The sequence below is a fragment of the Halorussus litoreus genome, assembly GCF_003382685.1.
GTDB lineage: Archaea > Halobacteriota > Halobacteria > Halobacteriales > Haladaptataceae > Halorussus > Halorussus litoreus.
Genome location: NZ_KZ859512.1, coordinates 28,141 through 83,581, shown reverse-complemented (window position 1 = coordinate 83,581; position 55,441 = coordinate 28,141). Strand labels below are relative to the sequence as shown.

General features: G+C 64.2%; 57 protein-coding genes, 2 tRNA genes and 2 pseudogenes (1 of these 61 cut by a window edge). 32 read left to right on the top strand and 29 right to left on the bottom strand.

Annotated elements, in window-relative coordinates:
* The 5 genes and pseudogenes from DPQ64_RS06210 to DPQ64_RS06190 form a co-directional block, all read left to right on the top strand.
* On the top strand, positions 1-1,068 hold the 3' portion of the coding sequence (locus tag DPQ64_RS06210) for a PQQ-dependent sugar dehydrogenase (protein ID WP_115863487.1). It extends 39 nt beyond the left edge of the window; 1,068 of the gene's 1,107 nt are visible here — the last part of the coding sequence; its start codon lies off the left edge, out of view; its stop codon occupies positions 1,066-1,068.
* A gap of 73 nt (positions 1,069-1,141) precedes the next feature.
* The gene (locus tag DPQ64_RS06205; RefSeq protein ID WP_115863486.1) at positions 1,142-1,411 is read left to right on the top strand and encodes a DUF7577 domain-containing protein; all 270 of its coding nucleotides are present in this window, start codon (positions 1,142-1,144) and stop codon (positions 1,409-1,411) included.
* Between the two features lie 68 nt (positions 1,412-1,479).
* Positions 1,480-2,187 (top strand): Nmad3 family putative nucleotide modification protein, encoded by a 708-nt coding sequence (locus DPQ64_RS06200; protein ID WP_115863485.1) that lies wholly within the window; start codon positions 1,480-1,482, stop codon positions 2,185-2,187.
* Positions 2,188-2,214: 27 nt separating this feature from the next.
* A pseudogene (locus DPQ64_RS06195) lies at positions 2,215-3,027 on the top strand (hypothetical protein); the annotation flags it as partial.
* A 100-nt stretch (positions 3,028-3,127) separates the two neighbouring features.
* The gene (locus DPQ64_RS06190; protein ID WP_115863484.1) at positions 3,128-3,853 is read left to right on the top strand and encodes a hypothetical protein; all 726 of its coding nucleotides are present in this window, start codon (positions 3,128-3,130) and stop codon (positions 3,851-3,853) included.
* A 614-nt stretch (positions 3,854-4,467) separates the two neighbouring features.
* On the opposite strand, the gene DPQ64_RS19735 is transcribed toward DPQ64_RS06190, so the two are convergent.
* A complete protein-coding gene (locus DPQ64_RS19735) occupies positions 4,468-4,590 on the bottom strand; it encodes a hypothetical protein (protein ID WP_269814469.1) in 123 nt (40 codons plus the stop codon).
* 71 nt (positions 4,591-4,661) lie between these two features.
* Here DPQ64_RS19735 and DPQ64_RS06180 point away from each other — a divergent pair, with 71 nt between their 5' ends.
* The 5 genes from DPQ64_RS06180 (at position 4,662) to DPQ64_RS06160 (ending at position 9,996) form a co-directional block, all read left to right on the top strand.
* Complete coding sequence (locus DPQ64_RS06180; RefSeq protein ID WP_115863483.1) at positions 4,662-5,837, top strand: hypothetical protein; 1,176 nt, start codon at positions 4,662-4,664, stop codon at positions 5,835-5,837.
* A 190-nt stretch (positions 5,838-6,027) separates the two neighbouring features.
* Positions 6,028-6,231: a hypothetical protein gene (locus tag DPQ64_RS06175; RefSeq protein ID WP_115863482.1), complete on the top strand. Its 204-nt coding sequence runs from the start codon at positions 6,028-6,030 to the stop codon at positions 6,229-6,231.
* A 160-nt stretch (positions 6,232-6,391) separates the two neighbouring features.
* Positions 6,392-7,711 carry a hypothetical protein gene (locus DPQ64_RS18645; protein WP_157971612.1) on the top strand — a complete coding sequence of 440 codons (1,320 nt, stop codon included), beginning with the start codon at positions 6,392-6,394 and terminating at the stop codon, positions 7,709-7,711.
* Positions 7,712-7,813: 102 nt separating this feature from the next.
* A complete protein-coding gene (locus DPQ64_RS06165) occupies positions 7,814-8,908 on the top strand; it encodes a hypothetical protein (protein WP_115863480.1) in 1,095 nt (364 codons plus the stop codon).
* Positions 8,909-8,910: 2 nt separating this feature from the next.
* The gene (locus tag DPQ64_RS06160) at positions 8,911-9,996 is read left to right on the top strand and encodes a hypothetical protein (RefSeq protein WP_115863479.1); all 1,086 of its coding nucleotides are present in this window, start codon (positions 8,911-8,913) and stop codon (positions 9,994-9,996) included.
* Between the two features lie 8 nt (positions 9,997-10,004).
* On the opposite strand, the gene dcm is transcribed toward DPQ64_RS06160, so the two are convergent.
* The 9 genes from dcm to DPQ64_RS06115 form a co-directional block, all read right to left on the bottom strand.
* Complete coding sequence (dcm, locus tag DPQ64_RS06155) at positions 10,005-11,117, bottom strand: DNA (cytosine-5-)-methyltransferase (protein ID WP_115863478.1); 1,113 nt, start codon at positions 11,115-11,117, stop codon at positions 10,005-10,007.
* 562 nt (positions 11,118-11,679) lie between these two features.
* The gene (locus tag DPQ64_RS06145; protein WP_157971611.1) at positions 11,680-11,868 is read right to left on the bottom strand and encodes a hypothetical protein; all 189 of its coding nucleotides are present in this window, start codon (positions 11,866-11,868) and stop codon (positions 11,680-11,682) included.
* On the bottom strand, positions 11,861-12,019 hold the full coding sequence (locus DPQ64_RS18640; protein WP_157971610.1) for a hypothetical protein: 159 nt from the start codon (positions 12,017-12,019) through the stop codon (positions 11,861-11,863). Before DPQ64_RS18640 ends, DPQ64_RS06145 begins: the two co-directional genes overlap by 8 nt.
* Before the next feature lie 74 nt (positions 12,020-12,093).
* On the bottom strand, positions 12,094-12,357 hold the full coding sequence (locus DPQ64_RS06140; RefSeq protein ID WP_115863475.1) for a hypothetical protein: 264 nt from the start codon (positions 12,355-12,357) through the stop codon (positions 12,094-12,096).
* Positions 12,350-12,568: a hypothetical protein gene (locus tag DPQ64_RS18635; RefSeq protein ID WP_157971609.1), complete on the bottom strand. Its 219-nt coding sequence runs from the start codon at positions 12,566-12,568 to the stop codon at positions 12,350-12,352. Before DPQ64_RS18635 ends, DPQ64_RS06140 begins: the two co-directional genes overlap by 8 nt.
* On the bottom strand, positions 12,561-12,692 hold the full coding sequence (locus DPQ64_RS06135) for a DUF2080 family transposase-associated protein (RefSeq protein ID WP_115863474.1): 132 nt from the start codon (positions 12,690-12,692) through the stop codon (positions 12,561-12,563). The genes DPQ64_RS18635 and DPQ64_RS06135 overlap by 8 nt, the downstream gene beginning before the upstream one ends.
* A gap of 61 nt (positions 12,693-12,753) precedes the next feature.
* Entirely contained in the window at positions 12,754-13,080 is a 327-nt protein-coding gene (locus DPQ64_RS06130; protein WP_115863473.1) for a hypothetical protein, read from the bottom strand.
* A 208-nt stretch (positions 13,081-13,288) separates the two neighbouring features.
* On the bottom strand, positions 13,289-14,371 hold the full coding sequence (locus tag DPQ64_RS06120; protein ID WP_232820501.1) for a tyrosine-type recombinase/integrase: 1,083 nt from the start codon (positions 14,369-14,371) through the stop codon (positions 13,289-13,291).
* 185 nt (positions 14,372-14,556) lie between these two features.
* A tRNA-Gly gene (locus DPQ64_RS06115) sits at positions 14,557-14,627 on the bottom strand.
* Between the two features lie 280 nt (positions 14,628-14,907).
* Between DPQ64_RS06115 and DPQ64_RS06110 the strand changes: the two genes are divergently transcribed.
* Entirely contained in the window at positions 14,908-15,720 is an 813-nt protein-coding gene (locus DPQ64_RS06110; protein WP_115863470.1) for an NAD+ synthase, read from the top strand.
* Between the two features lie 48 nt (positions 15,721-15,768).
* On the opposite strand, the gene DPQ64_RS06105 is transcribed toward DPQ64_RS06110, so the two are convergent.
* Positions 15,769-16,389 carry a hypothetical protein gene (locus DPQ64_RS06105; protein WP_115863469.1) on the bottom strand — a complete coding sequence of 207 codons (621 nt, stop codon included), beginning with the start codon at positions 16,387-16,389 and terminating at the stop codon, positions 15,769-15,771.
* 149 nt (positions 16,390-16,538) lie between these two features.
* Between DPQ64_RS06105 and DPQ64_RS06100 the strand changes: the two genes are divergently transcribed.
* Positions 16,539-17,663 carry a site-2 protease family protein gene (locus DPQ64_RS06100; protein WP_115863468.1) on the top strand — a complete coding sequence of 375 codons (1,125 nt, stop codon included), beginning with the start codon at positions 16,539-16,541 and terminating at the stop codon, positions 17,661-17,663.
* A gap of 135 nt (positions 17,664-17,798) precedes the next feature.
* On the opposite strand, the gene DPQ64_RS06095 is transcribed toward DPQ64_RS06100, so the two are convergent.
* The 6 genes from DPQ64_RS06095 to thiL form a co-directional block, all read right to left on the bottom strand.
* Positions 17,799-18,533, bottom strand: a complete 735-nt coding sequence (locus DPQ64_RS06095; protein WP_115863467.1) for an ABC transporter ATP-binding protein — start codon at positions 18,531-18,533, stop codon at positions 17,799-17,801.
* Positions 18,533-19,351, bottom strand: coding sequence for an ABC transporter ATP-binding protein (locus tag DPQ64_RS06090; RefSeq protein ID WP_115863466.1), 819 nt, complete (start codon positions 19,349-19,351; stop codon positions 18,533-18,535). Before DPQ64_RS06090 ends, DPQ64_RS06095 begins: the two co-directional genes overlap by 1 nt.
* A gap of 3 nt (positions 19,352-19,354) precedes the next feature.
* Positions 19,355-20,398: a branched-chain amino acid ABC transporter permease gene (locus DPQ64_RS06085; RefSeq protein WP_115863465.1), complete on the bottom strand. Its 1,044-nt coding sequence runs from the start codon at positions 20,396-20,398 to the stop codon at positions 19,355-19,357.
* Positions 20,398-21,279, bottom strand: coding sequence for a branched-chain amino acid ABC transporter permease (locus DPQ64_RS06080; protein ID WP_115863464.1), 882 nt, complete (start codon positions 21,277-21,279; stop codon positions 20,398-20,400). Before DPQ64_RS06080 ends, DPQ64_RS06085 begins: the two co-directional genes overlap by 1 nt.
* An 18-nt stretch (positions 21,280-21,297) precedes the next feature.
* Positions 21,298-22,668, bottom strand: coding sequence for a substrate-binding domain-containing protein (locus DPQ64_RS06075; protein WP_115863463.1), 1,371 nt, complete (start codon positions 22,666-22,668; stop codon positions 21,298-21,300).
* 252 nt (positions 22,669-22,920) lie between these two features.
* On the bottom strand, positions 22,921-23,847 hold the full coding sequence (gene thiL / locus DPQ64_RS06070) for a thiamine-phosphate kinase (protein WP_115863462.1): 927 nt from the start codon (positions 23,845-23,847) through the stop codon (positions 22,921-22,923).
* 115 nt (positions 23,848-23,962) lie between these two features.
* Between thiL and pyrH the strand changes: the two genes are divergently transcribed.
* The 4 genes from pyrH to DPQ64_RS06050 all read left to right on the top strand — a co-directional run bounded on the left by pyrH (position 23,963) and on the right by DPQ64_RS06050 (position 29,104).
* Positions 23,963-24,688 carry a UMP kinase gene (gene pyrH / locus DPQ64_RS06065; protein WP_115863461.1) on the top strand — a complete coding sequence of 242 codons (726 nt, stop codon included), beginning with the start codon at positions 23,963-23,965 and terminating at the stop codon, positions 24,686-24,688.
* On the top strand, positions 24,685-26,538 hold the full coding sequence (lysS, locus tag DPQ64_RS06060) for a lysine--tRNA ligase (RefSeq protein WP_394338831.1): 1,854 nt from the start codon (positions 24,685-24,687) through the stop codon (positions 26,536-26,538). Before pyrH ends, lysS begins: the two co-directional genes overlap by 4 nt.
* A gap of 255 nt (positions 26,539-26,793) precedes the next feature.
* Positions 26,794-27,267, top strand: coding sequence for a hypothetical protein (locus DPQ64_RS06055; RefSeq protein WP_115863460.1), 474 nt, complete (start codon positions 26,794-26,796; stop codon positions 27,265-27,267).
* 52 nt (positions 27,268-27,319) lie between these two features.
* Complete coding sequence (locus DPQ64_RS06050) at positions 27,320-29,104, top strand: site-2 protease family protein (RefSeq protein ID WP_115863459.1); 1,785 nt, start codon at positions 27,320-27,322, stop codon at positions 29,102-29,104.
* Between the two features lie 277 nt (positions 29,105-29,381).
* On the opposite strand, the gene DPQ64_RS06045 is transcribed toward DPQ64_RS06050, so the two are convergent.
* Entirely contained in the window at positions 29,382-29,909 is a 528-nt protein-coding gene (locus tag DPQ64_RS06045; protein ID WP_115863458.1) for a PadR family transcriptional regulator, read from the bottom strand.
* A gap of 173 nt (positions 29,910-30,082) precedes the next feature.
* Between DPQ64_RS06045 and DPQ64_RS06040 the strand changes: the two genes are divergently transcribed.
* From DPQ64_RS06040 to DPQ64_RS06030, 3 genes are all read left to right on the top strand, one after another.
* Positions 30,083-31,606 (top strand): heme-binding protein, encoded by a 1,524-nt coding sequence (locus tag DPQ64_RS06040; protein WP_115863457.1) that lies wholly within the window; start codon positions 30,083-30,085, stop codon positions 31,604-31,606.
* Positions 31,607-31,756: 150 nt separating this feature from the next.
* A complete protein-coding gene (locus DPQ64_RS06035) occupies positions 31,757-32,662 on the top strand; it encodes an acyltransferase (RefSeq protein WP_115863456.1) in 906 nt (301 codons plus the stop codon).
* A 776-nt stretch (positions 32,663-33,438) separates the two neighbouring features.
* Positions 33,439-34,395, top strand: coding sequence for an AEC family transporter (locus DPQ64_RS06030; RefSeq protein ID WP_115863455.1), 957 nt, complete (start codon positions 33,439-33,441; stop codon positions 34,393-34,395).
* Positions 34,396-34,881: 486 nt separating this feature from the next.
* On the opposite strand, the gene DPQ64_RS06025 is transcribed toward DPQ64_RS06030, so the two are convergent.
* Positions 34,882-35,556, bottom strand: a complete 675-nt coding sequence (locus tag DPQ64_RS06025) for an enoyl-CoA hydratase/isomerase family protein (protein ID WP_115863517.1) — start codon at positions 35,554-35,556, stop codon at positions 34,882-34,884.
* A gap of 194 nt (positions 35,557-35,750) precedes the next feature.
* Here DPQ64_RS06025 and DPQ64_RS06020 point away from each other — a divergent pair, with 194 nt between their 5' ends.
* Entirely contained in the window at positions 35,751-36,512 is a 762-nt protein-coding gene (locus DPQ64_RS06020; RefSeq protein ID WP_115863454.1) for a DUF7114 family protein, read from the top strand.
* Between the two features lie 94 nt (positions 36,513-36,606).
* Positions 36,607-36,678, top strand: a tRNA-Thr gene (locus DPQ64_RS06015).
* A 206-nt stretch (positions 36,679-36,884) separates the two neighbouring features.
* Here DPQ64_RS06015 and nirK read toward each other — a convergent pair.
* The 5 genes from nirK to DPQ64_RS05990 all read right to left on the bottom strand — a co-directional run bounded on the left by nirK (position 36,885) and on the right by DPQ64_RS05990 (position 40,005).
* A complete protein-coding gene (gene nirK, locus DPQ64_RS06010) occupies positions 36,885-37,967 on the bottom strand; it encodes a copper-containing nitrite reductase (RefSeq protein WP_115863453.1) in 1,083 nt (360 codons plus the stop codon).
* A 645-nt stretch (positions 37,968-38,612) separates the two neighbouring features.
* Positions 38,613-38,924, bottom strand: coding sequence for a cupin domain-containing protein (locus tag DPQ64_RS06005; RefSeq protein WP_115863452.1), 312 nt, complete (start codon positions 38,922-38,924; stop codon positions 38,613-38,615).
* 75 nt (positions 38,925-38,999) lie between these two features.
* Positions 39,000-39,227, bottom strand: a complete 228-nt coding sequence (locus DPQ64_RS06000) for a DUF2249 domain-containing protein (protein ID WP_115863451.1) — start codon at positions 39,225-39,227, stop codon at positions 39,000-39,002.
* Between the two features lie 116 nt (positions 39,228-39,343).
* The gene (locus DPQ64_RS05995; RefSeq protein ID WP_115863450.1) at positions 39,344-39,724 is read right to left on the bottom strand and encodes a cupin domain-containing protein; all 381 of its coding nucleotides are present in this window, start codon (positions 39,722-39,724) and stop codon (positions 39,344-39,346) included.
* A gap of 65 nt (positions 39,725-39,789) precedes the next feature.
* Positions 39,790-40,005 (bottom strand): DUF2249 domain-containing protein, encoded by a 216-nt coding sequence (locus DPQ64_RS05990; RefSeq protein ID WP_115863449.1) that lies wholly within the window; start codon positions 40,003-40,005, stop codon positions 39,790-39,792.
* Positions 40,006-40,215: 210 nt separating this feature from the next.
* Here DPQ64_RS05990 and DPQ64_RS05985 point away from each other — a divergent pair, with 210 nt between their 5' ends.
* The 4 genes from DPQ64_RS05985 (at position 40,216) to hemG (ending at position 44,051) form a co-directional block, all read left to right on the top strand.
* A complete protein-coding gene (locus tag DPQ64_RS05985) occupies positions 40,216-40,716 on the top strand; it encodes a halocyanin domain-containing protein (RefSeq protein WP_115863448.1) in 501 nt (166 codons plus the stop codon).
* A gap of 10 nt (positions 40,717-40,726) precedes the next feature.
* Entirely contained in the window at positions 40,727-41,827 is a 1,101-nt protein-coding gene (locus DPQ64_RS05980) for a radical SAM protein (protein ID WP_115863447.1), read from the top strand.
* Positions 41,828-42,305: 478 nt separating this feature from the next.
* A complete protein-coding gene (locus DPQ64_RS05975; protein WP_157971608.1) occupies positions 42,306-42,632 on the top strand; it encodes a hypothetical protein in 327 nt (108 codons plus the stop codon).
* A gap of 99 nt (positions 42,633-42,731) precedes the next feature.
* On the top strand, positions 42,732-44,051 hold the full coding sequence (gene hemG / locus DPQ64_RS05970; protein WP_115863445.1) for a protoporphyrinogen oxidase: 1,320 nt from the start codon (positions 42,732-42,734) through the stop codon (positions 44,049-44,051).
* Positions 44,052-44,057: 6 nt separating this feature from the next.
* Here the strand turns inward: hemG and DPQ64_RS05965 are convergent, their stop codons facing one another.
* The gene (locus tag DPQ64_RS05965) at positions 44,058-44,681 is read right to left on the bottom strand and encodes a helix-turn-helix domain-containing protein (RefSeq protein ID WP_115863444.1); all 624 of its coding nucleotides are present in this window, start codon (positions 44,679-44,681) and stop codon (positions 44,058-44,060) included.
* 130 nt (positions 44,682-44,811) lie between these two features.
* Here DPQ64_RS05965 and DPQ64_RS05960 point away from each other — a divergent pair, with 130 nt between their 5' ends.
* Complete coding sequence (locus DPQ64_RS05960; RefSeq protein ID WP_115863516.1) at positions 44,812-45,084, top strand: DUF2249 domain-containing protein; 273 nt, start codon at positions 44,812-44,814, stop codon at positions 45,082-45,084.
* 55 nt (positions 45,085-45,139) lie between these two features.
* Here DPQ64_RS05960 and DPQ64_RS05955 read toward each other — a convergent pair whose 3' ends face one another.
* On the bottom strand, positions 45,140-45,628 hold the full coding sequence (locus DPQ64_RS05955; protein WP_232820500.1) for a universal stress protein: 489 nt from the start codon (positions 45,626-45,628) through the stop codon (positions 45,140-45,142).
* A 167-nt stretch (positions 45,629-45,795) separates the two neighbouring features.
* On the opposite strand from DPQ64_RS05955, the gene DPQ64_RS05950 reads away from it, so the two are divergent.
* On the top strand, positions 45,796-46,266 hold the full coding sequence (locus DPQ64_RS05950) for a universal stress protein (RefSeq protein WP_115863442.1): 471 nt from the start codon (positions 45,796-45,798) through the stop codon (positions 46,264-46,266).
* Between the two features lie 48 nt (positions 46,267-46,314).
* On the opposite strand, the gene DPQ64_RS05945 is transcribed toward DPQ64_RS05950, so the two are convergent.
* Both DPQ64_RS05945 and DPQ64_RS05940 read right to left on the bottom strand, forming a co-directional pair.
* Positions 46,315-46,590 carry a DUF7521 family protein gene (locus DPQ64_RS05945; protein WP_115863441.1) on the bottom strand — a complete coding sequence of 92 codons (276 nt, stop codon included), beginning with the start codon at positions 46,588-46,590 and terminating at the stop codon, positions 46,315-46,317.
* Between the two features lie 2 nt (positions 46,591-46,592).
* Positions 46,593-46,970, bottom strand: coding sequence for a winged helix-turn-helix domain-containing protein (locus DPQ64_RS05940; RefSeq protein WP_115863440.1), 378 nt, complete (start codon positions 46,968-46,970; stop codon positions 46,593-46,595).
* Between the two features lie 182 nt (positions 46,971-47,152).
* On the opposite strand from DPQ64_RS05940, the gene DPQ64_RS05935 reads away from it, so the two are divergent.
* From DPQ64_RS05935 to DPQ64_RS05920, 4 genes are all read left to right on the top strand, one after another.
* Entirely contained in the window at positions 47,153-47,512 is a 360-nt protein-coding gene (locus tag DPQ64_RS05935) for a response regulator (protein WP_157971607.1), read from the top strand.
* A 154-nt stretch (positions 47,513-47,666) separates the two neighbouring features.
* A complete protein-coding gene (locus tag DPQ64_RS05930; protein WP_115863438.1) occupies positions 47,667-47,915 on the top strand; it encodes a hypothetical protein in 249 nt (82 codons plus the stop codon).
* A 204-nt stretch (positions 47,916-48,119) separates the two neighbouring features.
* Positions 48,120-49,031, top strand: coding sequence for a phosphogluconate dehydrogenase (NAD(+)-dependent, decarboxylating) (gene gnd / locus DPQ64_RS05925; protein ID WP_115863437.1), 912 nt, complete (start codon positions 48,120-48,122; stop codon positions 49,029-49,031).
* Positions 49,032-49,163: 132 nt separating this feature from the next.
* Positions 49,164-51,086, top strand: coding sequence for a HEAT repeat domain-containing protein (locus DPQ64_RS05920; protein WP_115863436.1), 1,923 nt, complete (start codon positions 49,164-49,166; stop codon positions 51,084-51,086).
* A 46-nt stretch (positions 51,087-51,132) separates the two neighbouring features.
* Here DPQ64_RS05920 and DPQ64_RS19500 read toward each other — a convergent pair.
* Positions 51,133-51,493, bottom strand: a pseudogene (locus tag DPQ64_RS19500) (DJ-1/PfpI family protein); the annotation flags it as partial.
* 320 nt (positions 51,494-51,813) lie between these two features.
* Between DPQ64_RS19500 and DPQ64_RS05910 the strand changes: the two are divergent.
* Positions 51,814-55,380, top strand: coding sequence for a PAS domain S-box protein (locus DPQ64_RS05910; RefSeq protein ID WP_115863435.1), 3,567 nt, complete (start codon positions 51,814-51,816; stop codon positions 55,378-55,380).
* The last annotated feature ends 61 nt before the right edge of the window (positions 55,381-55,441 follow it).

Genomic DNA, 55,441 nt, shown 5'->3' with positions numbered 1-55,441 from the left:
GGACTGACCGGGACCGCCGGCTGTCTGCGGTCGGCCGGCAGCGATCCCACCACGACCACGGAGCGTCCGCGATTCCGCATCGAGACGGTGACGATGAACCTCGAAGTCCCGTGGGGCGCTGCGTTCGGACCCGACGGCGACCTCTACCTCACCGAGCGCCCCGGTCGGATCCAGCGCGTCTCGCCCGAGACCGACCTCAAGGAGGAGGTCGCCGACCTGACCGGCCGGGTTGCGCCGCGCGGGGAAGGCGGCCTACTCGGCTTCGCGTTCCATCCGGAGGATTCGGACCTCGCGTACACCTATCAGACGTACCGGAGCGACGCCGACGGGAGCGGCGGCGAGCTCACCAATCGGGTCGTCCGCCACCGAGTGAGCGACGGGTTCGCCCGCGAGTCGGTCGTCCTCGACGGGATTCCCGGCGGGTCGACTCACGACGGGGGCCGAATCGCGTTCGGACCGGAGGATGCGCTGTACGTCACGACCGGCGACGCGGGCGAGCGCGAGCGTGCCCAGGACGTCGACTCGCTCGCGGGGAAGACCCTCCGGCTCACCCCGGACGGCGAGCCCCATCCCGAAAACCCGTTCGACAACGAAGTGTTCACCTACGGCCACCGGAACCCGCAGGGGCTCGCGTGGCGTGAGGACACCCTCTTCAGCACCGAGCACGGACCGGACACCGACGACGAGGTGAACGTCCTCCGCGCGGGCCGCAACTACGGCTGGCCCGAGGTGATGGGACCGACCGACGGCGACCGATTTACCGACCCACTCGTCTCGTACACCCCGACCATTGCACCCGGGAGCGCGACCTTCTACGACGGAGCCATCGCCGACTGGCAGGGCGACTTCTTCTTCGGGACGCTCGCCGGCGTCCACCTCCGGCGAGTTCGGTTCGACGGCGACGACGAAGTGGTCGAACAGGAGCGTCTGCTCGACGACAGGTACGGCCGCCTCCGGACCGTCTTCACCGGTCCGGACGACCACCTCTACGTCACGACCAGCAACCAGGACGGTCGCGGGACGCCCGCACCGCAGGACGACCGCGTGCTCCGCATCCATCCGGCGTAAGCTCGGTCGGCCGTCGCGCCGTACTCGAATTCCCGACAGAAAAGCAAAGTACCATGACACCCTATACCACGATATGGGCGTGTGGGGGTGGATCGTGCTGTACGTGCTCGCGTTCTCGCTCGTCCAGTTGCTCATCTACCGCTACCTCCGGAGCGACGAGGACGCGCCGCTGTTCAACTCGACGACGCCGAACCGGGACCCGGCCGCGTTCGAGGAGTTCGCCGCCGACGACCGACCGCACAGCGACGACCCCTCGGTAGTGGTCTGTCCCCGCTGTGGCACCGAAAACGCGACAGGATTCACGTACTGTCGGAACTGCGTCAATCCGATGGCCGCGCCGTAGCGGGGCCTCCTGAGCTTCGCGTCGGGAGCGACAGTCCTTTCTCGGTCGGAGTCGTCGACCCGACTCGAATGCCCCGCGCAGTCGCAATCAACGTCGGAGCCAACACGAACGCGCCGGGCGTCCGTGGTCCCGTCCACCCGGACGGCTCGTTCGAGTTCGTCCCCATCCCGGAGGACGCGCCGACCGCCGAGCCGGTGCCGACCTACGCCGACCTCTCGCTCGAAACCGACCTTCCGGACGGGGCTGTCGAGTCACCGGTCCACCTCGACCCGGAGTTCGCCGAGTACCCCGAGTGCGAGCGCTACACCTACGGAGACCCGTACGGAGTGAAGGCCCGGCCCTTGCTGGACCTGCGCGAGGGCGACTACGCTCTCTTCTACGCGACGCTGACGACTCGCGGCGAGCCCGAGCGCGAGTGGATCGCGCCCGACTGGGGCGCGTACCTCGTCGGCCAGTTCCGCCTCGCGCGCGACCCCGTGCCCGGCGACGCGTACGCGGCCCTGTCCGCGAGCGAGCGCGCGACCTTCGAGAACAACGCTCACGTCAAGCGCGAGGAGTTCGACGCCGCAGTCCTGCTGGCGGGCGACGAGGGCGAATCCGGCCTGTACGAGACCGCAGTTCCGCTGAGTTCGCCCGAGCAGGGGTCGGAAGCGAATCGCGTCGTCACCGAACTGTCGAGCGATTCTGGCAAGGGACCGTGGTGGAGACGGCCGATGACGTTCGACGAGCGCGAGACGGCGGAACTGCTGGAGTTGGTCGAGAACGGATTCGAGTGACGCTGTGTACAGATACTTGAACAGATCGAGTTGAACGTCGGCGTGCTCGGCGTCGAGACCGACGGCTCGGTCGAACCGCTGGAGACGCCGCGAATCGTCGGAAGTCCCACCACCACCGAGACCTCGGCGATCCGATTTCAGGCGAGCGCGCAGGGCGTCGCGAACAAGTCGTTCGGACTCAACCACCCCAAGAACTACCTCGGGTATCCGCTCGCCCACTACGCCGACGGGGCGACCGACGACCTGATGATGGACAACGACGTGGTTCGGGAGATCGACAGCGCGCGGCGAGGCGCGGCGTTCCTGAACCTGATCGACGACAGGCCGGAGGGGGTTCGGTTGACCCCGCTCGGCCGGGAGGTCGTCCGCTTCGCGCTACACCGGTACGGGTCCGTCGAGGACGCGCTGGCGGTGTTCTCCGAGTGGCACGGGAGTTCGCAGCGATTCTACGACCTCGCGCCCGCGTGGGGACAGCTGACCCGACGCGTCGTGTTCGCGTATCCGGCGACCCAACTGCTGGTCGAGGAGCTCCAGGAGATGCACGAGCACGGGATCAGGGAGCCGACGCTCGTGAACCTCGTCGAGTGGCTCCACGAACGCCACCCGTCGTTCGCCATCGAGTTGTTCGTTCGAGGGACCGACGACGCCAGAGAGCGAGTGCTGAGCCGAGACGGTGAGCTTCAGTTGGCCGAGCTGACGGACGGAAACGTCTATCACTCGCCGACCGTGTTCCAACTGAAGGCGATGCTGTACCACGCCGGAATTGTAGCCGAGCGCGGGGCAGAACCGTCGAATCTGGACCCTCGAAGCGACCGCTGGACGCTTCGGGAACCGTTGTGACTGCCGAGGCGCGAGTGTTTCTACGTTGTCGTCGATTTCTAACCGGCAGTGTGATGTCGGTGGCAAGGATCTTTATCTCTCGGCTTCGGTGAGCAGTACAATGTACCAGTACGAGGCTGTCGAACAGGTGATGCAGGAAAACGACGGCTACGCGACGCTGAAGCGACTGTATCAGCGCGCTCCGGAGGTCGACGGAAGCGAGTGGAAGACCAAGACGCCGAACGCCAGCATCCGCCGGATCGTTCAGAATCACGACCGATTTTTCAAGCTTCGACCGGGGCTCTGGGCGCTGGAAGATCACCGCGAAGAGTTACCGGAGCACGTCTACGCGGAATCCGCCTCGGAACTGGAACAGGACCGGTACAACCACTGGTACTTTCAGGGGTTGCTGGCGGAGGTTGGAAACGTCCGGCGAGCTCAAACGTGGGTTCCCTCCCAGGACAAGAACAGGGAATTTCTGGACAGAACGTTGGGCGACGTTCGGAGTCTAGAGAGTATCCACGAGTTCGGGTATGAGGAACTACTGCGGCGTGCCCGCACGGTCGACGTTCTCTGGTTCAACGAGCGCCAAATGCCCGACAGCCTCTTCGAAGTCGAGTTCTCCACGGACTTCCAGAACTCGCTGCACAAGTTTCTGGACCTCCGGGACTACTACGCGAACTTCGTCATCGTCGCGGACGAATCCCGAAAGAGCCAGTTCGAGAAACGGATCGGCCAGAGCGGCTTCGACCCCATCAGCGACCGCGTCGAGTTCTTGACCTTCGAAGGCGTCTCCGAGCTCCACGCTGCAACGAACAAGACCGACGGGCTGCCCGACATCCTCTAATCGAAGGTAGAGATGCGCCGGCCGGGAATTGAACCCGGGCTATGAGCTTGGGAAGCTCAGCCTACTAACACGTGGGGTCCCGCACATCACCGTTCGCCAACACCTCTCTTCGAAACCGGTGAATCCGGCGGCCTCACACCGTTCTCAACGACGATTTGTGTTCTTGATCCACCCTGCTTGTAGCGCCAGCTACACCGGCATCCCGGATAAAACCGCTGGGACATGAGCCATTCTACCATCATGCTACGGCTTTCATAAATCAGAGGTAATCCAGCGTGCGATCAGTGTTCGCTCAGCGTGGCACACACCCCAGAACGCGGGGTAAAGCTTCCTACCACCCGATTTGAGCCGTTCGCTCAATGTCCAAAGGTTGTGGTGGCTACCCCACGTCGTTGAGCCATTACCGGAGGGCTCACATCCCGGGGCACCCCTGCGTCGTTAAGCCCGTTTGCTTTAACCAATTCGGGGGAGCAACACTACTTTGTACAAGTTACACGGGCAAGAGACAGTGGAACAGTTTCTCTCACCTAGATCATCACATTTTTTGTATCGATAGACACCCGTTCGGATAAAGTTCAAGGTAGCTACTAGTCTCCTGCACCAAGGGAGTATCCCTACGTACTCGGTGCCGTCACGGAGATCAGGTACTCGTGCTCGTATTCCTCGACAACCTTGACCTCGACGTGTTCTAATGCCCGTGCATCAGCAAGTTTGTCGGTCGGCACGTAGGTCGTCACGATGTCGTCATCTGAGGAAAGGCATCTGGTTAATCGGGATTCTTTAGTGATGCACTACGAACGACAGATAAATGGACGATCAGGAACGCTCCGATGAAAAATCGAAAGAGTTCGACTTCGAGAAATTCATGGAAGAGATGGAGGATCGTCGGGAAAAACGGCGGGAACAAGTTTCTTTTGAATGGTGTGAAACCATTCGGCAGGCGGGGGAACTCTATCGTGACCTTGAGGACATCGAATCCGTTTCTGAGGAAGTAGAACACTCAGAAGAGGATGTTCGAGAAGCGCTGACGGTCTACCGCCTGATATTTGAAGAGCCGCCAACGACGGTGTCCACGAAAGTAGCCAGTCTTGGTCAGGCTTTCTTCACAGTGGGGAAAGACGTGGAGGAAGCTGCCGAAACCATTGAACTGGATGAACCAGTTGAACAGATTTTGCGTGAGTATGTTGGAACGGTCTATTTGGATTATGAAGTAGAAGATGAATCAGTAGGAGACCCGGTTGAGCGTACGGCCCCTTCATTTCCACTTGACATTGACACAGTTCGAGAGACGATAGAGGAGAGCATTACCCCTCCGACAAAAACATACATGGCGGCCAGCGGGATGGACAGCCTACTCGAACCGATGATTCAATCCCAGGCTAGTCTCGTTCAGACGGTAACGCAGCCGGTGTTGAATCAACAAGTTGACGTACTCCAGTCAGCCCTATCGCCGACCCTGGCACACATCAATCGTCAGCACCAAGCGATTCTGGAACATACTACAGAGTCATTAATCCAGTCACTGCCAGAGATACAGTTTCCCGCACCTGTAATAGCGGATCTTGCTTCACTCCACCCAGCCAATGCTGGGACTGCTACTGGAACCTCGCCTTCTCCACAGGCTTCGACGGTTGCAGAAGCCTCACCAACGACGGCAGAGATAACCCCAACAGAGGCCTCCAACTCCTCGACCACTTCGATCAATGGAGCAACGGGTACAACGGTTGATGCTACATTACCGGATCAGGACGCGTTTTCAACGGAACTGGTGTTTGAGATTCCGGCGCTGGTTGCCGAATCGATATTGAACACAGGACAGGCCAGGACGTGGTTCACGTCGTTATCCCAGGACTATCAGATTATGGTACTTAGATTTATGCTCTTTTCTATCACGCTACATCTAACAGGGAACCCGGTGTTTGCTGCCATGGCCTCGTTCCTCGCACCCTACTTACGTAGGAGAATCGTAACTGGCGAAGAATGACTTCGCATCAGCAAACCTAATGCTGAACTCCTGGACTTCTTCCTACCGGGAAAGCAGCAGGAATTCCCTGTACTTCAATCGGTCTCTTCGCGCAAGAACGGTGGCGTATCAATTTCCACGTGGAGATAATAATTTCACTTTCAACGTGGACGGACAGCCACTAAGTAGACGGCAGTACCACCACTGGGATATGTCGAAAAGCGATGACAAACAGGCAGTACAACGCACGATGGCCTACGGCACCACGCTGGTCGAACTCGCCAAGCGCCAGGACGGGACGTGGGAAGCGACACAGACCGGACTCGATATAGTAGGGACAGGGAACTCTGCAGCGCGGGCGACAGAGGACATGGCCCGGCAGATCGCCGAATTGAAAGAAGCAAACAAACTCTGACCATCGACAATATTCGCCGAAAAGAGTGTGAGGCGGAACACACCGTAAATTCTACCTCAGAGGAGTTCGCCGGTAGACTGGCCCCCAGTAATACGATGTGTAATTACGGCGTGCGTGTCTAACGATAGAAACATAAGTTCCGTCTTTGCATATCACCTTGATGGACATTCAATCGGCTCAAATAGTGAGATACGATTTCTATCAACGGGTCTCACATAACGAGGTCACAAATGTCCTAAGCAGCTTATTTAATCAGAAAGCAGAACTTCCCGACCAAACAGTAGATTTTGGGAATAGTGAACTTGAGGTTGAAGCAATTCATTTCAGTAGACCACGAGATCCTATTGCCTTCGATGAGTTCGATTCACTCCACTCATACCTTGTTCAGGATACAGAGAGTCAATATTTCTTCCATCAGATTACGGTAGCCACGCTCACTGAATCGGAAACCAAGAGAATTACTCCCGGGGATATAACTGCAAACCGTAGTTGCCGAGCAGAATGGCGTGAGAAAATTGAGGGGATAAGTAATCACTTCTCCGCTAGCCTTATTCAGGACTCAGCGCCGAAACCCTTACTACTCCTTGTAAATCCAACTCAGGACGAGTTGAAGGGGTTTTCTACCAATTCCTCTAAGCAAGTCACAGAGTTTCTAAAGGATAATGCAAGCAAACTTGATGGGTGGGGCTTTAATCCGTTATCGGAGGTGAGTCTTCTTGACTCCTCCTATCTCATCACAGAGAAGGAACTGCTCTCCAGCCCTCTTCCTGTACTTAATATCAATTATCAAGGTAACCCATTATCGGCTGATGAAGAGTATTGGGAGCAGTGGTTTGGATTTGAATACCGAAAACTGAAGGCCGTGACGAACATTTTTCTTGTGAATCATTGGTTAACTTGGCGAAAAAACGAGATCCAAAATATTGATTCTGAGTCATATAATTATAGTATGGGGTCTCTGGAGTTGGGAGACTCTGTTGAGGAAGTAAGCGAAACCGAAGAAGAGCTAGAAGAATTACGGAGAGACTGGGTGGAAACGCATTCTTCTACGGCAGACGAATATCAGGAGATGGATGATATCCTTGAGAACTATCAGGAGAATCAAGGAAGCACGGTGTTCGACGATTCATTGGGCGGATATCATGAGACATACTTGGCAAGGAACATACGGCGAACAACGGAGAAACTGAATACACTTTCCGATACTCTGGAACGAGTGGGCAACAAGCTTGAGATGTTCACAGCAGTAGTACAGGATCAAATCCAGTCAAGGGCTACAAAGTCGAATCTTCAGCTCCAGAACTCGGTACGGAATCTAACGATTCTTCTTGCAGTAATCGCTATCGTCGAGTTCTTTTTAAATAATGTTCCACAGGAGTTCTATGAGGCTACATCAGTAACCCTTTCCGTGAAGTCCCTTCTCCTTCTCCTCATCCTTATTGCCGCCCTAGGTTTTTTCCATGGATATGCTCAGAAGTAAACGAAATCCAGATAAAACTGACTCAATTTCTAAATTTCTGGTTCGTAATACTTTTCTACTCTGCCTCCGGTCCTTGACACGGTAACAGACTGCCGAACTGTCATGCACGGGTTTGTTGATGGATCTGCGTTAGACTATGGCGAGATTGACCGGGGTTCTTTAGAGGAATTAATCGATGCGGAGGTAAACCGCAAACCACGCAACAAAGCAAGGTACAAAACAGTAATCTCCCATGAGGACCCCATCCCGATCCTGAGAGCAGCCCTGGACTACCATGAGTCCGGAGCGGTCAAAATCAAAGAGGAAACAGACTTCTATAGCGTTCGGGTTGAGCGAACCATTGAACGAAGCGACCGTGAGGTTGAGGGTTCATTCGCCTTTTTCCAACATGGGGACTCCCCGATCTGGACTGCCGTAACAGGATACGATCCTGACTTCTTTGACAACGGACTAACGTGGCTTTTTGACCGTGCTGAGCCGCATATCTCTGACTTCTTCGCCGATTCCGAGGAGCTGAAGCAAGTACTCCGTAGCATCGAAGAGGAACTCTCTGCAGAGATTCTAGTCAGCAAAGCAGTTGTTTACTCCCGAAAGGAGGAGGGGACAATTTCTTTCCGAACACGGCCATATAAAGAGGTTTTCCGAGATGAACAGCTCGAAAATGGCTACGTTGATAAACTCAACTTCACCGTCCGCCGGCAAGACAACGAGTTCTTTAGTGGCTTCATCAGTCGTGAAGGGGTGACTAAATTAGAGAGCGGAGATCCTGACCTCTACCGTGAATATTTGCTCGGGTCTTTCGTGAACACGGTCACAGACAAATTGGATATTCTCTCCCATAGTGATCGCAGCGAGTCTGGTGAAATCAGTGAAATAGAACTTGAGTTTCAATCAAACGTGCTGAACTCACCCTCCGACAATCAAGAGCTCATCGAAGCACTCAGCAACTTAGAAAAAAGCACGATGACGGTCTACCACGACAATCCCTACGCACACGTCTCTCTCGTGGACTTTGTCGACGGTTCAAACTGCGATATATACGTGACAGGATCGGACTCGGTTTCTATCGTCCCCGGATACAAAGGCTCCGTTAACTCACTGATGAGGATTGCGAATCAAATGTCTAAGGAATTCCAGGAAGGTGTACTGAACCTGCGTGCAGAACCGGAGTACAGCCTTACCGACTTCGTTGCCTAAACATGAGCGGGGAAGATGTTGGTTGTGTAGATTGGCAGCATCACAACTTTAGAACATACAATGATAGTGTCGACGTCATCAGTGGCTGGGAAACGGTATTTGGCGTGTTTGACCGTCACTTCGACAAATACTACTTTGACCGTTTTCCCCAAGACACCGCAGACGATATTGAATACACACCCGACTTCACGGTTCACTTCGACAGCAACTACAGTATAATCGGGAAAATCCTGCCGAAAGCATTGGAGAATGAACCAGCAACAATCGCAGAACAGCTACTGAATATGCTAGCAGAGTGTGACGATAGCTACGATGTCGTTGACGATGATGGTGCATTCGTTGACACGGCAATGACGGACTTCGTGGCCTTCGTCCCCGACAGCTACTCATCTGAGTTCGGAAATATTCTGAATACGAGACTCAGTAACGACGAACCGGGATTAGAGAACAATGTCGTGTTGATTCGGTACGGCATGGATGACCAACGGGCAAATTACATATTCCAGCGGGAGACCTCGCTAGAGGACGAATTCCGGGAAAAGCATCTGCCCGACGAGGAATCGTTAAACGAAACCATTGGTCCCGACGGCGGTTATAAGTCGTATAAACTAGGGACAAAAGAGTTCCTCCGACCGAAGAGCACGAAACCCATCTACAATACGAAGCCACCGCATTCCTACCTAGCCACCTACCTTTGGATGAAGGAATTCCCAACGGAACTCTCAGAGGAAGACTTCACCGAGTGGAGAAAAGGACAAATCAACAAGAAGCAGCAGATTACGGTGGACTGTAGCCAGCTGACTAACAAGCTGAACACTCAGCGAATCAACGACGGGGACGTGAAGGAGGAGTGGATCGAGGAGACACTGGAATTCCTTTGCACGACTCGGTACGCAGAGGAATCAAGCCAGTCATACAACGTGATGTATACAGGAGTTGTTCAAGACATCGACATGACTGGAAACAACAGACTCGCGCGCGAGTATCGTCGAGCCACTGAACTTGCTCTCAAACTCATCAAACGATACTGCAGGTACAGCCGGGATTCCGCACCAACTGGTCAATCCTCGCTCGAAGAGTTCTCCTAATCAGACTCTTACTTGAACGCAGTAAGTAATCGCACCCCCAGAACCTCAATTACGTTCACGGTCACGGCATTCCCCGCCTGCTGGTACAACTGCGTATCACTGTTGACCTCTTGTGCTGCCTCGAATGCCCAGTCTGGAAATCCTTGAAGCCGCCAGCACTCCCGCGGTGTCAGTTTCCGGATGCAAACACCATCGGTCGCATGGACCACCGAGCTTCCACCGTCACCCTTCACTGCATGACTGACATCATCTTGTCTCGTCTCGAACCCGCGGGATTGAACGAGTCCTGTGACAAAGTTATTCTGTTCGTATCTTCCGCCCGAGGTAACAGTTGGGGCGGTCTTCCGAACCCGTCCATCGTTATCTCCTCGTGGTTGCTGGAGGATGAAGTCCGCATCCGAGTCATCCATCGCGCTATTCCCGCCCGAGGAGATAGTCTTGAAGTAGTCCCTTCGCCGACCATTGTTATCTATAATCGGCGTTCCTCCATCTCTTGGAATATCCTCTCCTGCCGGTCCTCGGATAGGGAATACTTGGGGTCGGGGTCCATCTCTAAGATATGCGACAATGAAGACACGCTCTCGGTTTTGCGGTACTCCGTGATATTTGCTGTTAAGCACCTGCCATTCCGCATCATACCCCAATTCATCCAGCGTCGAGAGGATCGTTCGGAACGTTGCCCCGTCGGCGTGATTAAGTAGTCCTTTGACGTTTTCAAGGAGCAGTACCTGAGGTAGCTTTCGTCGAGCAATCCGAGCGACTTCAAAGAACAGAGTTCCTCGCGTGTCGTCGAATCCACCTCGTTCTCCAGCAAGGCTGAAAGCTTGACACGGAAACCCTGCGCACAGGAGGTCGTGGCCCGGAATCTGTTCAGCGTCCAGTTGTGTAACGTCTGTTGGTTCATGGGTTTCACCGAATATGGCGTTATAACTGTCTACCGCAAACCGGTCCTGATCATAGTAGCCGACGCACTCGTACCGGTCATCCGCCTGTTCGAGGCCAAGACGGAACCCGCCAATCCCACCAAACAGGTCGATGAACCGGATCGGCTCTTGTTCTGGGTGTCCTTTGTTGTGATAATCGGCACTGATTGCAACCCCCTCCGCGTCTGTTCCGGGCATTGCATCTCAGCGTACCCGGTGGCCCGGAAAATATCTATCAATACATCTACATAAAGCTGCTAGGCTAGCCTCATTCTGTATGCTAGCGGCTGTCCGGCTAGATTTACACGGGCATATAGCTGCGCTATAATTCTACTTCTCCGTAATATTCTGCGTCACAGTTTGTGCAGTAGTACGTAGTGGGCTCGCCCGTGTTCGGCTGCTGCACAGCGAGCGGCTGGTCGTCACACTGGGGACAAATCCAGCTCACTTTTGATCTGCCTCATCAAGCCGAATCGGTTGGAATGGACTGTACTCGGCCAGCCAGACTCCGAACACCGTTCCCCCAGCAAACCCGAAGATAGCAGCTGTCTCGGAGGTCACTTCAAGTCACCCGGTGCTAAATGGTGCTGTGTGCGGTCGTCCAACGTTTGGAGATACCGTTCAAGCACCTGTTTGTACGTGTAGGTAGAGCGCTCGGCGTACCGTCGAACCTCCTCCAAATGCTCGGTGATCAAAGCCTGCAAGTTGCGCTCCAGGTTCCGGCGTGCGCGGACTTTCCTCCCATCCTGTTGGTTGCCACTCACCACGGATGCACCTCAATGTGCGTGTCGTTCTCCGGTATTAGCTCGTACTCGGTTCGACACTCTTGGCAAGCTACTTTCTCCGTGAAGCCGCCGCTGAGACCGTTTGCGTTGGAGTGGCCGCACTTACACGTCCACTCAATCTCGATAACCTCCAGTTCGATGTCGTCGATATGCATCTCAGCCATCGTGCTCATCCTCAGTAATTGCCAGTCCTGCTCTGAAGCCGTCCACGTATTCTTGCGTCCGCCCGAGTTCCAGCCCGATCCAGAAGGCTACGGTCACTGCAATGGTGACAGCTAGAATCGGTATTTCAGCCATTGTGATCACCGTTGTCACATGTACAATCCTGCTGGTCGCAGTCCGGACAGGGTTTCGGATTCTCGTACTTTACCGTACTCGGCCACATGTCTTCACCCGTGGTCACCACCCTTGCTAATTTGGAATACGAGTGCAGGTATACCGAGCTTTCTAGGCGGTGTCTTCTGTATCTCCCAATCGTAGCTCAGTTCGTCGAGCGTCTGCCGGACGGCATCGCCCACCGGTCCCGCGGTGACAATTTGAGCCATGTTCCCCGCGCCAGCGATCATTAGCCACCGCTCCGGTATCCCGTACTCGCCCACGAACTTCTCATACGTCTGCTGCGTCCATGGCGATCGTACCTGCGTCTCACTCACCGACCATCTCCTCCGCACTATTTGCGTCAAGTACGCCGTTTGTCTCAATTTCAATGAGTAAGTGATCCACTTCCTGTGCAAGCATCTCAGACCTGGACTGACCGTTCCGAATCTGCTCCTCCACCCGATTAAGAGACTTGTACAGTCGCTTAAGAACAATTCCTCGCTCCCTATTCATTCGCTTTAATGCAACAATCGTATCGTCATCCACCGCTATCGTCCTCAGCTAATTCGATGCGGAATGTTTTGCCGCGGAAGCGTTTGGGGAGGAGGATGTGGGCGGAGTTGCCGCATTGTTTGGCGTCGCGTGTTTCGGCCCACTGTTCCGTCGCCATAGGTACGAACTATGTAAGAACGCTTAAATAAGTGCCGCCATCTGATCAGACAGACGGCCTACTATCCTAAGGCCAACGATGATTCCCACAACGAGGGTAGGTCGTCAATGCGCTCCCAGCCCTTCCCTGAACGCACCTCTTCGACCAATAGCTTTTCGAAGTATTCCTCAAGGACAGCGTCGCGTTCCATCGCTAACGGCGGACTGCAGTAGTCCTCTTCTTCCCAGACCGCCTCTTCAGTCTCCGGATCAAATCGGGCGTTTTCCAATGACTGCGTCAACGCCCGGCCGAACGGATTCATATCTCTGAACTCTTCACGGTCGAGTCGCTCACGGAGCTCGGCCAACTTCTCCATCTTTGGGGTTGCCCGGACGATGTAGTGCGCCATTTGCCAGTCACCGGCGGAGCGTCACATTCGTACTGTCGCACTCCGGACAGCTCGTCATCCGCATAAAGGACGGTGAATCAACCCGGTCCCAATCCTCGCCGCCTGTTGCAGCCTCGAACCCACACGCCTTGCAGTGCGAGACCGACTGCTGGCTATCCGTTTGCGCCATACGGGAACATATGGCGCGCACCTGCATATGTCGTTCGCTTCACCCCATCTTGTCTAACGCATCACGGCGGTCCTCCACGGGCGTCTGATCGTACTTGACGGTGGTCCGCGTTGATTTATGCCGGAGCTGGGAGGCTGCCGCCGTCAAATCCTCCTCCCGGGTCATATACGTCCCCACACTGTGCCGGATCGAATACCACGTCAAATCCCGGTCCTCCGTCGCAATCTCCGTTTCCTCCAACACCCGGCGAAGCAACCCATTCAACGCATTGCTATCGTACGGATTACCGTATCGGGTCAGCCACAACGCATCCGTCCCGTTGTACTTGTCCAGTCGGTTCCGGTTGGTCAGCCATTGTTCGAGTGCCATCACTGTCCGGTCACGGATCGGGGTGTGCCAGTTCTCCGTGTTCTTCGCCGAATCCTCCTTCGGAATCCGTAACACGCCGTTTTCGGTGTCCACCCACGAAACACGTGCCTTCCCGATTTCGACCGGTCGCAGGCCCGCGTCCAATGTCGTCCAGATGAGTGACGGCACCTTCCAGTTGCTTACTTGCTGCCATTCCTCGACACCGATCTCCGCTTGGGGTTTCCCGAACCGCATGGCCAAGTCCCGCAAATGTTTGTCCCGTTCGTCATCGTCAGCCTCGTAGTAGTTTGGAAGTGCGTTATAGGTTAACGCGGCTTCCCGGAGCTGGTCCCGTTCCTCCCGGGTCAGGAAATCCCGGGGCTGGTGTGCAGGGTCGGAACTGAAGTGTTTGACTGGCTCCCAGTTCCAGTCCGTGTTTGTGGTGTCGGCTTTCCACTCGAACAGGGATTGGAGTGCTTTCATGCAGCTCGCCTTGTACGAGTTGGAGAGGTCCCGGTCGTCGAGGTGGAGCAGCCACGCATCGGCGTGGGACGTGGTGACGTATTCGGTGTATCGGTCTTCGGCATCCCAGACGGCGCGGTAGAACTTGTCAAGGCGGTACGCCCGTATTTGGGCGGTGGCCTCGGCATAGCCGTGACCGCGGTCCGGGTCTTTCCCCCGCGTGAGCAGCCAGTCGATCAGCCGTTTCCGATGGTCATGGTACGATTTGAGTTGCCGGGGGGTCAGTTGAGCTTCAGTCTGTTCAGTTGACAACGGTACGTTTCGGTATTTTGCAGGCATGTGTCTACAGTGTCCTGTGTCTGAGCCGCGCATTTCGTATGGTATGCGGTGCATTACCATGATCGATGGCATTGGCAAGGTGGCCGTTTGAGTGCCACACTCGTATGTGGCTTTGCGAACCGTTGAAATCACCGTCAAGAACAGGTGTGAAGCCGGTATGCGCCGGCCGGGAATTGAACCCGGGCTATGAGCTTGGGAAGCTCATGTCCTACCACTAGACCACCGGCGCACGGCGTTCACTTTGTTCACTTGTGCGCCGAGCCTTGCCTCGCTTCGCTCGGCAAGACACCGGCGCATTGCGCTCACTGCGTTCGCTTATGCGCCGAGGCTCGCAAATCCTTCGGATTTGCTCACCACCGGCGCACTGCGCTTGCGTCCTTCGTTTCCGCCCCGTCGCACTTCAACGTAGCGCTTCAACCCGGCCCTTCCCCGCACGTAGACCTGCCCATTCGTCCAGAAATTGCGGCCTGCCACACGGCTTTTTGTCACCGCCGACCCTACGCTCGTCCATGATAGACCTTCGATTCTCGGAGTCGGAACTCGAAGCCCGCCGGAACCACATCGTCGAGTTCATCGCTGACACCGCCGCAGACGCCGGAACCGAGCAGGCGGTGCTCGGGCTCTCGGGCGGCATCGACAGCTCGCTCACGGCCCACCTCGCGGTCGACGCGCTCGGCGAGGAGAACCTTCACGGACTGGTCATGCCCGGCGAGGTGAGCCGCGACGACAACATGAGCGACGCCGAGTGGGTCGCACAGGAACTGGAGATCCCCTACGACGTGCTGGAGATCAACCCCATCGTCGACGAGTTCCTCGACGCCGTTCCCGAGGCCGAGGACGACCGGATGGCGGTCGGCAACGCGAGAGCGCGCACGCGAGGCGTCCTGAACTACCTCGTCGCGAACCACGAGGGGTCGATGGTGCTCGGGACGGGCAACCGGAGCGAGGCGCTGGTCGGCTACTTCACCAAGTACGGCGACGGCGCGGTCGACTGTCACCCCATCGGCAACCTGTACAAACAGCAGGTCCGCCAGTTAGCGACCCACGTCGGCGTCCCGCAGGAGATCGTCGACAAGCCCCCGACCGCCGGACTCTGGGCTGGCCAAACCGACGAGGAAGAGCTCGGCCTGGGCTACGACCTGCTCGACGCCATCCTCGCGCTCCACGTCGACGGCCCGCTGTCGGTGGCCGCGACGGCCCGCAGCGTTGACGAGGCGTCCGACGAAGACGTGACCGAGGAAACGGTCCGGCGCGTCCGCGAGCTGTACGAGCGCAGCGAGCACAAACGACAGGTCCCGGCGTCGCCCGAGCCGCTGGACTGAGTCGCTCGCTCGGCTGAGTCGCTCGCTCTCAGCCCGAACCACACTCTCCTATCCCGATTCGTTCGCCACGATGCGGACGTGGTCGCCCTTCTGCAGGACGTACGAGGCGGGGTCGACCGACTCGCCGTTCACCTCGACGATCGCCCGCTCGCCAGAGTCGTCGCCGTAGGTCGTGCCGTCGTAGGTCACCGTCTCGTCGGTCACCTCGATGTCGAGCGTTCCCATCGCGTACGCGAGCGTCACGTCCTGTGCATGGCCGTGCCAATGGGTTCCGTTGCCGTTCTCGAAGTGGAACGCGTTGTTCCCGGTGTTCCGAACCTGGAATCGAGGCTGGCTGAAGTCGATCTGTTGGCCGCCGATGGAGACATCTATCGTCCCGTGGTAGTGGACCGACCCGATCGCGGAGGGGCCGTCGCCCCCGCCACCCGGCCCACCGCTGGCTCCGCCACCGGAGAAAAAGAGTACGTACGCCAGCAGCCCCACGAGCGCGAGCGCGCCCACCGCAGCCGCGTACGCGACGACGCCACCGCCACCCTCGTCGCCGAGTCCCGCGACCCGGCGCTGCTCTATCGGTCCGAGGTCGTCGCCGTGCTCGTCCCGGAGGTGGCGGAGGTACGCCTCCTCGTCGCCGAACTCCGCGTCGCAGTGGTCGCAGTTCTCGACGCTCATGGCCCGAACGCTCCCGTTCCCATGGTCAGGGGTAGGATTGTGAGCTTTTCAGTCTTTGGCTCGTGGGGGCGATTTTCGACACCTCCCGCCACGCCGTGCCGTCGCTCCGTCCGGGGGTTTATCAACTATCGCGCCGTATGCCGTGGTGAATGGGTTCGAGCGACCCGCCCGCCGACGGTCCGTCGCTGGAGCGACTCGCCGCCGTGTTCCGCGTGTACGAGGCCCGCCGCGAGGGTGACCGACTCCTCTACTACGGCGAGCCGCTAGTGGCTCGCGACCGGCTCATGGAGACCACGTGGCCGCTGTTCCGCGAGCGCGGCTACGAGGTCCAGCTCACCACCGACACCGGCGAGTACGTCCTCGTGGCCGAGCCCGCCGACACCGGCATCGACGGCATTCCGTGGACGAACGTCGCGCTGTTCGTCCTCACGATACTCTCGACGCTGTGGGCCGGCGCGTCGTGGTACCACGTCGACCTCGTCGAGAACCCGATGGGAGTGCTCGAAGCGTGGCCGTTCATGGCCGCCGTGGTCGGCGTGCTGCTCACCCACGAGTTGGGCCACTACGTGATGACGCGGTACCACGACGTGAACGCCTCGCTACCGTACTTCATCCCGCTCCCGCTCAGCATCATCGGGACGATGGGCGCTGTCATCCGGATGAAGGGCCAGATGCCCGACCGGAAGGCGCTGTTCGACATCGGCGTCGCGGGGCCGCTCGCGGGTCTCGTCGCCACCGTCGTCGTGACCGCCATCGGGCTGTCGCTACCGCCCGAGACGGTGCCCCAGAGCCTCGTGAACAACCCCAACGCGATCCAACTGGAGTTCGGCTACCCGCCGCTGCTGGAACTCATCGCGTGGGCGCTGGGCGAGCAGACCACCTACGGGCCGGGCCAGTCGGTCAGCCCGGTGGTCATCGGCGGCTGGGTCGGCATGTTCGTCACGTTCCTCAACCTCATCCCCGTCGGCCAGCTCGACGGCGGCCACATCCTCCGGGCGATGTTCGGCGAGCAGCAAGAGCGCATCGCCGCGCTCGTCCCGGTCGCGCTGTTCGGCCTCGCAGCGTACGTCTTCTACGTGGAGAACGTCTCGAACGCCTCCATCCTCTGGGCGTTCTGGGGCCTGCTGGCGACCTACGTCGCGTACGTCGGCCCAGCCGACCCCATCGACGAGGCGGGCCTCGACCCCCGCCGGAAAGCGGTGGGCGTCCTCACGTTCGCCCTCGGCGTCCTCTGTTTCACGCCGGTTCCCATCGAGATTCTGGCCGGCGCGTGAGCGTGGTCGGAGAACGTTTCTCTGGAGCGTGATTTTTCAACCGGCAGGAAACGACCGCGATCGCGGGTCGCGGACTGCGACCCGCGGTCGCGGTCGTTTTTCGCGGTTATCGGGGTCGACTTCCGGGGCCGACCCCTACTTCCCGAGGTAGAGGTCCCGAACTCGCTCGGAGTCCCGGATGGTGTCGGCGTCGGCCTCGAACTTGTTCTCGCCCATGTCGAGGGCGTACGCGCGGTCGGTCACTTCGAGCGCGGCCTTCACGTTCTGTTCGACCATCAGCACCGCGGTGCCGGCCTGCCGAATCGTGTCGACGTGCTCGAACGCCCGCTCGATGAGCTGTGGCGCGAGCCCCGCCGACGGTTCGTCGATGAGCAGTAGGTCCGGGTCCGGCATGAGCGCCCGCGCCATCGCGAGCATCTGGCGCTCGCCGCCCGACAGCGTCGAGGCGTCCTGACTCCGGCGCTCGCCGAGCTTCGGAAACAGGTCGAACATCGTCTCGCGGCGCTCCTCGGGGTCGGCCGCGTGGATGGACCCGATGTCGAGGTTCTCCCCGACGGTCAGGTTCGGGAACACGTTCTCTGTCTGCGGGACGTACGCCACCCCGTTGGGCACCATCTCGTTCGAGGTGAGCGTCGAGAAGTCCTGCCCGTCCATCTCGATGGTGCCGTCCCAGAGCGGGAGCTGTTTGAACAGCGCCCGCATCAGCGTCGACTTTCCGGCACCGTTCGGGCCGAACAGCAACACGATCTCGTCGGCCTGAACGTCTACGTCCACGCCGTACAGCACCTGCAGGTCGCCGTAGCCCGTCTCGATGCCGCGCGCGGAGAACAGCGCGTCGTCGAACCGGCGGATAGTCCCGATGTCGGCCATCAGTCGTACCCCCCGAGATACGCTTCGACCACGCGCTCGTCTTCCTGCACGATCTCCGGCGGTCCGGACGCCAGCGTCTGGCCGTTGTGCATCACGACGACTCTGTCACAGTTCTCCATCACTACGTCCATGTCGTGTTCGATGAACAGTATCGTCCGCCCGCGGTCGTTCAGTTCGCGCAGTCGCGCCAGCAGGTCGTCCGTGAGCGACGGGTTGACGCCCGCCACCGGCTCGTCGAGCAGGATGATCTCGGGGTCGAGCATCAGCACGCGGCCCAGTTCGAGCAGCTTGCGCTGGCCGCCCGAGAGCCCGCTGGCGTAGTCGTCGGCCAGATGGTCGAGTTCGAGGAAGTCGAGCGTCTCGTCGACCCGCTCCTGGACCGCCGCCTCCTCCTCGCGGACGGTTCCGGGCCGAAGCAGCGCGCCGAGCGCCCGCTCGCCCGTCTGGTTCTTCGCGGCGAACGCCATGTTCTCGCGGACGGTCATCCCGCGGAACGTCTCGGGCGTCTGGAACGTCCGACCGAGTCCCCGCCGGGAGATCTCCGTGGGCGAGCGCCCCTGGATGGGCTCGCCGTCGAGTCGGATCTCGCCGTCGTCGGGCTGGTAGACGCCACCGATGCAGTTGAACAGCGTCGACTTCCCCGCGCCGTTCGGGCCGATGAGGCCCGTGATCGAGGCCTCCTCGACGCCGAACGAGACGCCATCGACCGCGACGAGGCCGCCGAACGACTTCACGATCCCGTCGACTTCGAGGAGGTCCTGTGAGTCGTCGGTTCCGTTGCCGGCCGGAGAGTCCTCGGTTGGTGAGTTTCCGGTCATCGGTCAGTCCTCCTCCCCCAGCGCGTCGATTTCGGCTGGGTCGCCGAACAGTCCTTCCGGCCGGTACCTGACGACGAGCACGAACAGGATGCCGATGACCACGAAGCGCATACTCGGGATGAACGAGGGGTTGTTCGGCAGCGGACCGAACAGCGCGGGCAAGATCCCGCTCAGCACCTCCGGGAGCACCGACTGGATCCAGTTGTACAGCGTCGTGATGAACCGCGTCGACTCCTCGAACGCCACCACGAGGAACGCGCCGGCGACCGCGCCCGTGTTCGAGGCCGCGCCGCCGAGCAGCATCGCGGCCCAGACGGTGAACGTCACGTGGGGGACGAACTGCGCGGTCACCACGCTCCCGAGGTAGTGGGCGTAGATACCGCCGGCCAGCCCGGCGATCATGCCGCCGATGACGAACGACTTGAGTTTCACCACGTTGGCGTCCTTGCCGAGCGTCTTGGCGGCGGGCTCGCTCTCGCGGACGCCCTTCAGCAGTCGACCGAACGGGGCGTCCATCAACCGCGTCAGCACGAGGTACGTGCCGGCCAGGGTGGCCACGGCGAAGCCGAGATACGCGAGCTGCCACGCGTCGGCCGATAGCATCGCTCTGGCGGGTTTCGGGACGCTGTTCATCCCGAACGACCCGTTGGTCAGCCACGCCTCGTTGACCAGCACGTCGCTGAACACGCCCGCGAGGGCGAACGTCGCGATGGCGAGGTAGTGGGTGCCGAGCCTGACGCTGGTCAGTCCGATGAGGAAGGCCAACAGCCCGCCGACGACGGCCGCGGCCGCGAGGCTGACCGGGAACCCGAACGGCATCGGGAGGTTGAACCAGATCTCGTAGCTCGCGTTCGTGACCGTCGACGGCGGCGGCATCGTCACGATGGCCGAGGTGTACGCGCCCGCGGCGAAGAAGGCCACGTGCCCGAAGTTCAACAGCCCGGTGTAGCCGTAGTGGACGTTCAGTCCGAGCGTGAGCAGCCCGTAGATGCAGCCGATGGTCGCGATGGTGACGAGGAAGGACAGTCCACCGCTCAGCAGCGCCATCAGAACTCACCCCCTCTGATGCCTTCGGGCCTGACGAGGAGTACCCCGACGAGGATGAGGAAGGCGTACGCTCGCGTGTAGTTCGCCGACAGGTACGTCGAGCCGAAGTTCATCGCGAGCCCGATGAACAGGGCACCGAGCATCGCGCCGTACGGCCGCCCGATACCGCCGAGCAGCGTCGCCGCGAAGATGACGATGAGGTACTCGAACCCGACCACCGGCCGGAACGGCGAGAACAGCACCGCGTACAGCACGCCCGACAGCGCGCCGGCGGCCGCCGAGATGAACCACGTCTGTCGGACGACGTTCGTGGTGTCGATGCCGGCGACCTCGGCCAGCGACCGGTTGCCGCTGGTCGCGCGCATCCGCTTGCCGAGCATCGTCCGCTGGAGCAGCAGGTGGATGGCCAGCATCGTCACGACACCGACGACGATGACCCCCAGCTCCAGATCCGTGAGCCGGACGAGCCCGAAGTAGTCCTGTCGGCGCATCAGCGGGACCGGCAGCTGCTTCGCCGAGACGCCGACCCAGCCCTGCAACATGTTCCGCAGGATGAACGAGACGCCAATCGAGGTGATGAGCAGGGGGAGCGCGCCCCGCTGGGAGATGGGTTCGAAGAAGACGCGGGACACCGCCACGCCGAGCAGGCCGACGAGGACGATGGCGACGACGGCCGCGACCGGCAGCGGGAGCGACGACCCGAACAGTCCGGCCGCGAGAAACACCGTCAGGTACGCGCCGTACGTCAGGAACTCGCCGTACGCGAAGTTGATGAATCGCGTGACGCCGTACGACAGCGTCAGTCCGACCGCGCCGACCGCGATGACACTCCCTTCTATCAGACCGAACACGACCGTCTGCAAGAGGTTGTCAAGAACCATTCTGGGGGAGAAGGGGCCTTACAGTGCCTCTGGCGGCAGTCGAGCTGCCTCGGTCCACGTGCCGTCCTGGGCCTTCTTGATGGAGAAGGGCGCGACGATGTCGCCGTTCTCGTCGAAGTTGATGGGACCGACCAGCCCCTCGTAGTCGACGTCGGTTCCGCCGTCGATGGCTTCGGCCCCTTGGGTGTAACCGGTGACCGTCTCCTCCGGCGGTTTCGCGACCGTGGGGATGGCCGAGGCGATGTTCGCTCCGATCAGGTCGTCACCGTCCGCGGCGACCTGCTTCAGCGCGAGGCCCATGACGTTCATCGCGTCGTACGTGTTCGTGGCGAACGTCTTCGAGCCCTCGTCCCAGCCAGCGTACTCCGTGATGCGCTGGAAGAACTCCTCGAGGCGCCCGGCCTCCTCCGCCGCCTGGTACGTGGCGGCGTTCAGCCCGAGCATACCGTTCGTGACCTGATTCTCGCTCTGGGAGAGGAAGTCCTGGTTGGTCTGGTCCTGCGTGGCGAACCAGTTGCCCTCGTAGCCAGCCTGGAACCCGGCTTCCGTGATCTTGACGCTGTCCTCGGCCGACATGATGAGCACCGTAATCTCGGGGTCCGAGTCCATCATCTGCTGGACCTCGGACGTGTACGAGGCCTTGCCGGTCCGGACGTCCATCGCGGTCGTGACGGTGCCGCCGAACTCCTCGAACGACGAGCGGACCGGCTCCTTGAACGACTGGAACACCTCCTTGTTCCCGACCATGAGCGCCATCCGCTCGTAGTCCTGGATGGAGTTGTACTGCTGGTCGCGGGCCGCTCTCGCGATGGCGCGACCGCCGAGCGAGTCCGACGACACGGTCCGGAACACGTAGTCGCCGCCGCGCGTGTCGAGCGAGGTCGTGCCCGCCGTCGGCGTCACGACCGGCACCTCGTTCTCCACCAGCGTGTCGATGACCGCCGACATCGTGATGCTCGTCGGCCCGATGACCCCCTGCACGTTCTCGATATTGACGAGTCGGTTGACCGCCGACACCGCCGCGTCCGGCGACGCCTCGGTGTCGGCCTGCACGACGTTGACGTTCCGGCCGTCGATGCCGCCCTGTCCGTTTATCTCCTCGGCGATCATGTTCACGACCGGCAGGACGTTCGCGCCGACCCACGCGTAGTCGCCCGAGAACGGCAGCGGAACGCCGATGTTTATCGCTTCCCCCCCGCCGCCGCTACTCTCGGTCGTCGTCGAGTCGTCACCGCCCGAGTCGGCCTCGGTCGTCTCGCTCTCGGTGGTCTCCCCTTCGTCAGTCGTGTCTTGGTTGCCGTCACCGTCGCCCCCGGTACACCCGGCCAACATCGTTACGGCCGCTAACCCACCCGTACGCTTCAGAAATCGACGCCGATTGTGTGACATACGCAAGCACCTTCTCCCCCATAATAAATATGGCTTTGGGTACTTAAAACCGTTAATAGGATTATTCCTTATCTACAGAAAAGCTAAAATCCTGTAACTATTCAGAGTAAATTTCTTATGTTATGTCATCCCGGAGGTGTGGAAATATCCTCGGGTCTGGGATTCGCGGTCGTCGGGACGAAAGCGTTGCTCCGCCGGTCTGGAACCCGAAATCGATCTGCCAGCCGAAAATCCGTTACTCGAACGTCCGGCCTACTCTCCGCCGTGGGTGAATCCGCGGTCCGCCAGCGGCTCGCCTTCCATTTCGACGCCGGAGTCGGTGACTTTGCCGACCGCAGAGATGGGCGTCGGCGAGGCCTCGCGCACGGCAGGGAGGTCCTCGTCCGCGACGGTGAACACGAGTTCGAAGTCTTCGCCGAAGAAGACGGCGAGTTCCCGCAGGTCGGCGTCGCGTTCCCCGTCAGCGTCGCCCTCCGCCGCGACCTCCGCATCGGCGTCGCCCTCGACTACGTCCCTCACCGCGTCGTCGACCGGCAGGGCGTCGAACTCGACCGAAAAGCCACAGTCGCTGGCCTCGGCGAGCTGGTGGAGCGACCGCGCGAGGCCGTCGCTGGAGTCCATCATCGCCGTGGCGTGAGGTGCGACCGCTCGCCCGGCCGCGACCCGGGGCTCGAACCGAAACAGGTCGTTGGCGCGCTCGATTTTTCCGTCTTCGAACAGCCGGAGCGCCGCGCCCGTGCGCCCGAGCGTGCCGGTGACGCAGACCGCTTCGCCGGGGCTCGCGCCCGACCGGAGCACGGGGTCGTCGGTCCTACCGAGCGCGGTCGTCGCGGCGGTGAACTCCCGGCTCTCGTCGAGGTCGCCGCCGACGTACTCCGCGTCGACCGCCTCGCAGGCGTCGCTCGCGCCCGCGACGAACTCCGAGAGGTCCGCGGGATCGAACTCGGGCGCGGCGTACACCGCGACCGCAGCGGTGGCCTCCGCACCCATCGCGGCCACGTCCGACAGCGACGCGCCGACCGACCGCCAGCCCGCGGTGTACCGGGTGGTCCCCGCGGGGAAGTCGGTGGTCTCGTGGAGCATGTCGGTCGTCAGTACCTGTCCGTCCACCACCGCCGCGTCGTCGCCCGCCGCGGGGAGGTCGTCGGCAAGCATCGCCAGTGCCGCCCGCTCGTCCATGCTCCGTCGTTGACGGGCGGGGGTGAAAGGGCTGTGGTCCGCGGTAGTGGTCGAACACCACGGCTCCGGACAGTTGGCAATCCTTAAGGCCGCTTCCCGGTTACTCGGCCACAGAATGAAAGTAGTCGTCTCCATCGGCGGGAGCGTACTCGCGCCCGACCTCGGCTCCGAGCGAGTCAGCGCCCACGCCGACGTGATCGAGGACCTCGCCGCCGAAGGCTGCACCGTCGGAGCCGTCGTCGGGGGCGGCGGCGTCGCCCGGGAGTACATCGCCAGCGCGCGCGACCTCGGCGCGAACGAGATCGAACTCGACGACATCGGCATCGACGTGACGCGGCTCAACGCCCGGCTGCTCATCGCGGCGCTCTCCGAGCAGGCCGCGCCCAGCCCGCCGGAGGACTACGAGTCCGCCGGGGCCGCCATGCACCGGGGCGACATCGCGGTGATGGGCGGCGTGACCCCCGGCCAGACCACCGACGCCGTGAGCGCGGCGCTGGCCGAGTACACGAACGCCGACCTGCTCGTGTACGCCACCAGCGTCGACGGCGTGTACAGCGACGACCCCAACGAGAACCCCGACGCCCAGAAGTACGACGAGCTCAACGGGGGCGAACTCGTGGACGTCATCGCCGACCTGGAGATGAACGCCGGGAGTTCCGCGCCGGTTGACATCCTCGCCGCCAAGCTCATCCAGCGGTCGGGCGTGCGCACCATCGTCCTCGACGGCACCGAGCCCGAGCGCATCGCCGACGCGGTCCGGTACGGCGACCACGCCGGCACCGACGTCGTTCCGGACGGTGCGACCGACCAGATGACCTACTGGGCGGAAGACGAACGATGAGCGACGACGCGGAGCGGGACCGACAGGAGCGCGAGATGCACCCCGACGACGACCCGTACGTCCTCCAGGGACGCCAACCCCACCCGTTCTGGGCCGAATCGGTCGCCGAGAAGATCTTGGAGCGAGTCGAGGGCGACGCCGACCGCGACAGCTCCGACCCAATCGTAATCAAGGGCGGCATCTCGCCCTCGGGCGTCCCGCACCTCGGCAACATGAACGAGATCGTGCGGGGCTACTTCGTCGCCGAGGCCCTGCGCGACCGGGGCCACGAGGTCCGGCAGGTGTTCACCGCCGACGACCGCGACCCGCTCCGGGGCCTCCCGCGAAAGCTCGCGGATCTGGACGGCAACGTCGTCGGTCTCGGCGAAGTCGACGCCGGGGCGCTCGGGCGCAACCTCGGCAAGCCGTACACCGCGATTCCGGACCCGTTCGGCTGCTGTGACTCGTACGGCGAGCACTTCTCGAACCTCATCGAGCGGAGCGCCGAACTGCTCGGCATCCCGGTCGAGATGGTCTCGAACACCGAACTCTACGAGTCCGGCGAGTTCGAGGACGTAACTCGCTACCTGCTCGAAAACCGGGAGAATGCGCGGGAGGTCCTCTCGCACTATCAGGACAAGGTCGACGCCGAGTACGTGCCGTTCAATCCCATCTGCGAGGACTGTGGCAAGATCACCGAGACCGTAACGGCAGTGAACCTCGGCGAGACTCCAGAAGAGACCACCGTCGAGTACACCTGCACCGACATGGAGGCGGGCGACCAGACAATCGAGGGCTGCGGCCACGAGGGGACGGCCACCCTCCGCGAGGGCAAGCTACCGTGGCGCTTCGAGTGGCCCGCCCAGTGGCAGGTGCTCGGCGTCGACCACGAGCCGTTCGGCAAGGATCACGCCGAGGGCTCGTGGCCCAGCGGGGCCGACGTGGCCCGGAACGTCCTCGAGGTCGAGCCGCCAGTCCCGATGGCCTACGAGTGGTTCACGCTCGACGGCGAGCCGTTCTCCTCGTCGTCGGGCCACGTAATCATGGTCCAGGACGCACTGGAGATGCTCGACCCCGAGGTCCTCCGGTACTTCTTCACCAAGGACCCGAGCAAGTCCCGGGACTTCAGCGTCGAACACCTCGACCAGCTCGCCGACGAATTCGACGGCTTCGAACGCGACTACTACGACGAGGACGCCGACGAGGGGACCGCAGAGATCGCGGACGCCGCCTACCCGCCGGTCGCCCGGCCGACCGTGGCCGCGCTGTTCGACGAGGACGGCGAACCCGTTGCGGACCGCGAGCCGGCGAATCGCCCGGTCGAACCCGCGAGCCGCCCGGTCGTCGGCGACGGCCAGCGCGCGCAGGCGAACGAACTCGTCGACGGGCAGTTCCGCGAGCGGGTCCGCCTGCCGTACACGTTCGCCGCCGTGCTCGGGATGACCGACGACCCCGCGCTCCGCGAGGAGATCGTCCGCCGGGAGGGCCACGTGCCCGAAGGCGCGCCCGAGTGGGCGGTCGCGTACGCCCTCGACCGCGTCGAGGGCGCTCAGGAGTGGGCGCGCCGGACCGGCAACGAGTTCGACTACGAGCTCAAGCGCGCAGAGATACCCGACGGCGCAGCGGACCTCGACCCCGAGATCGAGGCCGCGCTCGACGAACTCGCGGACTTCGTGGCGACCCACGACGACCCCGACGAGATCCAGGGCGAGATCTACGAGACTGCCAAGCGCCACGACGTCGACGTCGGCGAGTTCTTCGCGGTCGGCTATCGACTCTTCTTCGACGACGACCAGGGACCGAAGCTCGGGCCGTTCCTCGCGAAGCTCGACGAGGAGTTCGTGGAAGCGCGGCTCCGCCGCGAAAAGTAGCGCGGCTTCGCCGCGGGGAACGAAGCGCGGCCTTGCCGCGGGGAACAGAGCGCGGACCTGCCGCGGGGAACAAAGCGGGGCTTCGCCGCGGGGAATAGAGCGCGGCTTCGTCATGAGGGATAACGGTTGGCTTTTCCCGAGGGATAACCGCCCCCTACGGCATTTTCAGGGCCAGCATAACAAAGTGTCTCCGGGCCGTCGGTCCATCCGAGAGTCGGGCGGCGGTTCTCGTCGCGCGACCAGAGGAGACTTACGATGGCAATAATCGAACTCAATCTCGAGAAACCCGCGCTCAAGCGGGTCGAATCGGGCGGGAAACGAGAATCGCAGTCCGGCATGGGAACCGAGTCGTCGAGCCACCACTCCGAGATGGAGACGGGGGCGTTCGGCACGGAGACGGACACCTCCAGCGTGGGGACGAGCACGTCCGGCGTGGGAACGAGCAGTGTGGAGTCGACCGGTGAGTCCGCGATGGACGACTATCAGTCCGAGGCAGACTCCGACCAGTCCGGCGGCAAGAGCCGCTTCCGGAAGTACGGTCGCCGGATGGTCCTGCTCGGCGGCACCGCCGCGGGCGTGGCCGCCGCGCGCAAGCTCCGACAGCGCCGGAAGGCCGGCTCCGAGCAGCAGGAGATCGACGACGAGTGGCAGACTGCGGACACCTCGACCTCGACAGGGACGGGAACGGGGAGTTCGTCGATGGACCCCTCCGAATCGACGAATCGGTGACGGTTCGGGCGTTCCCAAACGCATTTGAGCGGCGCGTCCCTTCTTTCGGGCGATGAACACGCTCGCGTGGATAGTCGCCGGCATCGGGCTCTACTGGTTCGCCGTGCTCTACCTCGACTCGAAGAGCCTGTTGCCAGACTTCGTCAGCACGCAGGGGCCGATCCTGACGATTCACACCCAGCGCGGGAAGGCGTTCCTCGACTGGCTCGCCGGTCCCAAGCGGCTGTGGCGCGCGTGGGGCAACTTCGGGCTGGGCGTCGCGCTGGTCGTCATGGTCGGCACGTTCCTTCTGCTGGTCGTGCAGGCGATACTCGTGGTGCAGAACCCGCCAGCGCCCACCGCCGCGACCGAGCCACAGAACGTCCTCGTGATTCCCGGCGTCAACCAGTTCCTCCCGCCCTCGGTCGCGCCCGAGATCCTGTTCGGCCTGCTGGTCGGCCTCGTGGTCCACGAGGGCGGCCACGGCCTGATGTCCCGGGTCGAGGACATCGAGATCAAGTCGATGGGGCTCGTCGCGCTCGCCATCCTGCCCATCGGCGCGTTCGTGGAACCCGACGAGGAGAGCCGCGGGGCGGCCGACCGCGGGGCCCAGAGCCGGATGTTCGCAGCGGGCGTCACCAACAACTTCGCGGTGACGGTCGTGACCTTCCTCCTGCTGTTCGGCCCGGTCGTCGGCTCCATCGCGGTCACTCCCGGCGCGGCGGTGGGCGGGTCGTTCGCCGACTCGGCGGCCGAGGCGGCCGACATCGGACAGGGCGACCGCATCGTCGCGGTCGACGACCAGCGGATCGAGAGCAACACGGACCTCGACGAAACGCTGTCGGGCATCGAGGGCCGGACGGTGACGGTTACGCTCGCCAGCGGCCGGGAGGCCCAACTCGAACGCTCGCTGCTGGTTACGGGCGCTCACCCCGACTCCCCGTTCGAGTCGGCAATCTCGGTGAAGCCCGACGACACCACGACCATCGCGTCGGTCAACGGCACGGCTGTCCACACCGAAGCCGAGTTCCGCGACGCGGTGGCCGACCGACCGGTGGCGACGCTCCGGACCGCCGACGGCGAGTCGGCCACCGGCGCGGTGGGCGCGCTGGCGACCGTCGCGCCCGACAGCCCTGCGGCCGAGGCGTTCCCAGCCGACGAGACGCTGGTCGTCACCGCAATCGGCGACCAGCGCGTCCTCGACCGGTCGGAACTCACCGACGCGCTCTCGGCCAACGCGGGCGAGACGGTGTCGGTGACCGCCTACGTCGGCGGGGAGCGTCGGACCGCCTCGGTCACGCTCTCGAACGGCGACGGCGGCATCAGCAGCGCTTCGTCGGGCATCAGCGGGCTGTCGACCAGCGAGTTCGGCATCAAGGCCTACCCGGCCGGGGCGTTCCTCGAACTGCTCGGCGGCGGGTTCGGCGGCTTCCTGCTCGAGAACGACAGCCCCGTGGTCTCGTTCCTCTCGGGCGTGTTCGGCGTCCTCCTGCTCCCGTTCGCCAGCATCTCGCTCGGCGCGGGGTTCGACTTCGCGGGGTTCGTCGGCACCAACGCCGCCTTCTACACCGCGACGGGCGGGCCGCTCTCGTTCCTCGGCGAGTGGGGGCTGTTCGTGCTGGCGAACGTGCTGTTCTGGACCGGCTGGGTCAACCTCAACCTCGGCTTCTTCAACTGCATCCCAGCGTTCCCCCTCGACGGCGGGCACATCCTCCGGGCGAGCACGGAGGCGGTCGTCTCGCGGCTCCCGACGAACCAGAGCCGGCAGTTGGCGACGATGGTCACGACGACCATCGGGCTGGTGATGCTCGTAAGCCTCGTCCTGATGGTGTTCGGGCCGCAGTTGCTGTCGGGGTAGTCAGGATTCGACGAGAATCACCTCATCGCTGGCGCGGGCGGACCGACGCCACGCCTCGAACTCGTCATCGCGCAACTCACGGAACTGTTCTTTGAACTGTCTCCCCTACTCGTCGTAGTCGTCGAGTCGCCTGAAATGTCGCTGTTCGTTGCGCTTTCGATACACGAAGTGAACGACGAGAACCTCTCGCTGCCCCTCACGACACCACGTCGCAAAAGCGCGCAGTTTAGCACCTCGATGGTTGATTTGGCGAACGTTCGGACGACCTGCGCCCGCTCTACTCGTCCTCGTCGTCGTCCAGTCCCATCCGCTCGGCGAACTCCTCGGGCGTGTCCGAAATGCGCTCGAAGTCACCGAAGTCCCGCTCGTAGTGGCGGATGAGCTGTTCGACGATCCACGCGTTGAAGTCGTCGTCGAAGCGCCACTCGTCGGCCCGGTCCTCGACCTGAAACCGCTCGTCGGTGGCGAACGCCGCGAAGACGTGGTAGAAGCCCAAGATGACGTCCGCGAAGTCTCGCGCCTTCCCGCCGGTCTCCTCGCGCTTCTCGGCCAACTCGTCGCGCCCCGAGTCGGTCAACTCGAAGTACTTCCGGTCGGGTTCGTCCTCGCGCTCGATGCGCTCGGCCCAGCCTTTCTCCTCGAACTTGTAGAGGATAGGGTACACCGAGCCGTAGGAGGGCTCCCAGTGGCCGCCGCTGATCGAGCGGATCTCCTTGAGGATCTCGTAGCCGTACCGTGGTTTCTCGTCCAACAGTTCCAGCACGAGATACGCGATGAGTCCTTTCGGCGGACCACTTTTCCGCATTGACAGGACGTTGCTACCGGCATTTTGAAAGGCTTTCGGTCGGAGAAACCGTCGAATTCGAGGGATAAGACCCACGAACTCAGTCGTCGAAGCCGGGCGAGCGGCTCGCGAAACGGACGCGCAGGCGTCGCCGACTCAAAAACCTATTACCGCCGCGCGCCCCAGTTGTCGGTATGACCAGGGAACCCCCGGCGACCAACGAGGGCTGGTACGCGCTGCACGACTTCCGGACAGTCGACTGGGACGCGTGGCGGGCCGCGCCCGAACGCGTTCGCGAGCGGGCGCTCGACGAGGGCGTCTCGTTCCTGCGCGACCGCGTGGACGTGACCGACGCCGAGGAGGGCTCGTCGGCCGTGTTCACGATCATGGGCCACAAGGCCGACCTGCTCGTGCTCCACTTCCGGCCGACGATGGCCGACCTCGACACCGCCGAGCGCGCGTTCGAGGACACCGCGTTCGCCGAGTACACCGACCAATCGAACTCCTACGTCTCCGTGACCGAGGTCGGTGGCTACACCAACGAGGAGATGACCAAGGAGCCGTCCGAAATCGAGGACACCGGGCTCGCGCGCTACGCCGAGAGCAAGCTCTACCCCGACGTTCCGGACGCGGAGTTCGTCTGCTTCTATCCGATGGACAAGCGCCGCGCGCCCGGCGAGAACTGGTACGACCTGCCGTTCGACGAGCGCGCAGAGATGATGGACACCCACGGCGAGATCGGCAAGACGTACGCCGGACAGGTCTCGCAGGTCATCAGCGGCTCCATCGGCTTCGACGACTACGAGTGGGGCGTCGACCTGTTCAGCAACGACGCGACGGACATCAAGGACCTGCTGTACGAACTCCGGTTCGACGAGAGCAGTTCGAAGTACGCCGAGTTCGGCCCGTTCTACTTCGGCCGGCAGTTCCCGCCGGAGGACCTGCCACAGTTCATGGCCGGCGAAGCGGTGCCGGCGGAAGGTGAGGCGAGCGACGACGGCGGGTCGGGCCACCCCCACGGCGAGTCCGAGAGTCACCACGGGCACGGCGAGGGTGACGGACACCACCACGGCGGGGACGGCGACCACCACGGCGGCGACGAGTCGTCGTCCGCGGACGACGAGGGGAGCATCCGCGGCGAACTCGAAGACCTCGACATCTACGCGGGCCAGCCTCACGGCGAGGATGTGTACGCGATGGTGCTATACTCGGAGGCCGACCCGGACGAGCTGTTCGAAGAGGTGACCGGCCTGCGCAAGAACTTCGACCACTACGACACGCACGTCAAGACTGCGGTGTACGAAACTCGGGAGGAAGTGAGCGACAACGACCGCTCGGCGGTCGTGAGCATCTGGGACACCCAGAGCGCGGCCGACACCGCCGGCGGGTTCCTCGCGGACCTGCCGGGCATCGTCGGTCGTGCTGGTGAAGAGAGCGGCTTCGGCACGATGGGGATGTTCTACACCACCAAGCCCGACAAGCGCGAGGACTTCGTGGCGAAGTTCGAGACGGTCGGCGGCCTGCTCGCGGACATGGACGGCCACCTCGACACCGACCTGCTGGCGAACCGCGAGGACGAGAACGACATGTTCATCGCGAGCCAGTGGGAGTCGAAAGACGACGCCATGTCCTTCTTCCGGAGCGACGCCTTCTCGGACACGGTGGACTGGGGCCGCGACGTGCTGGCGGACCGGCCGCGCCACGTCTTCCTCGCCTGAAACTCGCGACCAGTTTTCTTCGGGCCGTCTACTCCGACCACTTGGAATCGACTCCTCGGCCACCGAAAAGTACCGACCCGTAGCGCCGCAACCAAAACCCCCATCAAGTCAGCCTATCAAGGTAGAGTAAGTGACCACGGAGGACTCTACATGACCAAACGACACGTAACCCTCCCCGAGGAGATGGAGGACTCGCTCGAGGAGTTCATCACCGAGGTCGACGACCGACTCCGAGGCGAGGAGGACACCTGCGACGTCGTCGAGGAGGTGCTGGTCGACCTCCACGGCGACCGCGACGCCTACGAGCGCTGGCAGGACGGCGAACGCGTCTCGCCCGCTGAACGGGTGCGACTCCAGAGCTACGACCCGTGCAACGCGACCCTCGAAAGCGAGTACTACGCCGAGAAGGACGAGGAGACGTTCCGCGAGTCCAAGCACCTCCAGTGGCTCTGGCGGCAGTTCGACGCCACGCCGATGGCCGACAACGTGACGTTCGCACTCCGCTTTCGGCGGATGCTCGCCGACCACCTGTTCGAGGAGTGTGGCGACGACTGCCGGTTCTTCAAGGGTATCTCCTTTACCTACGGCCACAACGTCACCGTCGGCGACAACGTCGTGGTCCACGACGACGTGCATCTGGACGACCGCGGGAAGCTGACCATCGGCGACCGGGTGTCCATCTCGGACTCGGCGCACGTGTACACCCACGACCACGACGTGGTCGACCAGACCGAGGTGACCAACTACCACACCATCGTCGAGGACGACGCCCGCATCACCTTCGACTCGATGGTCCGGGCGGGCGTGCGCATCGGCGAGAACGCCATCGTCGGCGCGAAGTCCATCGTCCAGCGCGACGTGCCGGCCCACCACGTCGCGGTCGGCCAGCCAGCGAAAAGTGTGAAGATCAAGCCCGGCTGGGAGGACGTAGCCGAGCCGGTCGACGCCGACGTGGAGACGCCGAAAGAGGAGCGGCGCATCGAGAGCGAGATCCCGGCCGATCTGGACGTGTACGACGAGTTCCAGCGCGATCTGACGCCGCCGGGCGAGGAGTGAGATTTTGGAGTTCTCGACGTCGCGATTGAGTTGGTTGACCAGTTGTTTCTCGACAGCACAATTTTCGATTAGGCGCGCGCGAGCAACGCGCGCGAGGTCTGGGCGAGTGGAACGAGCGCAGGCTCGTCGGAGCGTGCTCCGACGGTGGACGAGTGAGCGAAGCGAACGAGGAGGCTGGGGAGGTGTGAGGCTGCGGCGACTCATGTGCCTCGGCAATAGCTAGCTCTACTCTCTTCAACGGAAAAGTCTGCAATCGCGGAGCTAGCTACTGCTTGAGCCTCGGCGTAACCGCAACCGCGACCGCACAGCACGGGCCTCGGACCTTCCCAGCCTCCTGCGCTTCTCGGCCTTCGGCCTGCGATGTCTGCGGGCGACCCCCGAGTCGCCCGCACGGCACGCGAGGCGCACTGGGCCTCGCCATGCTCGTCCCTCGCGCGCTTGGCGCGGCGCATGAGAGCGCCGTCAGCGCACGCGCTGACGACCCTCGCCTCGTTTCACTCGTCGAGACGCCGTGGGCGCACAGCTCCCACGAGCCTCGGCTCGCGACGCTCGCCGAGACGCCGCGCAGCGCGCGCCGAGCCGGAGAAATCACCGCAGCGAATCCCGGCTGAAATCCCACCTATTCGTCACGAGGGCGGCGAGGAGTTCGCTGGTTCACGACTCGTCTTCATCGAGAGCAAGAACTGCTACAGATTCCAACACGTAGAGCCGGATGTTACCCCCACACATGGCCGCATCCGTCACATTTGTAACGGCCACCCGCGAGGGGGACAAGCGTGTCGCTCCTCTCAGCGCTCGGGACGGCCATCCTGCCGGTGCTGTCGGTAGCAGCGGTGGGCTTCCTGCTGGGGAAGACCAAGGACGTCGCCATGGAGCCGCTGAGCACCGTCACCATCTACGTGCTGACGCCCGCGCTCATCGTCCACAGCCTCGCCACGTCGTCGATGTCGGGCGGGCTGGCCGCGCGGGTCATACTCGGCGTAGTCGCCTTCTCGCTCGTCATGATCGTGATCGCGGAGATCGCCGGGCGGCTGATCGGCGAGAGCGAGCCGCTGCTGGGCGCGATGGTGCTCTCGTCGGCGTTCTCGAACGCTGGCAACTACGGCATCCCGCTGGCGGCGTTCGCGTTCGGCGCGACGGGGCGCTCGACCGCCGTGCTGTTCATCGCGGCCCAGTCGGTCATGATGTACACCGTCGGCGTGTTCATCGCCTCCCGCGGGACCGAGACCTCGACCGGCAGCGCGGTCATGGAGGTGTTCCGCCTCCCGCTCGTCTACGCCGTCATCGCCGCGTGGGCGGCCCGCTGGCTCGGCGTCGTCCCCGCTTCGGACACCGCCGCGATGGAGACGCTCCAGCTCGTCGGCGACTCGGCCATCCCGGTGATGCTCCTGATGCTCGGCATCCAGCTGGCCAACACCCAGCACAGTTCGAGCTTCTCGCGGACCGGCGTCGCGAACGGCATCAAGCTGTTCGTCGCGCCCGTGGTCGGCGTCGGCGTCGCGATGGCGTTCGGCCTGACCGCCGACACCGACGTGGCACGGGTGTTCGTGCTGGAGTGTGCGACCCCCGTCGCGATCACCCCGCTGCTGCTCGCCATCGAGTACGACACCGGCGAGAGCGAGGGGCTGTCCGCGCCGGAGTACGTCAGCACGTCGATATTCGTCACGACCGTCGGCAGCGTCGTGACGCTGACTGCCCTGATCGCGATTCTGAAGGCCGGCGTTGTGATTTGAGGAGGAACGTTGGTCGAGTTCCGACTGTTGGTCTTGAGGTCGAGTTCCGACTGTTGTGATAAACTCAGCGCGCGCGAGCAACGCGCGCGAGGGACGAGGACCGCAAGCCGGAGCGAAGCGGAGGCTGAGGACCGCAGGAGGCTGGGGAGGACGAGGTGCAGTGCAGTCGCGGAGCGGTTGCGGTTTCTCATATGCCTCGGCAGTAGCTAGCTCAGACGAATTCAAGATAGAAGAAACCGGAGTCAAGCAGCTAGCTATTGCTTGAGCCTCGGCGTGACCGCACAGCACCGCACCGCGACCGCAACCGCGACCGCGGGCCGCAGACCTCCCCAGCCTCCTGCGGTCCTCACTGCGTTGCGGTCCTCGTCCCTCGCGCGATTTGCGCGGCGCACGAGAGCGCCGCGCTGTACGCGCCGGTGTGGAACGCGGAAGCCAGCGTGTGTCAGTGGGGAAACGCCAACATCGAGTCGCCGTAGACTCACAAAATCACGAATCGCGCTGGTCAGCAATACTATCGCCGTGGCGGTCGACCAGGTCCGCGAACGCCGCGGCCTCCCGGCGGGCCTGTTCGGCCGGCGGGGAGTCGTCGCGCATCCGGGCTTTGACGACCCGCAGCGTCTCGGGATCGCTGGCCGCGATTTCGTTCGCGACGGCGCGCGGGTCGTCGGTCACGCGCGAGACCAGCCCCATCCGGTGAGCGTCCTCGGCGTCGACCGTCCGGCCCGAGAGCATCAGATCGAGCGCCTCGCCCTCGCCGACGATTCGCGGGAGCCGGACCGTCCCGCCCCACGCGCCGAACAGCCCGAGAGTCACGCCCGGCTCGGCGAAGGTGGCTTTCGGCGTCGCGACTCGGAGGTCGCACGCGAGCGCGAGTTCCACCCCGCCGCCGCGCGCCGGCCCGTCGACGCCCGCGACGACCACGCTGTCGGCGTCCTCGATGGCGTCGGCGACCCGCTGACCGCGCTCGGCGAAGGCTTCGGCCGACTCGCGGTCGAGGTCCGCGACCACGTCCAGGTCCGCCCCGGCGCAGAACGCCGGCCCCTCGCCCCGGAGGTAGACCACCGGCGCGTCGGCCTCGGTCACCGCGGCTTCGAGCGCGTCGAGCCCCGCGGGCGTGAGCGCGTTGCGCCGCTCGGGACGGGCGAGTGTCACCACGCACACGTCGCCGTGTGCTCGTTCGTCAGCGTCGCCGGCCGGTCGTTCGCCAGCGTCGCCAGTCGCTCGTCCACCATCGTCGCCGGTCGCTTCGTCGTCGATCCGGATCACTGGCGAATCACGTTCCACGGTCGCGTCACGTTCGCATCTCGGAGGCGGTTTCCAAAGGTCTTTGGCGACTCCGTCATAAGACACGCTCAATGGAACCGGCCCTCCGGGCACGACGAGCGGGACGGCGAGCAGTGCAGGACGTCTCGCCCGACCCCCTCCGAGAGCGCATCCGTTCCCTCCTCGACGAATCGGCGATGGTGCCGGGCGTGCTCGCGCTGAGCGCGGCCCGAGCCGTCGACGGGAAGAACGGGAGCCGGAGCGACGGAAATCAGAGCGACGGACGAGATGCGAGCGACGACGCCGGGACTGTCGGCGCGACCGCCAGCGAGACCACCGCGGCGACCGGCCCGGTCGGGATCGAGGAGCGCGCCGCGGGCGTCCAGCTCATCTACGAGGGACTTGGGCTCACCCGCGCGCTCGCCGACGACCCGCCGTGGGAGCACGAACCGCCACACACCGAGAGCAACATCGATATCCTCGCCGCGGACGTGATGGTCGCGCGCGGGTTCTCCTTGCTCGCGCGGACCGAGGCTGCCGACAAGGCGGTCGAGACGGTCCAGTCGTTCGGCCGCGACGAGACCGACGGCCAGCAGGGCCGGACCACGCGACCCCACGCGCTGGAGACCGACGTGTTCGAACTCGCGGTGCTGGCGGGCACGACCGCGTTCGGCGTCCGACCCGCGGACGCCCTGCTGGCCTACGCCGGGGACCTCGCGGCGTCGCTCGACGGCGACCACCCCGAACCGCCCGAGCCGGTGCCCGAGGAGGTCGAGCAGGCGATGGCCGACGCGCCCGACCCGCGGCGATTCACCCCGGCGGAGGACCCGCAGCCCTCGGCGACCGACCCCTGAGCGGGAGACGGGTTTCGAAGGCAGGGGTCCGCCGGGAATCGAAACTCCTAAAGAGTGTTCCGGGCATAGGAATGGATGCACTCAGTTGCGGCGTGCCTGGGTAGCTTAGCGGTAAAGCGCGTCCTTGGTAAGGACGAGAGCCCGGGTTCAAATCCCGGCCTAGGCTTGTTCTCTGTTACTTCAGTAGTTACCTCCCCCGTACAACAGCCTGCGATTTCTACTGCCAACTACGGGCAGTCTAACGAATCGTCAGTAATACTGGCCGCGGTCAGCAGACCTAACGAAAATCACAGGGAAACCCTCCGCCGCATCTGCCTCACGGTTGCTGGCTTCTCCACGGAAATCGACGGAACGGAAAGATATCGGCTCTCGTCACGCGTTCGGCTCGGGGTCGAATATCTCGGGCTTCTCCTCGCCCTCGGCGGCGATGACCGACATGCAGCCCTTGCGAGCGACCCGGCTGAGCGCGTGGTCGACCAGCTTGACCCCGCCCGGCACCGGGAACTCCATGGTCGCGACGGTCGTGGTACCGGGCGCGACCGGTGTGGTCTCGACGTACTTCTGGGTCTCGGACGCCAGCGATCCCCGCGGGTAGAGTTCCTTCCACACGTTACCGATGGGGTGGAAGCTGCTGGTGAGGTTCGGGCCGCCCGTGACGAAGTACACCCGCGCGGTGTCGCCCGTCTCGACGTTCATCGCGCCGTACTTGTCGGGCGTGAGCGCGTACTGCTCGCCGTTCATCACGACGTAGGTCGGCTCCTCGCGGGGCATCGACTTCATGTCGAACTTGTGGTGGCCCGACTCGCCCGCGCGCTTGTCGGTGTAGATCTCGTGCTGGCCGAGGAAGAACTCGTGGTCGACCTCGGGCAGGCCTTCTTTGGGTTCGACGAGGATGGTGCCGAACATACCCGCCGAGATGTGCATGTCCATGTTCGGGACCGCGCAGTGGTAGATGAACGCGCCGGGGTAGGTCGCCTTGAACTTCAGGTTGGCCGTCTCGCCCGGCGGAACCGTCGTGGCGTCGGCACCGCCGCCCGGCCCGTAGCACGCGTGGAAGTCCACGTTGTGCGGCAAGTCGTTCTCCTCGGGGTTCTCGAACGTCAGGTTGACCGTGTCACCCTGCCGGACCCGGACCATCGGCCCGGGAATCCGCCCGTTGAAGGTCATGAAGTTGAACGTGACTCCCTCCTCGATCTCGGCCGTGACCTCCTCGGCACGAAGCGTCACGTCGACCTCGGCGGGCTCGTCGCGGTCGATGGGGTCTGGGATGTCAGTCGGGTCGGCGGCGACGCGGTCGGCCGTCGTCTGTTTTTGCTGGTTCATGGCTTGTTCCGTCGTCTGTCGGGTCGTCTCGGTACTCGCTTGCGGGGCGGACTCGGTCGCACAGCCAGCGAGCGCCGCGGCTCCGCCCACGCCGATACCCTGCAGGACCGTTCGTCGGTTGGTTCCGGTCATCGTCTGTCACCTTACACTCGTGGATAGACGACGAACCCCCTTCAACAGAGACGGCGATTCTCGGCCGGTTAGAAGGCTGACGAACGTGTTCGCGGCGTTCTCGGGTTCTGAGAATCGAGGCTGGTAACGAACCGAACACGGCCGGAGAGCTCAGTGATCGCGAACAGGAGAGCGAGGGCGGCGTTCAGTCGTCGCACGAACTGGCCGACCGGATACCCCGGCCGACGACGCACGACTCCGCAGTCCGCGAGAACCGACCGCCTTCAGAGCCGACCGCTTGCACTCCGTGGACTTCAGAACTGACTGCCTGCACTCCGTGAACCGGTCCACGGGTACGCGTCACGCCTGCGCGCGCCTTCACGAAGGCGCGCGCAGGCGCGGCAGGGGGGCACGAGGCGCGGTGCGGGCGCGGTGCTGTGCCGTTGTAGTGCTGTGCTGTTGCGGTGCTGGGCGGTTGCAGTGCTGGGCGGTTGCGGTGCTGTGCCGTTGCAGTGCTGTGCTGTTGCGGTGCTGTGCTGTTGCGGTGCTGTGCGGGTTCTGCGAGGCGCAAGCAGTAGCTGGCTTCGTGGACCGCTCCCCGTCACAACTGCCCAGACTCCACTCAGTAGAGACGCCACCGTAACTGCGGCAAAAATAGAAAACGACTCACTCCTCGTCGGACCGAGGAGCCAGCACCAGCAGCGCGACGCTGTCGGCTTCGGCCTTCGGCGACACCTCGTCTCGACCGTCGAACCGCAGGAGATCGCCCGGTTCCAGCACGTTCGACTCTCCCTCTACCTGCACGTCGAGGCGGCCCGACACCAGATACACCACGATCTCGCGCTCGGGGTGGCGGTGGGCGGGCACCTCGTCGCCCTCGTCGAGCGCGAGCCGGACCGTCTTCGGCTCGGACCCCGGGAACGCCACCTCGCGGGGCGTCACGGTCAGGTCGTCCAGCGTAGCGGTCTCGACCGTCATCGTTCGAAACCTCGCAATCCGGTCGTTTCTTCGGACCCTCGCAGTCCGGTCATCTGTTCGGGAATCGCGCCAGGGTCATTTCTTGGGAAATCGCGCCACGAACTTCGCGTCGCCTTCGCGTTCGGCCTCGTACGCGTCGGCGTCGAACGCCTCGACCTCGGCCTGCATCTCGTAGAACAGGGGCTTTGGCTCGTGATCGTTGACGATCTCGAGCACCTCGCCGCTGTCCATCTCCGCGAAGGTGTCGTGGATCTTCGGGTGGCGTTCCGGCGGTGGAATCTCGCGGACGTCTAAGGTCGGCATGACAGGAGAACGTAGTCGACCACCGACCTTCGCCCCTCTCCCGAATATGTTCGGTTAGAGAAGGAGCGGCGTTTCTCTCCGCTCCGTTTGTCGTCGCTCTCTCCGTTTCTCTCCTTTCAGTCGTCCGCGCGCGGGACGAACTCGCCGCGCTTCAGTCCCTCGCGCACGGGGTCGTGTTCGGCGTCGGTCGGCGGCGGCGCGGTCACGAGCGTCGCCTCCAGTCGCTCCTCGCCCGCCTTCACGCCGCGGTCCTCGCCGGCCGGGACGACCACCACGTCGCCCGGCCCGACCGCGTGCTCGTCGTCGCCGTCGCGCACGACCCCCGAGCCCTCCCGGACCGTGATGGCTACGTCGCTGTCGGGCGCGTGGACGGGGATGAACTGTCCCGGCTCGAAGTAGCCCAGCACCACCTTCATCCGGTCGCTCCGGAAGGTCGACTGGGCCGAGAATCGCTCGTCGTCGTACTCGCGCTCGGCGTCGAAGTCTGTCGCGACCATGTGGGAGGGTCGGACCGCGCGGCCGTGGCGGCTTTCCCGAACAGGTTCGGCTTCTGCGGAGGCGCTTACCGCGGCGTGATCTCGACCCGCCACTCGTCGGCCGCGACCTGCTCGGACTCGTGGTCGAACCCCCGGTCGTCGAGCACATCGTACAGCGGTTCGGGCTCGAAACTGTTGACGAGCACCAGCGTGTCGTCGTCGCCGAGATCCCCGAGTGCGGCCACGATGTCGTCGAACGGTTCGCCGTCTATCTCCCGAGCGTCGAGTTCGTTCGCGGTCACGTTCCAACCTCCGGGATTTGCTCGCCTATCGGTTGTGCCGACTATGTTCGACGCGAGGAGTGTCGACTACGTTCGACCCGAAGCGGCCCGCACGCGCGTGGACATAAAATAGCCGAGCGTTCGGCCTACCGAACGGGTTCGCACGCCATTTTCATGGAGTGGGAATCAGAGTCAGTCCCATTTATGTAGCCCCCAAAGCCGAGAACGACGATGACCGAGTACAACCCCACCCGACGTACGGCACTGAAGGCGATGGCGGTCGGCGCGAGCGTCGCGCTGGCCGGCTGTTCGAGCGGCGGCGGAGACGGTGACGGCAACGACGGCGGAGACGGTGACGGATCCGACGACGGCTCCGGCGACGGTTCGACCGACTTCGGCGGCTGGTTCGAAAACGTAGGCAACTTCGACGGCGTGGTCGACGAGACCGGCTCCGACGAGGTCACGGTCGAGGTCGGAGCCCAGGGCAACGGCGGGAACTTCGCGTTCTCGCCCGCCGCAGTGAAGATCTCCTCCGGGACGAACGTGGTCTGGGAGTGGACCGGGAAGGGAAGCATGCACAACGTGGTCGCGGAGGACGGTTCGTTCGAGAGCGAGCAGACCAGCGAGGAGGGGTTCACCTTCGAGCAGACGTTCGACAGCACCGGCACGTACGAGTACATCTGCGTCCCCCACGAGACGATGGGGATGAAGGGCGCGGTCGTCGTGGAATAAGGACCACACTATGGCGAGTTCACCGCGTCGTTCGGCCGGTCCGCCCCGGCGAGTCGACACCGACGAGCGACCGCTCGTGCTCATCTGGGAGCTCACGCAGGCGTGCGAGCTGACCTGCGAACACTGCCGGGCCGACGCCCAGCCCGACCGCCACCCGGACGAGCTTACGACGGCGGAGGCCGAGGACCTGCTCGACGACGTCCGGGAGTTCGGCGAGGGCCAGCTCGTCGTGTTCTCCGGAGGCGACCCGCTCAAGCGCGACGACGCGGTCCACCTCGTGGAGTACGGCACCGACCTCGGGCTGAACGTGACGATGACTCCGAGCGGGACCGACTCGCTCACTCGCGACGCGGTGTCCGACCTCGCGGACGCCGGACTCCGCCGGATGGCGCTCAGCGTCGACGGCGCGACCGCCGAGCGCCACGACGCCTTCCGGGGCGAGCAGGGCAGTTTCGCCGACACCATGCGGGCCGCGCAGGCCGCCCGCGACGAGGGGATTCCGCTGCAGGTCAACACCACGGTCTGCCAGCAGACCATCGCCGATCTGCCCGACATCGCGGAGCTCGTGACCGACCTCGGCGCGGTGCTGTGGAGCGTGTTCTTCCTCGTGCCCGTGGGCCGGGGAGCCGCGCTCCGGGCCATCTCGCCCAACCGCGCCGAGCGCGTGATGGAGTGGCTGGTCGACGGCCGCGAGGAGTGGCCGTTCGGCGTCAAGACCACGGAAGCGCCCCACTACCGCCGGGTCGCGGTCCAGCATACCGACGAGTCCCCTCAACGACAGATGGGCATCACCGCAGGCGACGGCTTCGCGTTCGTGAGCCACGTCGGCGAGGTGTTCCCCTCGGGGTTCCTACCCGAGTCGGCCGGTCACGTCCGCGAGGACAGCGTCGTGGACCTCTACCGGGACTCGGAGCTGTTCGAGTCGCTGCGGGACGCCGACGCCCTGCGCGGCAAGTGCGGGGCCTGTCAGTACCGGACCGTCTGCGGCGGCAGCCGGTCGCGAGCCTACGCCACCACTGGTGACCCGCTGGAAAGCGACCCGCTCTGCTCGTTCGTTCCGGAGGGCTACGACGGCCCGCTGCCGTGGGAGGAGGGGTACGGCGAGGCCTGAAGAGAATCGGACGGCCCGAATCTCCATTTTTCCGGGTGCCCCGTTTTTTCCTCGGGCGCTCGCAGTTCGACATCGCCGTGTTCGCCGCCCGACGATTGACTTTTCGACGGGCGTGCGCTGGTACCACCTTCCACCCGGCGTACGCTGAATTTCACCGTTCGGCCCGGCGCGTGCGAGCAACGCGCGCGAGGGACGAGCATCGCAGGGCGAAGCCCGAGAAGCGCAGGAGGCTGGGGAGGTGTGAGGCCCGTGCGTTGCGGTGCGGTGCTGTGCGGTAGCGGTTGCGGTGTCTCCTAGGCTCAAGCAGTAGCTAGCTTCTCGGACAACCAGAGACTAGCGTTTGCGCCTAGGAACACAGCAACCGCACTACAGACCACCGCAACACCACTGCACACCATCACGACCACCCAGCCAGAACCGAAATCAACCGAACAGGTTCGGGACAGTCGACTCGAAGCCGCCAGTCCAAGCAGTCGACGTGAGCGATCTCGTAGAGCCCCGCGGCGAGACGGCCACCGAATCCCCCGAAATCTCCGAGAGCGGTGCAGACGCGGACACGGACGCGAAATTGGATTCCGAATCGGTCGTCGCGGAGATTCGGAATCGGGCCGAGCGCGTCCGTCGCCGGGAACTCGACGCCGCGCTCGGGAAACTGGAAGCCCGAGAAGAGATCACGCCGGAACAGCGCCGCGCCGTCGTGGAACTCTCGGCGGCCATCGCGGGCGTCCTCGTCGAGCAGTGGACCGGTCCGCTCCGGGACAGCGCAGTAGATCCAGAGATCGCGCTCGACCTGTTGACCGAATAGCCGAACTCGTCACGGGCCGAATAGCCGAACCCGTCGCCGGCCGAATAGCCGAACGTGTTCGGGGATGGGCGTACCACAGTGAAACGCGAACCACCGACTATGACCGTGGGCATCGTCGGCGGGGGCGTGACCGGACTGGCGATCAACCACTACCTCCGGAAGTCGGGCATCGAGAGCGTCGTCTTCGAGGCCGCCGACGAGCCCGGCGGTGTCGTCCGGAGCCGGACCGTCGAGGGGCGAATCCTCGACCTCGGCCCGCAGCGGACCCGGCTGACGCCCAGTATCCGCGACCTCGTGGAGTCGCTCGAACTGAGCGACGAACTCCGAGAGGCCGACGACGTACCGCTGTACGTCTACCGCGACGGCACGCTCCGGCTGGTGCCACAGCGCCCGCGGGAAGCCCTGACCACGGACCTGCTCTCGTGGCGGGGGAAGGCCCGCGCACTGCTCGAACCCCTGACCGACCCCGCCCGCGAGGGCGAGACGGTCGAGGAATTTCTGACCCGCAAGTTCGGGTCGGAGGTCGCGCGGTACTACTTCGGGCCGCTGTACGGCGGCATCTACGGCTCGCACCCCGACGAGATGCCGGTCGAGCACTCGCTGGCGAAGGCGCTCGACTCGGCGGGCATCGAGGGAAGTGTACTCGTTTCCGTTCTCCGAAAGGTGCTCCGCGGGCGCGAAGCGCCGCCCATCGTCTCGTTCGACGCCGGACTCCAGCGACTCCCCGCCGCGCTCGCCGAGGCGCACGCCGACAGCGTGCGCCTCGGCACGCCGGTGGAAGAGGTCCGGCGCGTCGGCGGTGGTGACGGCGAGCTGTTCCGCCTCGAAACGCCCGGCGGCGATACGGTAGTCGACCGGCTCGTCGTGACCACGCCTGCAGATGTAACCGCGGACCTGCTCGGCGGATTGCCGCGATTCGGAACCGAATCCGCGGACGCGCTTCGGGAACTGAACTACAACCCGCAGGTGCTCGTCCACCTCCACTCCGAGGCCGACCGCACCGGTGCGGGCTATCAGGTTCAGTACGACGAGGGGTTCGACACACTCGGCGTGACGTGGAACGCGAGCCTGCTCGACCGCGACGGGGTGTACACCAGTTATCTGGGCGGATTCAAGAATCCGGACGCGGTCGAGTGGTCGGACGAGAAACTGAAATCGGTGGCGTGCGAGGAGTTCGAGGAGATCACCGGCCACGCCGCGCGCGCATTGGCGGTCGACCGGCTGGAGCGCGGGATGCCCGCCTACGACCGAAGCTGGGCGGCGTTAGACAGCGTTTCGGTGCCCGAGGGCGTTCGGCTGGCGACGAACTACACCGCGCGTGCCGGGATTCCAGGACGGATTCGGGAGGCGAAGACGGTTGCCGAGGAGTTGGCGAACCGGGAGAAACGGAGCGAAATTACCCCACCGCGTTCTGCGTGACGGCTGCTACCCCGACACGTACTCCTTGATGATCTTCTCCTCGACGCGGTGAAGTGTCTCGCTCGCGGTCGACTTCGCCACGCCGGCCTGCTCGGCGAGCTCGGTCAGCGAGCACTCCCGCGGGGTGTCGTAGTAGCCCGCCTCGACCGCGGCGTCGAGCAGTTCCTGCTGGCGGTCGGTCAGCAGGCTCTCGGAGTTGACGAGTTCGCGGACGTACTCCACGTCGAAGGTCATCCCGAACGCCTCCAGCTGGGACGTGAACGCCGAGAGCCGGTCGCGCGCGGCCGTGATCTCGACCTCGGCCTCGCCGTCCCGGATGGTGAACGGGAGTTCGAGCGGAAGTCCGGCCTCCCTGACCGAGAGCAACAGGAGCGGTTCGGTCGTCTCGAACTCCACCAGCGCGGTCTCCTCGGAGGCCTGATGGAGGTCGAGGCGCACGATGTCGTCGCGGTCGTCGATGTCGCCCACGACCGGCGGCAGGTTCTCGGCCGTGATCTCCAGCAGGCCGACGCCCGTCTCCTCGGCGGGGAACGCAGCCAGCACGCGGAACTCGGCGTCGGGGTGGGCCGACGACACCTGGTGAATCCAGACGTTCTCGGGGAGCGTGATGTGCAGCTTCGCGGTGGGCATACGAACACGTTCGACCCACACGGCCCCATAAGTCTTCCCGAACATGTTCGAAATAGGGCCGCGGAGACCGGTTTCCCAGCCGAACTGGTTCGGCGCAATCGACGTGTCCCCGCAAGCCGTCTATTCGACCATGCAGACGAACTACTCCGAGCGAGCGATCTCACGCACCGACGCCCCGAGCGACCGGCCCCGCGAGGTGCTCGACGTGCGGGAGCTCGGGCCGCCGAAACCCCTGAGCGAGACGCTGGAAACTCTTCCGGAACTGGACGACGACGTGGTCCTCGTGCAGGTGAACGACCGCGCGCCACAGCATCTCTACCCCAAGCTCGACGACCGAGGGTACGTCTTCGAAACGGTCGAGGGCGAGGACGCCGTCCTGACCGCTATCTGGCGCGAGGAGTAGCCGAAAAGGCGAGTGCTTCAGAACGACGATTTTCTTTACTGATCTACCACGTTCGCTACTGATCCGCGACGTTTACGGTCAGCACGGGGACCGACGACCGGGTGACGACCTCTTGAGAGACGCTGCCGAGCAGATTTCGCGTCGGGTCAGCGCCGTGCGAGCCCATCACCACGAGGTCGGCGTCGCGGTCGGCGGCGGCCGCGAGGATCTCGTCGGCGGGGTCGCCCTGTCGGAGTTCGGTCGTCACGTCGAGGTCCTCGCGCTCGAACGCGGCCGCGACCTCGCTGGTCGCCCGTTCGCCCTCCGCTTGGAGCTGATCGGTGACCTCCGGTACTCGGTCGTCGTCCATCGTCAGGAACGCCCGGTCGTCGACCACGTAGAGGACGTGGACGTCGGCCCCGCGCCGGACCGCGACATCGCGGGCGTGTTCGACCACCGTCTCGGCAGACTCGCTTCCGTCCGTCGGGAGCAACACCGTGTCGTACATCTCGTTCGGCTGTTCACAGTCGGCGAGTAAATAAGAAAGTCGCGGTTCTCGGGCCACGGGAACTCGTCGGACGACCCGACGGAGTCCCGAGACGACCGCAGAAGCGCCCGGGAGACAACCGTAGATCCGTTGGAGAGAGTTGATTCTTTTTTGATTTATATTACCTCTTTCTGGTTTCTGGGAAAGAAAAAGGAAGTTAAAGGCGGGAGAAAGAACGTTCATTTATGACCATACTCGTTCCGTTCGACGGATCCGAGCTCTCGGAGTCCGCGCTCGTTCGGGCGACCGCGCTCGGCGACGTCTTCGGCGAGCAGGTACTCGCCCTCAGCGTCGTTCCGACTGGAAACGCGACCTATGCCCGCGAACGCGACTGGCTCGGTCCCGAGGAGGAGTACGACGACGGGCGGGTCGTCGGCCAACTCCACGAGCAGATGACCGGCGTGTCACCGTCCGCTGACTTCCGCCACGAGTTCGTGGACCGGTACGCCTCGACGGGCACCATCGCCCGGCGGCTTCGCGAGATGGCGAAGGAGGTCGGCGCTTCGCTGGTCGTCATCGGAAGCGACAACGCCGGGAGCATGGTCGCCTCGATACGCAGCGTCGGGAGCACCGTCGCGGCCGCCGACGCCTTCGACGTGCTCATCGTCCGCCAGTCCGCCACGGTCGAAGAATCACGGGCCAAATCCGGCTGGTAGGTCGGCGTATCGGTCGGTCGGAAACCGGGTCCGACGGTCGCGACCGGCTCACTCCGCGTACAGCGAGTAGAGGACGATAGCGAACCCGACCGCGGTCAAGGCGCTCTCGACGACGAGGGCGTACTCGCCGCCCGTAGCGACCAGTCGGTCGAGCACGCCCGCGGCCATCGACCCGAGAGTGACCGCGCCGAACCCGAGCGCGAGCGCACGGAGTGGCCGGGAGCCTGTCCGGCGGTACGCCTTGAACGCGAAGTAGGTGATGAGACCGCCGAGTATCAGCGTGGTCGTCTTGAGAGCGACGATGGCGGATGGAACGTGGGCCATCGTCAGGTCTCCTTGCGGACTTCGGCCCAGATGCCCGCGAGCTGTTGGTCGGCCGACGTGGTCGGTCGGCTGATCGACACCTCGAACTCCCGCCGGTCGTCGAGGAACACCGTGACCTCCTCGAACGCGAGGACGTACTCCGAGGTGTGGTGGCCGTCAGATCGGATGGTGGTCTGCTCGTTCAGGATGGAAGCGTCGGTGAGCCTGTCGAGCTTTCGATACGCCGTCGAGGACGGGATGTCGCACGCAGTCGAAATCTGGCTTGCAGTCATGGGTTCGTCGAGTTGGCGGACGATGCGTCTGCAGTCGGGGTCGTCGAGCGCGGCGAGGACGGATTCGAGATCAGAGACGTCTTCCGAGCCCAGCGGGTCGCGGACCATCGCATCGATTTTCGCACCGGCGCGTGGATAAACAGTTTGTTTCGGTCGCGCGATCGTATTCGCTCCCTACCCGCACGGACGAAACGACCGGAACGGACTGCAACGATGCGCAACGGACTCCCCAACGGATATTCGTGCGGTTCCAGTGCCCAACAGGGCACGCGGTGGCCTCCGACCCCATAATGCCAGACAAAGAGAAAGTATTGGTAATCGACGACGACCGACCGCTCGCGGACGGGTTCGCCCGGGCGCTCTCGTCGGAGTACGACGTACGAACCGCCTACTCGGTCGAGCAAGCGCGGGAGTCGCTCGACCCCGACATCGACGCCGTGCTCCTCGACCGCCGTCTCCCGGACGGCTCGGGCGACGAACTCCTCGAAGAGATACGCGACCGAGACCACGACTATCGAGTCGCCATGGTCTCGGGCGAGTCCCCAGACCCGAACCTCGACTGTGACACGTACGTCACGAAACCGCTCGCGGGCACCGACGCCGTGCAGGAGACGGTCGAGGAGTTGCTGGCCAGTACCCTCTCGACCTGACGGCAGTCGGCCCCCGACGCGACTATTTCGGAACAGTGACGACTCGAACTGTGACGAGAAGCGTCACGACCGACCTGCTGTCCAGCGAAGCGCGATGCCGTCGTTCGGAGTAGATTCGGCACAGTAATCACTCGACGGCGACTACGGACCGAGTATGAACGTCGAGCCGGCCGCGTTGACCCGCGTCGGGGCGTGGGGACAGCTCGTGACGGTCGCCCTCGCGGCCGCGTGCTGGTCGCTCGGAGCGACCAAGGGCTTGCTCGCGGCGTGCGTCGGATACGGTCTCGTCACGTTGGGAGGAATCGTCGGCATAGCCAGAGCGGAGTCGGCTATCGCCGGTCCCATCGTGTATCCGTTCATTCTCCCGGGTTTCGTGCCGCTCTACTACTTCGCTACGCGGTAGACACGGACCGTCCGAGGCGGTTTGGGGGGGGGGGGGGGGGGGGGGGGGGGGGGGGGCGCCCGGGCGGCCCCCCACCCGCGCAACCGCCAGCGAGCCACGATTCCTGCCAGAGCACGGAACTGGCTTGCACGCAGAGCGCGAAACAGCCTTCCCCCCGAGCGCGGAACCGCAACCACTACCTGCCGAGTCCTCCCACCTTGGCACATGCAACTGGGCCTCGTCGGACTCGGACGGATGGGTCGCATCGTCGCGGAGCGAACGCTGGACGCGGGTCACGAGGTCGTGGCCTTCGACCTCGACGCGGATGCGGTCGAGGCCGTCGCAGACGCGGGCGCGACCCCCGCCGACTCCGTGACCGACCTCGCCGAGAAGCTGGGCGAGGACAAGCGCATCTGGCTGATGGTGCCCGCCGGGGAGGCCGTCGACGCCGCGCTCGACGACCTCGAACCCTCGCTGACCGACTCGGACGTCGTCGTGGACGGCGGCAACTCCCACTTCGAGGACTCGGTTCGCCGCGCGGAGTCGACCGACGCGGCGTACCTCGACTGCGGCACCTCCGGGGGTCCCGCCGGCGCGGAGCTCGGCTTCTCGCTGATGATCGGCGGGCCTGCGTGGGCGTACGACGAGCTGACCCCCGTCTTCGACGCGGTGGCGACCGGGCCGGCGGGCCACGACCGGATGGGGCCCGTGGGGTCGGGCCACTACGTCAAGATGGTCCACAACGGCGTCGAGTACGCGCTCATGCAGGCGTACGGCGAGGGGTTCGAGCTGCTGGCGGAAGGCCGGTACGACCTCGACCTCGAAGCCGTCGCGCGGACGTGGAACAACGGCGCGGTCATCCGGTCGTGGCTGCTCGAACTCTGCGAGGAGGCGTTCCGCGAGGAGGGGTCGGATCTGGGCGACGTGGACGACCACGTGGCCGGCGGGTCGACCGGCACGTGGACCGTCCAGGAGGCGCTCGAACAGGAGGTTCCCCTGCCGCTCATCTACGCCGCGCTCTCCGAGCGGTTCGGCTCGCGGGCGACCAGCGACGGAGCGGGCCGGTTCTCCCGGCGGCTGGCGAACCGACTGCGCTACGGCTTCGGTCGCCACGAGGTCGCGCGCCGCGAGAAGTAGTCGAGCGCGTAGCTCGGAAGGAGCAGTCGGAAGTGACGCGCGCGGCCGTTCCACTGTCGTGTCAGCTCGCCGTATTTCTGCTTGCGAATTCCCAGCAAAACAAATATATGAGCTACTGTTATCTTCCCTCGTATGGCAATAAACGGCACGAGATGGAAAATCGGGTGGAGTCCGAAACTCGTCATTATTTCGCTGCTCGTCGTCGGGTTCATCGTGGGAGCGATGGCGGGCGGCGAGGAGCCCGCAAAGGTCGCGGGTCAGCTCGGGATCGTGGGGCTCATCGGGGGCACCGCAGTGTGGCTGTGGGGTCGCCACGAGGTGAACGCGAAGTACACGACGCTACTGGAGGACTTCCGTGACAGCAGCCGCAAGCAGGTCGAGCGCGAGACCGGCGGGATGACGGTCTCGTCGGCCCACACGTTCATCAGCGCCGTAGGGAGTTCGCCGATGGGAATCGAGCCCGCGCGCAAGTACAGCACGGCCCACCTGCTGTTCGGCGACACCTCGGTCGTGGTCAACCGCCAGTACAAGTACGACATGAAAGAGCGGACCCAGCGCAAGGGCGGGAAACAGCAGGAGGTGTTCTACGACCAGATCTCGAACGTCCAGTCCGAGGACTACAACAACTACGCCGAACTGGAGATCTCGCTGTCGAGCGGCGACACCGAGCGCATCCGCGGCCGGGACACCGCGGGCATCAACCGCGTGAAGTCCGACCTCCAGCAGAAGATGCGCGAGGCTCGCCGGGGGCGGCGACAGCCCCAGTCGGGAGCGCCCTCGCGAGGCCAGCAGGGCGCAGGCGGCCAACAGACCGCGGCTGGCCAACAGGCCGGCGGGAGCCAGCGAAACGCCGGTGGACAGCGGAACGCCGCCGGACAGCAGACCGGTGAGAGACAGCGAAACGCTGGCCGGCAAGGGAATTCGGGGGGCCAGGGACGCGGTCGCGATCAGTCCGACTCGGCAGGGTCCGGGGCGTCCGGGTCGTCGGGAGCGTCCGACTCGGTCTCGACCGACTGGCTGGCCGGGGACTCGGCGAACGCCACACTCGTCGTCCGGAACGACGCCAGCGCGTCCAAGTCGGTGCGGGTCGGCTGCCGGGTCGACGGCGAGAAGCGACTCGCCGACGACGTTCGGCTCGACCCCGGCGACACCGCCGACTGGGACGACCTCCCCGACTCCCAGTTCGAGGTCGGCGTCGTCGTCGACGGCGGCCCGTCGGCCGGCCAGCGGTTCGACCCCCAGCGCGACTCGGTCGACGAGATCTCGGTCTCGGTCACCGACTCGGAGGTCGTGTTCGGCGACCGAGGCGAGAGCGGTGGCGGTAGTGGGAGTAGCGCCCGTAGCGCCGGTAGCAGTGGCTCCCCGAGCGGAACCACGACGGCTGGCGCGAACGCGGGTGGCGCGGGCGGTGCGGGCACCGCAGGCGACGCCGACGCGGGCGCATCCGACCCCTCGTCGGCGTCGGGCTCCGACGCCGACGAGGGGTCGGGAGCGGTGTCGGCGGCGTCCAGCGCTGCGAGCAAGGTGTTCGGCGGCTCCGGCGACGGAGGTAGCGGCGGGGGCGGCCAAGACGCCGTCGGCGGGAAGGAGTCGTTCGACAGCGCCGCCGAGTTGGCCGACGCGGTCCAGCAGTCGGCGACGCCCGAGCGGGTCGAGCGACTCACCTCGTTCCTCGACGCCTCCTCGCCGAGCGAACGCCGGTCGGCCATCCGGGGGCTCCGCCAGTCGGTGAGAGACCAGCCCGACACGGTGGCGGGGTCGGTGCGGTCGGTCGCGGGACTGCTCGAGTCCGACGACGGGGAGGTGCGCCAGGAGGCCACCGTCACGCTCCAGCGGCTCGCCGAGAGCCGCCCGGACGCGGTGGCCGACGTGACCGACGGCGTCGTCGACCGCCTCGACGACGACAACCCCAAGGTCAGGACGGCGGCGTGTCGCACGCTCGACGCGGTCGGCGCGAACGCCGGGGCGGAGAAGCTGGAGGAGCTCGCCGACGAGGACCAGCACAAGGGCGTGCAGGTCGCCGCGTACAACGCGCTCCAGTCGGTCCGGAACTGACTGCCGTCCAATTCGCATCGTCGTTCTGTCAGGCTCGAACGGTTGGTCAGCCGAATTCAGTCCTCGCCGCACGGAACACTTCTCCCCGGCGCTCGTACTCCATCTCCGTGGCCACCTCGTCAGCGACAGCTTCCCCGCAGAGCTCTCGACGAGGTGGAGCGCGAGGTCAGCCCCGAAGTCACGTCGCCTGCGGTCAGCACGTCGCCATCGTTGACCACGCGGGCGTCCACGACCTCGGCGGAGGTCTCTCGGAGGTCCGCCATCGCTTCGGCGTGGGTGACCGCGGGCCGACCGTCGAGCGCGCCGGCCTCGGCGAACAACAGCCCGCCCGTGCAGACGGCACCGAGTTCGACCCCGCGCTCGTGCAGGCGTGCGAGCCCGTCCGGGAGGTCGCCGCGCTGGGCTTCGGTCCGGTACGAGTCCAAGGGGGGACAGATCAGCGCGTGCCCAAGAGTTAGCCGACAGAACGTTCGGACAAACACTATCGAGAGATTCACACAAAGGTTCAAATACGAGGGCGGGACGAAACCGGCCCGTGACATGAGTCCGGCCGGGACGCATCCGCGGTTGCGCGGCGCGCGGCGTTCCGGTTCCGCGAAAGCGCGCCGCCTGTCAGCCTGAGCCATCATCTCGAGTCCTCCACGGAACACCCAGTGACAACCCTACGGAGCGTGAGATTATTTACGCCGTGGGGCTTAACCGGGGCAATGAACACCGAAGGACACCTATGAGGGGCCACAGCGACCAATCGTCGGGAGACGACCCTCTCGCCGGCGAGGACTTCTTCGAGGGGCTGGTCGAGTCGGCCGGGGAGGCCGTCGTCACCGCCGACGCCGACGGCACCGTCGTCTACGCGAACCCGGCGGTCGAGGACCTGCTTGGCTACGCACCCGCCGAGCTACAGGGCGAGCAGTTCGCGGACTTCGTCCCGGATCGCGTCCGCGACCGCTACGAGCAGTGGCACCGGCGCTTCGCGGAGGGGGACGCCGGGACCCCGCTCGACGACGGGAGCTTCGAGGCCACGTGGCTGACCGCCGACGGCGAGGAGGCGCGCCTCTCCATCACGGCGTTCATCCACGAGAGCGACGGCCGAGAGCTGTTCACCGGCCTGCTCCGGGATGCTCCCGACCGGGACGAATCGGCCGAACGGCTCCGCGAGGAGGAAGCGCTTGTCGAGGAACTGTTCGACACGAGCCCGGTCGCACTCGCCGTCAGGGACGCCGAGGGGGATCTGCTCCGCGCGAACGAACGCGCCGCCGAACTCGTCGGTGTGGGCGACGACCAGCTCCCGTTCGATGCCGAAAGCGATGCAGCCGCCGAGGACGGCGATTCAGCCGAGTGGACGGTGTACGACGCCGACGGGGAGCCGCTGTCCCACGAGGAGCACCCCGTGAACCGGGTGCTCGAAACCGCCGAGCCCGTCCACAACGAGGAGGTCGTGGTCGAGAAGCCGTCCAGCAAGCGGATCCACCTCTCGGTCAGCGCGGCCCCGGTCGTCGAGGACGGCGAGGTCGAGCGAGTCGTCAGCGCGGCCGAGGACGTCACGGAACTCAAGCGGACCCAATACGAACTCGAACAGCGCCGCGAGGAGCTCGAAACCGAGCTCTCGGAGGTGTTCACCCGCATCGCGGACGCGTTCTTCGCGCTCGACGACGACTGGACGTTCACCTACGTCAACGAGGAGGCCGAGGACCTGCTCGGATACGACGAGGGCGAACTCGTGGGGGAGAACCTCTTGGACGTGTTCTCTGCCGCGGTGGGCACGGCGTTCGAGCACGAGTACCGCCGTGCGATGGAGACCCAGGAGCCCGTCTCGTTCGTAGCGTTCTACCCGCCGCTGTCGACGTGGTTCGAGGTCCGCGCGTACCCCTCCGAGACGGGGCTGTCGGTGTACTTCCAGGACGTGAGCGACCGCAAGGAGCGCGAGCGCGAACTCGAACGTTACGAGACCATCGTGGAGACCACCGACGACGGCATCTACATCCTCGACGACGAGATGGCGTTCTCGATGGTCAACACCGCGCTAACCGAGCTGACCGGCTACGACCGGTCGGAGCTGCTCGACCGGTCGGTGTGGGACGTGATCGACGACGACCCCGAGATCCGCGACCTCGTGGACCGGCGCATCGAGGACCTGCGCGCCGACGAGCGAAGCGCCGCGACCGTCGAGGTCGACCTCCGGACTCGCGACGGGGAGACGGTCCCCGCACAGGCAGTGTTCGTCGTCCGAGAGACCGACGACGATGTCGAGTACATCGGCGTGATCCGCGACGTGACCCAGCAGAAACACCGCGAAGCGGAGCTCCACGACCGAGTCGAACAACAGCGCGCACTCTCGTCGTTCTCGCGGCAGGCGCTCGAAGACCGGAAGATCGAGGAGCTGATGGACGAGGCGGCGGACCTCGTCGCCGAGACGCTCGGCCACGAGCACGGGAAGGTGCTGGAGTTCCGACCGGACGAGGACGACCTCCTGCTGAAGGCCGGGCACGGCTGGGACGACGACGCCATCGGCTCCGTCACGTTCGACACCGAGCACGGCTCGCAGGCCGGCTACACCCTGCTGTCCCACGAACCCATCGTGGTCAACGACTTCCCGAACGAGGAGCGGTTCGACTACCCCGACCTGAAGGCCGAGAAGGGATTGGTGAGCGGCATCAGCACGATCGTCGGTTCGCCGACCGATCCGTGGGGCATCCTCGAAACCCACGCGACCGACCACCGCACCTTCGGCGACCACGACGTGGAGTTCGTCCAGAGCATCGCCCACATCCTGTACACGGCGATCCGGCGTCGGGAACGCGAGCGCGAACTCGAACTGTACGAGACCATCACCGAAACGGTCGAGGACGGCGTGTACGCCCTCGGGCCCGACCAGCGATTCGTGATGGTCAACACCGCCTTCTGCGAGATGACGGGCTACGACCGGGAGGAACTGCTCGGTTCGCACGCCTCGCTGGTCCACAGCGACGAGATCAACGAGCGGGCGGCCGACCTCAGTGCCGACGCGACCGACGACCTCGGGAGCGCGACCCTCGAGTTCGACCTGCAAACCAAAAACGGCGGCGTAGTCCCGGTCGAAAGTCGATTCGGACCGTATCACCACGAGAGCGGCGAGTTCGCACGCACTGGCGTGGTCCGGGATATCTCCGAGCGCAAGCGGTTCGAGCGGACGCTGGCCGCGCTCCACGAGTCGAGTCGCGAACTGCTCGGCATCGAGACCGACGAAGCGGTGGCCGAGTCCGTGCTCCGGACCCTGACCGACGTGCTCGGACTCCCAAAGGCCGGCATCTACCTCTGGGACGACGACGCGGAGGAACTCGGTCCGGCCGCGGTGTCCGACCGCATCGAGGAGCTATTCGGCGACGTGCCGGCGTTCCGAGCGGGCGACGAGGCGCTCACGTGGCAGGCGTTCGCCGACGGCGAGACCGTCTCCATCGAGGACGTTGCGGAGACGGAAGTGGCCTCCCGCGATGACACCCCGATCCGGAGCGGCCTGTGGATTCCGCTCGGGGACCACGGCGTCCTCGCTGTGGTCTCCGGGGAGCCGGCCGCGTTCGGCCCCGAGGAGGAAGAGCTCGCCGACCTACTGGCAGCCACCGCGGAGGCTGCACTCGACCGCGTCGAGCGCGAGCGCGAGCGCCGCGAACACGAGCGCGAACTCGAAGCCCAGAACGAACGTCTCGACACGTTCGCCAGCATGCTGGCTCACGAACTCCGCAACCCCCTCGAGATCGCCCAGATCTACCTCGGCATGGGAACCGACGGCGTCGACCACGACACCGGTCGAGCGTTCCGGGAGGTCGAGCAGGCGCTCGACCGCATCGAGGAGATGATCGAGACCCTGCTGGTCGTAACCCGTCGCGGGGGCACGGTCGACACCACCGAAGTCGTGGACCTCGGAGCGACGGCGGCCGAGTGGTGGGACGACCTCGACCTCGACGGCACGCTCGCGGTCGAGACCGACGCCGACGTCCGAGCCGACGCCTCGCGGCTGCGCCAGCTTCTGGAGAACCTCTATCGGAATGCAGAGGAACACGGCGGCGCGGGCGTGACGGTCCGCGTCGGCGACCTGCCCGACGGATTCTACGTCGAGGACGACGGCCAGGGCATCCCGGCCGAGGAGCGCGAGCAGGTGTTCGAGCCCGGCTACTCGACCAGCAACGTCGGCATCGGCTTCGGCCTCGCGGTGGTCCAGCAGCTCGTCGAGGCTCACGACTGGAACTGCGAGATCGCCGAGAGCGAAGCGGGCGGTGCCCGGTTCGAGTTCACGGACGTGGAGATCGTCGAGGAGTGAGCGTCCCGCGCAGCACACCGCACCGCCCCAGGGGGGCACCCCACCACCCCGCCACACGACA

Bases quoted from the DNA above. Each gene is read 5' to 3' on its own strand.
- DPQ64_RS06205 (WP_115863486.1), top strand. From the start codon at position 1,142: ATGGGCGTGTGGGGGTGGATCGTGCTGTACGTGCTCGCGTTCTCGCTC.
- DPQ64_RS06200 (WP_115863485.1), top strand. From the start codon at position 1,480: ATGCCCCGCGCAGTCGCAATCAACGTCGGAGCCAACACGAACGCGCCG.
- DPQ64_RS06190 (WP_115863484.1), top strand. From the start codon at position 3,128: ATGTACCAGTACGAGGCTGTCGAACAGGTGATGCAGGAAAACGACGGC.
- DPQ64_RS06180 (WP_115863483.1), top strand. From the start codon at position 4,662: ATGGACGATCAGGAACGCTCCGATGAAAAATCGAAAGAGTTCGACTTC.
- DPQ64_RS06175 (WP_115863482.1), top strand. From the start codon at position 6,028: ATGTCGAAAAGCGATGACAAACAGGCAGTACAACGCACGATGGCCTAC.
- DPQ64_RS18645 (WP_157971612.1), top strand. From the start codon at position 6,392: ATGGACATTCAATCGGCTCAAATAGTGAGATACGATTTCTATCAACGG.
- DPQ64_RS06165 (WP_115863480.1), top strand. From the start codon at position 7,814: ATGCACGGGTTTGTTGATGGATCTGCGTTAGACTATGGCGAGATTGAC.
- DPQ64_RS06160 (WP_115863479.1), top strand. From the start codon at position 8,911: ATGAGCGGGGAAGATGTTGGTTGTGTAGATTGGCAGCATCACAACTTT.
- dcm (WP_115863478.1), bottom strand. From the start codon at position 11,117: ATGCCCGGAACAGACGCGGAGGGGGTTGCAATCAGTGCCGATTATCAC.
- DPQ64_RS06145 (WP_157971611.1), bottom strand. From the start codon at position 11,868: ATGGCTGAGATGCATATCGACGACATCGAACTGGAGGTTATCGAGATT.
- DPQ64_RS06135 (WP_115863474.1), bottom strand. From the start codon at position 12,692: ATGGCGACGGAACAGTGGGCCGAAACACGCGACGCCAAACAATGCGGC.
- DPQ64_RS06130 (WP_115863473.1), bottom strand. From the start codon at position 13,080: ATGGCGCACTACATCGTCCGGGCAACCCCAAAGATGGAGAAGTTGGCC.
- DPQ64_RS06110 (WP_115863470.1), top strand. From the start codon at position 14,908: ATGATAGACCTTCGATTCTCGGAGTCGGAACTCGAAGCCCGCCGGAAC.
- DPQ64_RS06105 (WP_115863469.1), bottom strand. From the start codon at position 16,389: ATGAGCGTCGAGAACTGCGACCACTGCGACGCGGAGTTCGGCGACGAG.
- DPQ64_RS06100 (WP_115863468.1), top strand. From the start codon at position 16,539: ATGGGTTCGAGCGACCCGCCCGCCGACGGTCCGTCGCTGGAGCGACTC.
- DPQ64_RS06095 (WP_115863467.1), bottom strand. From the start codon at position 18,533: ATGGCCGACATCGGGACTATCCGCCGGTTCGACGACGCGCTGTTCTCC.
- DPQ64_RS06090 (WP_115863466.1), bottom strand. From the start codon at position 19,351: ATGACCGGAAACTCACCAACCGAGGACTCTCCGGCCGGCAACGGAACC.
- DPQ64_RS06085 (WP_115863465.1), bottom strand. From the start codon at position 20,398: ATGGCGCTGCTGAGCGGTGGACTGTCCTTCCTCGTCACCATCGCGACC.
- DPQ64_RS06080 (WP_115863464.1), bottom strand. From the start codon at position 21,279: ATGGTTCTTGACAACCTCTTGCAGACGGTCGTGTTCGGTCTGATAGAA.
- DPQ64_RS06075 (WP_115863463.1), bottom strand. From the start codon at position 22,668: ATGTCACACAATCGGCGTCGATTTCTGAAGCGTACGGGTGGGTTAGCG.
- thiL (WP_115863462.1), bottom strand. From the start codon at position 23,847: ATGGACGAGCGGGCGGCACTGGCGATGCTTGCCGACGACCTCCCCGCG.
- pyrH (WP_115863461.1), top strand. From the start codon at position 23,963: ATGAAAGTAGTCGTCTCCATCGGCGGGAGCGTACTCGCGCCCGACCTC.
- lysS (WP_394338831.1), top strand. From the start codon at position 24,685: ATGAGCGACGACGCGGAGCGGGACCGACAGGAGCGCGAGATGCACCCC.
- DPQ64_RS06055 (WP_115863460.1), top strand. From the start codon at position 26,794: ATGGCAATAATCGAACTCAATCTCGAGAAACCCGCGCTCAAGCGGGTC.
- DPQ64_RS06050 (WP_115863459.1), top strand. From the start codon at position 27,320: ATGAACACGCTCGCGTGGATAGTCGCCGGCATCGGGCTCTACTGGTTC.
- DPQ64_RS06045 (WP_115863458.1), bottom strand. From the start codon at position 29,909: ATGCGGAAAAGTGGTCCGCCGAAAGGACTCATCGCGTATCTCGTGCTG.
- DPQ64_RS06040 (WP_115863457.1), top strand. From the start codon at position 30,083: ATGACCAGGGAACCCCCGGCGACCAACGAGGGCTGGTACGCGCTGCAC.
- DPQ64_RS06035 (WP_115863456.1), top strand. From the start codon at position 31,757: ATGACCAAACGACACGTAACCCTCCCCGAGGAGATGGAGGACTCGCTC.
- DPQ64_RS06020 (WP_115863454.1), top strand. From the start codon at position 35,751: ATGGAACCGGCCCTCCGGGCACGACGAGCGGGACGGCGAGCAGTGCAG.
- nirK (WP_115863453.1), bottom strand. From the start codon at position 37,967: ATGACCGGAACCAACCGACGAACGGTCCTGCAGGGTATCGGCGTGGGC.
- DPQ64_RS06005 (WP_115863452.1), bottom strand. From the start codon at position 38,924: ATGACGGTCGAGACCGCTACGCTGGACGACCTGACCGTGACGCCCCGC.
- DPQ64_RS06000 (WP_115863451.1), bottom strand. From the start codon at position 39,227: ATGCCGACCTTAGACGTCCGCGAGATTCCACCGCCGGAACGCCACCCG.
- DPQ64_RS05995 (WP_115863450.1), bottom strand. From the start codon at position 39,724: ATGGTCGCGACAGACTTCGACGCCGAGCGCGAGTACGACGACGAGCGA.
- DPQ64_RS05985 (WP_115863448.1), top strand. From the start codon at position 40,216: ATGACCGAGTACAACCCCACCCGACGTACGGCACTGAAGGCGATGGCG.
- DPQ64_RS05980 (WP_115863447.1), top strand. From the start codon at position 40,727: ATGGCGAGTTCACCGCGTCGTTCGGCCGGTCCGCCCCGGCGAGTCGAC.
- hemG (WP_115863445.1), top strand. From the start codon at position 42,732: ATGACCGTGGGCATCGTCGGCGGGGGCGTGACCGGACTGGCGATCAAC.
- DPQ64_RS05965 (WP_115863444.1), bottom strand. From the start codon at position 44,681: ATGCCCACCGCGAAGCTGCACATCACGCTCCCCGAGAACGTCTGGATT.
- DPQ64_RS05960 (WP_115863516.1), top strand. From the start codon at position 44,812: ATGCAGACGAACTACTCCGAGCGAGCGATCTCACGCACCGACGCCCCG.
- DPQ64_RS05950 (WP_115863442.1), top strand. From the start codon at position 45,796: ATGACCATACTCGTTCCGTTCGACGGATCCGAGCTCTCGGAGTCCGCG.
- DPQ64_RS05945 (WP_115863441.1), bottom strand. From the start codon at position 46,590: ATGGCCCACGTTCCATCCGCCATCGTCGCTCTCAAGACGACCACGCTG.
- DPQ64_RS05940 (WP_115863440.1), bottom strand. From the start codon at position 46,970: ATGGTCCGCGACCCGCTGGGCTCGGAAGACGTCTCTGATCTCGAATCC.
- DPQ64_RS05935 (WP_157971607.1), top strand. From the start codon at position 47,153: ATGCCAGACAAAGAGAAAGTATTGGTAATCGACGACGACCGACCGCTC.
- DPQ64_RS05930 (WP_115863438.1), top strand. From the start codon at position 47,667: ATGAACGTCGAGCCGGCCGCGTTGACCCGCGTCGGGGCGTGGGGACAG.
- gnd (WP_115863437.1), top strand. From the start codon at position 48,120: ATGCAACTGGGCCTCGTCGGACTCGGACGGATGGGTCGCATCGTCGCG.
- DPQ64_RS05920 (WP_115863436.1), top strand. From the start codon at position 49,164: ATGGCAATAAACGGCACGAGATGGAAAATCGGGTGGAGTCCGAAACTC.
- DPQ64_RS05910 (WP_115863435.1), top strand. From the start codon at position 51,814: ATGAGGGGCCACAGCGACCAATCGTCGGGAGACGACCCTCTCGCCGGC.